At 72.1% G+C, this 50,967-nt stretch carries 45 protein-coding genes, 1 tRNA gene, 2 pseudogenes and 1 riboswitch; of the genes and pseudogenes, 19 read left to right on the top strand and 29 right to left on the bottom strand.

The annotated features are described in order from the left end of the window. The 5 genes from ACWEJX_RS23960 to ACWEJX_RS23940 form a co-directional block, all read left to right on the top strand. The coding region (locus ACWEJX_RS23960; RefSeq protein ID WP_451609455.1) for a sulfate adenylyltransferase subunit 1 at nucleotides 1-942 on the top strand (942 nt) is incomplete at its 5' end. Between the two features lie 120 nt (nucleotides 943-1,062). After that, nucleotides 1,063-2,895: an asparagine synthetase B family protein gene (locus ACWEJX_RS23955; RefSeq protein ID WP_451609454.1), complete on the top strand. Its 1,833-nt coding sequence runs from the start codon at nucleotides 1,063-1,065 to the stop codon at nucleotides 2,893-2,895. Nucleotides 2,896-3,006: 111 nt separating this feature from the next. Then, a complete protein-coding gene (locus tag ACWEJX_RS23950) occupies nucleotides 3,007-3,846 on the top strand; it encodes a slipin family protein (RefSeq protein WP_451609453.1) in 840 nt (279 codons plus the stop codon). A 119-nt stretch (nucleotides 3,847-3,965) separates the two neighbouring features. Then, a complete protein-coding gene (locus tag ACWEJX_RS23945) occupies nucleotides 3,966-4,646 on the top strand; it encodes a hypothetical protein (protein ID WP_451609452.1) in 681 nt (226 codons plus the stop codon). A 199-nt stretch (nucleotides 4,647-4,845) separates the two neighbouring features. Continuing rightward, complete coding sequence (locus ACWEJX_RS23940; protein ID WP_451609451.1) at nucleotides 4,846-5,277, top strand: DUF7144 family membrane protein; 432 nt, start codon at nucleotides 4,846-4,848, stop codon at nucleotides 5,275-5,277. Nucleotides 5,278-5,307: 30 nt separating this feature from the next. On the opposite strand, the gene ACWEJX_RS23935 is transcribed toward ACWEJX_RS23940, so the two are convergent. Beyond that, nucleotides 5,308-6,606: a cation:proton antiporter domain-containing protein gene (locus ACWEJX_RS23935; RefSeq protein ID WP_451609450.1), complete on the bottom strand. Its 1,299-nt coding sequence runs from the start codon at nucleotides 6,604-6,606 to the stop codon at nucleotides 5,308-5,310. 154 nt (nucleotides 6,607-6,760) lie between these two features. Between ACWEJX_RS23935 and ACWEJX_RS23930 the strand changes: the two genes are divergently transcribed. Beyond that, entirely contained in the window at nucleotides 6,761-6,988 is a 228-nt protein-coding gene (locus tag ACWEJX_RS23930; protein ID WP_451609449.1) for a hypothetical protein, read from the top strand. A gap of 191 nt (nucleotides 6,989-7,179) precedes the next feature. Here ACWEJX_RS23930 and ACWEJX_RS23925 read toward each other — a convergent pair. Continuing rightward, nucleotides 7,180-7,253, bottom strand: a tRNA-Pro gene (locus tag ACWEJX_RS23925). A gap of 594 nt (nucleotides 7,254-7,847) precedes the next feature. On the opposite strand from ACWEJX_RS23925, the gene ACWEJX_RS23920 reads away from it, so the two are divergent. Then, nucleotides 7,848-9,056, top strand: coding sequence for an acyl-CoA dehydrogenase family protein (locus ACWEJX_RS23920; RefSeq protein ID WP_451609448.1), 1,209 nt, complete (start codon nucleotides 7,848-7,850; stop codon nucleotides 9,054-9,056). Nucleotides 9,057-9,152: 96 nt separating this feature from the next. On the opposite strand, the gene ACWEJX_RS23915 is transcribed toward ACWEJX_RS23920, so the two are convergent. The 8 genes from ACWEJX_RS23915 to ACWEJX_RS23880 form a co-directional block, all read right to left on the bottom strand. After that, nucleotides 9,153-9,722 carry a GAF domain-containing protein gene (locus tag ACWEJX_RS23915; protein ID WP_403789765.1) on the bottom strand — a complete coding sequence of 190 codons (570 nt, stop codon included), beginning with the start codon at nucleotides 9,720-9,722 and terminating at the stop codon, nucleotides 9,153-9,155. Then, on the bottom strand, nucleotides 9,719-10,363 hold the full coding sequence (locus ACWEJX_RS23910) for a GTP-binding protein (RefSeq protein ID WP_451609447.1): 645 nt from the start codon (nucleotides 10,361-10,363) through the stop codon (nucleotides 9,719-9,721). The genes ACWEJX_RS23915 and ACWEJX_RS23910 overlap by 4 nt, the downstream gene beginning before the upstream one ends. Beyond that, nucleotides 10,341-10,712 (bottom strand): DUF742 domain-containing protein, encoded by a 372-nt coding sequence (locus ACWEJX_RS23905; protein WP_389210360.1) that lies wholly within the window; start codon nucleotides 10,710-10,712, stop codon nucleotides 10,341-10,343. Before ACWEJX_RS23905 ends, ACWEJX_RS23910 begins: the two co-directional genes overlap by 23 nt. Nucleotides 10,713-10,714: 2 nt before the next feature. Further along, the gene (locus ACWEJX_RS23900) at nucleotides 10,715-11,149 is read right to left on the bottom strand and encodes a roadblock/LC7 domain-containing protein (protein WP_403789762.1); all 435 of its coding nucleotides are present in this window, start codon (nucleotides 11,147-11,149) and stop codon (nucleotides 10,715-10,717) included. Between the two features lie 7 nt (nucleotides 11,150-11,156). Next, complete coding sequence (locus ACWEJX_RS23895; protein ID WP_451609446.1) at nucleotides 11,157-13,118, bottom strand: sensor histidine kinase; 1,962 nt, start codon at nucleotides 13,116-13,118, stop codon at nucleotides 11,157-11,159. A gap of 438 nt (nucleotides 13,119-13,556) precedes the next feature. Continuing rightward, on the bottom strand, nucleotides 13,557-14,015 hold the full coding sequence (locus ACWEJX_RS23890; RefSeq protein WP_451609445.1) for a DUF2267 domain-containing protein: 459 nt from the start codon (nucleotides 14,013-14,015) through the stop codon (nucleotides 13,557-13,559). Between the two features lie 79 nt (nucleotides 14,016-14,094). Further along, nucleotides 14,095-14,493 (bottom strand): DUF2267 domain-containing protein, encoded by a 399-nt coding sequence (locus ACWEJX_RS23885; RefSeq protein ID WP_451609444.1) that lies wholly within the window; start codon nucleotides 14,491-14,493, stop codon nucleotides 14,095-14,097. Nucleotides 14,494-14,604: 111 nt separating this feature from the next. Continuing rightward, nucleotides 14,605-15,039 carry an Hsp20/alpha crystallin family protein gene (locus ACWEJX_RS23880; RefSeq protein WP_403789758.1) on the bottom strand — a complete coding sequence of 145 codons (435 nt, stop codon included), beginning with the start codon at nucleotides 15,037-15,039 and terminating at the stop codon, nucleotides 14,605-14,607. Between the two features lie 156 nt (nucleotides 15,040-15,195). Here ACWEJX_RS23880 and ACWEJX_RS23875 point away from each other — a divergent pair, with 156 nt between their 5' ends. Both ACWEJX_RS23875 and ACWEJX_RS23870 read left to right on the top strand, forming a co-directional pair. Then, nucleotides 15,196-15,840 (top strand): type III effector protein, encoded by a 645-nt coding sequence (locus tag ACWEJX_RS23875; protein ID WP_451609443.1) that lies wholly within the window; start codon nucleotides 15,196-15,198, stop codon nucleotides 15,838-15,840. A gap of 136 nt (nucleotides 15,841-15,976) precedes the next feature. After that, the gene (locus ACWEJX_RS23870; RefSeq protein WP_451609442.1) at nucleotides 15,977-16,348 is read left to right on the top strand and encodes a hypothetical protein; all 372 of its coding nucleotides are present in this window, start codon (nucleotides 15,977-15,979) and stop codon (nucleotides 16,346-16,348) included. A gap of 12 nt (nucleotides 16,349-16,360) precedes the next feature. Here the strand turns inward: ACWEJX_RS23870 and ACWEJX_RS23865 are convergent, their stop codons facing one another. Next, on the bottom strand, nucleotides 16,361-16,900 hold the full coding sequence (locus ACWEJX_RS23865; protein WP_451609441.1) for a DinB family protein: 540 nt from the start codon (nucleotides 16,898-16,900) through the stop codon (nucleotides 16,361-16,363). 191 nt (nucleotides 16,901-17,091) lie between these two features. Between ACWEJX_RS23865 and ACWEJX_RS23860 the strand changes: the two genes are divergently transcribed. The 3 genes from ACWEJX_RS23860 (at nucleotide 17,092) to arr (ending at nucleotide 20,312) form a co-directional block, all read left to right on the top strand. Beyond that, the gene (locus tag ACWEJX_RS23860) at nucleotides 17,092-18,399 is read left to right on the top strand and encodes a hypothetical protein (protein WP_451609440.1); all 1,308 of its coding nucleotides are present in this window, start codon (nucleotides 17,092-17,094) and stop codon (nucleotides 18,397-18,399) included. A gap of 151 nt (nucleotides 18,400-18,550) precedes the next feature. Further along, the gene (locus ACWEJX_RS23855) at nucleotides 18,551-19,681 is read left to right on the top strand and encodes a winged helix DNA-binding domain-containing protein (protein ID WP_451609439.1); all 1,131 of its coding nucleotides are present in this window, start codon (nucleotides 18,551-18,553) and stop codon (nucleotides 19,679-19,681) included. A 202-nt stretch (nucleotides 19,682-19,883) separates the two neighbouring features. Continuing rightward, a complete protein-coding gene (arr, locus tag ACWEJX_RS23850; RefSeq protein ID WP_451609438.1) occupies nucleotides 19,884-20,312 on the top strand; it encodes an NAD(+)--rifampin ADP-ribosyltransferase in 429 nt (142 codons plus the stop codon). Nucleotides 20,313-20,492: 180 nt separating this feature from the next. On the opposite strand, the gene ACWEJX_RS23845 is transcribed toward arr, so the two are convergent. Together ACWEJX_RS23845 and ACWEJX_RS23840 are read right to left on the bottom strand one after the other, a co-directional pair. Continuing rightward, nucleotides 20,493-23,120: an RICIN domain-containing protein gene (locus tag ACWEJX_RS23845; RefSeq protein ID WP_451609437.1), complete on the bottom strand. Its 2,628-nt coding sequence runs from the start codon at nucleotides 23,118-23,120 to the stop codon at nucleotides 20,493-20,495. A gap of 39 nt (nucleotides 23,121-23,159) precedes the next feature. Further along, nucleotides 23,160-25,523, bottom strand: coding sequence for a non-reducing end alpha-L-arabinofuranosidase family hydrolase (locus ACWEJX_RS23840; protein ID WP_451609436.1), 2,364 nt, complete (start codon nucleotides 25,521-25,523; stop codon nucleotides 23,160-23,162). A gap of 316 nt (nucleotides 25,524-25,839) precedes the next feature. On the opposite strand from ACWEJX_RS23840, the gene ACWEJX_RS23835 reads away from it, so the two are divergent. Next, nucleotides 25,840-25,998, top strand: a complete 159-nt coding sequence (locus tag ACWEJX_RS23835; protein ID WP_451609435.1) for a hypothetical protein — start codon at nucleotides 25,840-25,842, stop codon at nucleotides 25,996-25,998. On the opposite strand, the gene ACWEJX_RS23830 is transcribed toward ACWEJX_RS23835, so the two are convergent. The 3 genes from ACWEJX_RS23830 to ACWEJX_RS23820 form a co-directional block, all read right to left on the bottom strand. Further along, nucleotides 25,973-27,571, bottom strand: a complete 1,599-nt coding sequence (locus tag ACWEJX_RS23830; RefSeq protein ID WP_451609434.1) for a sigma-70 family RNA polymerase sigma factor — start codon at nucleotides 27,569-27,571, stop codon at nucleotides 25,973-25,975. The genes ACWEJX_RS23835 and ACWEJX_RS23830 overlap by 26 nt on opposite strands. A gap of 336 nt (nucleotides 27,572-27,907) precedes the next feature. Further along, nucleotides 27,908-28,777 carry a universal stress protein gene (locus tag ACWEJX_RS23825; RefSeq protein WP_451609433.1) on the bottom strand — a complete coding sequence of 290 codons (870 nt, stop codon included), beginning with the start codon at nucleotides 28,775-28,777 and terminating at the stop codon, nucleotides 27,908-27,910. 206 nt (nucleotides 28,778-28,983) lie between these two features. Then, the gene (locus tag ACWEJX_RS23820) at nucleotides 28,984-29,709 is read right to left on the bottom strand and encodes a response regulator (RefSeq protein ID WP_451609432.1); all 726 of its coding nucleotides are present in this window, start codon (nucleotides 29,707-29,709) and stop codon (nucleotides 28,984-28,986) included. 386 nt (nucleotides 29,710-30,095) lie between these two features. Between ACWEJX_RS23820 and ACWEJX_RS23815 the strand changes: the two genes are divergently transcribed. After that, nucleotides 30,096-30,560 (top strand): pyridoxamine 5'-phosphate oxidase family protein, encoded by a 465-nt coding sequence (locus ACWEJX_RS23815; protein WP_451609431.1) that lies wholly within the window; start codon nucleotides 30,096-30,098, stop codon nucleotides 30,558-30,560. Between the two features lie 172 nt (nucleotides 30,561-30,732). On the opposite strand, the gene ACWEJX_RS23810 is transcribed toward ACWEJX_RS23815, so the two are convergent. After that, the gene (locus ACWEJX_RS23810) at nucleotides 30,733-32,457 is read right to left on the bottom strand and encodes a GAF domain-containing protein (protein WP_451609430.1); all 1,725 of its coding nucleotides are present in this window, start codon (nucleotides 32,455-32,457) and stop codon (nucleotides 30,733-30,735) included. A 264-nt stretch (nucleotides 32,458-32,721) separates the two neighbouring features. On the opposite strand from ACWEJX_RS23810, the gene ACWEJX_RS23805 reads away from it, so the two are divergent. Beyond that, nucleotides 32,722-33,639: a CBS domain-containing protein gene (locus ACWEJX_RS23805; protein WP_451609429.1), complete on the top strand. Its 918-nt coding sequence runs from the start codon at nucleotides 32,722-32,724 to the stop codon at nucleotides 33,637-33,639. 237 nt (nucleotides 33,640-33,876) lie between these two features. On the opposite strand, the gene ACWEJX_RS23800 is transcribed toward ACWEJX_RS23805, so the two are convergent. Further along, on the bottom strand, nucleotides 33,877-36,276 hold the full coding sequence (locus ACWEJX_RS23800) for a phosphoketolase family protein (RefSeq protein WP_451609428.1): 2,400 nt from the start codon (nucleotides 36,274-36,276) through the stop codon (nucleotides 33,877-33,879). A 455-nt stretch (nucleotides 36,277-36,731) separates the two neighbouring features. On the opposite strand from ACWEJX_RS23800, the gene ACWEJX_RS23795 reads away from it, so the two are divergent. After that, nucleotides 36,732-37,523, top strand: a complete 792-nt coding sequence (locus ACWEJX_RS23795; RefSeq protein WP_451609427.1) for a sigma 54 modulation/S30EA ribosomal C-terminal domain-containing protein — start codon at nucleotides 36,732-36,734, stop codon at nucleotides 37,521-37,523. Here ACWEJX_RS23795 and ACWEJX_RS23790 read toward each other — a convergent pair. Then, entirely contained in the window at nucleotides 37,507-37,911 is a 405-nt protein-coding gene (locus tag ACWEJX_RS23790) for a hypothetical protein (protein ID WP_451609456.1), read from the bottom strand. The two genes, ACWEJX_RS23795 and ACWEJX_RS23790, sit on opposite strands and share 17 nt — an antisense overlap. A gap of 60 nt (nucleotides 37,912-37,971) precedes the next feature. Between ACWEJX_RS23790 and ACWEJX_RS23785 the strand changes: the two are divergent. Beyond that, a pseudogene (locus tag ACWEJX_RS23785) lies at nucleotides 37,972-38,205 on the top strand (hypothetical protein); the annotation flags it as partial. 82 nt (nucleotides 38,206-38,287) lie between these two features. On the opposite strand, the gene ACWEJX_RS23780 reads toward ACWEJX_RS23785, so the two are convergent. Together ACWEJX_RS23780 and ACWEJX_RS23775 are read right to left on the bottom strand one after the other, a co-directional pair. Then, nucleotides 38,288-39,517 (bottom strand): MBL fold metallo-hydrolase, encoded by a 1,230-nt coding sequence (locus tag ACWEJX_RS23780; protein ID WP_451609426.1) that lies wholly within the window; start codon nucleotides 39,515-39,517, stop codon nucleotides 38,288-38,290. A gap of 223 nt (nucleotides 39,518-39,740) precedes the next feature. Next, complete coding sequence (locus ACWEJX_RS23775; protein WP_451609425.1) at nucleotides 39,741-40,880, bottom strand: hypothetical protein; 1,140 nt, start codon at nucleotides 40,878-40,880, stop codon at nucleotides 39,741-39,743. A 90-nt stretch (nucleotides 40,881-40,970) separates the two neighbouring features. Between ACWEJX_RS23775 and ACWEJX_RS23770 the strand changes: the two are divergent. Next, nucleotides 40,971-41,283: pseudogene (locus ACWEJX_RS23770) on the top strand (STM4011 family radical SAM protein); the annotation flags it as partial. Nucleotides 41,284-41,314: 31 nt separating this feature from the next. Here ACWEJX_RS23770 and ACWEJX_RS23765 read toward each other — a convergent pair. Further along, entirely contained in the window at nucleotides 41,315-42,109 is a 795-nt protein-coding gene (locus ACWEJX_RS23765; RefSeq protein ID WP_451609424.1) for an SGNH/GDSL hydrolase family protein, read from the bottom strand. A gap of 161 nt (nucleotides 42,110-42,270) precedes the next feature. After that, nucleotides 42,271-43,242: a M23 family metallopeptidase gene (locus ACWEJX_RS23760; protein WP_451609423.1), complete on the bottom strand. Its 972-nt coding sequence runs from the start codon at nucleotides 43,240-43,242 to the stop codon at nucleotides 42,271-42,273. A 4-nt stretch (nucleotides 43,243-43,246) separates the two neighbouring features. Continuing rightward, nucleotides 43,247-43,412: riboswitch (cyclic di-AMP (ydaO/yuaA leader) on the bottom strand. A gap of 343 nt (nucleotides 43,413-43,755) precedes the next feature. Here ACWEJX_RS23760 and ACWEJX_RS23755 point away from each other — a divergent pair. Further along, complete coding sequence (locus ACWEJX_RS23755) at nucleotides 43,756-44,595, top strand: tyrosine-protein phosphatase (RefSeq protein ID WP_451609422.1); 840 nt, start codon at nucleotides 43,756-43,758, stop codon at nucleotides 44,593-44,595. 26 nt (nucleotides 44,596-44,621) lie between these two features. Here the strand turns inward: ACWEJX_RS23755 and ACWEJX_RS23750 are convergent, their stop codons facing one another. From ACWEJX_RS23750 to shc, 6 genes are all read right to left on the bottom strand, one after another. After that, complete coding sequence (locus ACWEJX_RS23750) at nucleotides 44,622-44,771, bottom strand: DUF6126 family protein (RefSeq protein WP_389206824.1); 150 nt, start codon at nucleotides 44,769-44,771, stop codon at nucleotides 44,622-44,624. A gap of 28 nt (nucleotides 44,772-44,799) precedes the next feature. Then, complete coding sequence (locus ACWEJX_RS23745) at nucleotides 44,800-45,399, bottom strand: helix-turn-helix domain-containing protein (protein WP_403789738.1); 600 nt, start codon at nucleotides 45,397-45,399, stop codon at nucleotides 44,800-44,802. A gap of 96 nt (nucleotides 45,400-45,495) precedes the next feature. Continuing rightward, nucleotides 45,496-46,881: an aspartate aminotransferase family protein gene (locus tag ACWEJX_RS23740; RefSeq protein WP_451609421.1), complete on the bottom strand. Its 1,386-nt coding sequence runs from the start codon at nucleotides 46,879-46,881 to the stop codon at nucleotides 45,496-45,498. After that, entirely contained in the window at nucleotides 46,878-47,903 is a 1,026-nt protein-coding gene (hpnH, locus tag ACWEJX_RS23735; protein ID WP_451609420.1) for an adenosyl-hopene transferase HpnH, read from the bottom strand. The genes ACWEJX_RS23740 and hpnH overlap by 4 nt, the downstream gene beginning before the upstream one ends. An 8-nt stretch (nucleotides 47,904-47,911) precedes the next feature. Further along, nucleotides 47,912-48,556 carry a phosphorylase family protein gene (locus ACWEJX_RS23730; protein ID WP_451609419.1) on the bottom strand — a complete coding sequence of 215 codons (645 nt, stop codon included), beginning with the start codon at nucleotides 48,554-48,556 and terminating at the stop codon, nucleotides 47,912-47,914. A gap of 236 nt (nucleotides 48,557-48,792) precedes the next feature. Then, nucleotides 48,793-50,787, bottom strand: coding sequence for a squalene--hopene cyclase (gene shc / locus ACWEJX_RS23725; RefSeq protein ID WP_451609418.1), 1,995 nt, complete (start codon nucleotides 50,785-50,787; stop codon nucleotides 48,793-48,795). Nucleotides 50,788-50,967 lie beyond the last annotated feature (180 nt).

Raw genomic sequence — 50,967 nt, 5'->3', positions numbered from 1 at the left:
ACGGCCGAACTGGCCGTGGTCCTCGTCGACGCCCGCAACGGCGTCGTCGAGCAGACCCGCCGCCACGCCGCCGTCGCCGCCCTCCTCCGCGTCCCCCACGTCGTCCTCGCCGTCAACAAGATGGACCTGGTCGACTACCAGGAGTCCGTCTTCGCCGCCATCGCCGAGGAGTTCACCACCTACGCCTCCGAACTCGGCGTCCCGGAGATCACCGCCATTCCGATCTCCGCGCTCCTCGGCGACAACGTGGTCGAGCCGTCCACCAACATGGACTGGTACGCGGGCCCGACCGTCCTGGAGCACCTGGAGACCGTCGAGATCAGCCACGACGTCGCCGGCCGGCCCGCCCGCTTCCCCGTGCAGTACGTGATCCGCCCGCAGACCGCCGAGCACCCCGACTACCGGGGCTACGCGGGCCAGATCGCCGCCGGGATCCTCCACGTCGGCCAGGAGGTGACCGTACTGCCGTCGGGCCGGACGTCGACGATCACCGCGATCGACCTGCTCGGCACCCGCGTGGCGACGGCCTGGGCACCGCAGTCGGTCACGCTGCTCCTCGCCGACGACATCGACATCTCCCGCGGAGAACTGATCGTCCCGGCCGACGCCGTGCCCGGCAGCAGCCAGGACGTCGAGGCGACCGTCTGTCATGTGGCGGACCAGCCGCTCACCGTGGGCCAGCGGGTGCTGCTCAAGCACACCACCCGCACGGTCAAGGCGATCGTCAAGGACATCCCGTCCCGGCTGACCCTGGACGACCTCTCCCAGCACCCGAACCCCGAGCGGCTCGTCGCCAACGACATCGGCCGGGTCACGGTGCGCACCGCCGAACCGCTCGCGCTGGACTCGTACGCGGACTCGCGCCGTACCGGCTCGTTCCTGCTGATCGACCCGGCCGACGGCACCACGCTCGCCGCCGGCATGGCGGGCGAGTCCTTCTGATCCCGGCCTGATCACGGCCTCATTCCGGCCTGATCCCGAGCTGGTCCTGACCGGATCCCGACTGATCCCGATGTACGCGCCCTCGGACCGGGCGGCGAGCAACGAGCTGAAGGAGTGTGTGTGTCCAGGATCTTCGGGGCGTTCGGCGCACCGAACAGCGCGGTGGAACTGAACGCGGTCGCCGGGCGGCAACTGCACGGCGGCCGCGACGGCACCAGCGTGCTGCGCGGCGACACATGGTCCCTCGGCTGCAACAGACTCGCCGTCCTGGATCCGCGCGGCGGGGCCCAGCCCTACCGCTGTCCGCGGCTGCCGGGCATCGCGGTGGTCTTCGACGGCGAGATCTACAACCACCACCGGCTGCGCCGCCGGCTGCGGGCCCGTGGGCACGTCTTCACCGACATCTGCGACGGGTCCGTCCTGCCGGCGCTGTACGCCGAGCACGGCACGCGCTTCGCCGAGCACCTGGAAGGCATGTTCGCCATCGCCGTGATCGACCTGCGCCGACGGCCGCGCCTCGTGCTCGCGACCGACGACCACGGCATGAAGACGCTCTACCACCACACCGCTCCCGACGGCGCGGTGCGCTTCGCCTCCGAGCTGCCCGGTCTGCTCGCCTTCGGCCAGGTGCCCGCGGTGGAACGGGCCGCCGCCCTGGACGAGTACCTGTCCGTGGGCACCTGCGCCGACGACCGCACGGCCCTGGAGGGCATCAGGACCCTGCCGCCCGGCACCACGGCCGTCGCGAACGGATTCGACGGGCTGCGCCTGCACCGCCGTACGATCCCGGCAACCGCCCCGGCAGCGGCCCCGACCCCTGCCCCGGCCACCGCGCCGGTCCCGGACGGGGCGGCGGACCTCGGCGACATCCTGCGCGGGGAGATGGCCCGGCTCACCCGCGCCGACGTGCCCGTGTGCGGCGTGGTGACGGAAGGCGCGGACTCCCATCTCGTCAACGCCATGGCGACGCGCCAGCTCAGGGAGGTGGACGGCAGCCCGCTGCACAGCTTCCACGTGGTGTACCGCGGCCGCTCGCACTCCTCCGTCTGTGCGGCGGCCCGGCGGAGCGGGACCCTCCATCACGACGTCGTCCTCGACCCCGACGAACTGGTGGAACTCCTGCCCCGCACCATCTGGCACCTCGGCCGGCCGTACGCGGATCCCGCGGCCCCGGGCCGCTACGCCCTCTTCCGGGCCGTCCGGGGCGCCGGCTACACGGTCGCGCTGACGGCCGCCGGAGCCGGCGAGCTGTTCGGCGCGCACGAGCGCATGCGGCGCGCCCTCATGACACCACCGGACCGGCCGTGGATCGGCCCGTACCTGGATGCCCTGGCCAGTGTGCCGCGCCCCATCCGGACCTCCCTCTACAGCGCCGACTACCGCGACTACCTGCGCTTCCGGGGCACCGCCGCCGAACGGCTCGCCGAGACCCTGCGCGCCGGAGGCGAGGACCGTTTCCGCACCCTGACCGCCGTGGAGACCGGCTGGCGGCTGCCCGCCCACGACCTCCGCCAGATCGACCATGTGAGCACCGCGTGGTCGGTGGAGGCCCGCTTCCCCTATCTCCAGCCCGCCGTTTCCGCTTTCGCCAGGAACCTCTCGCCACGCCCGACGACAGGCGATACCCCTCTTTTCCAGACGGCCCAGCGCTACCTTCCGGCCAGTACGCTCCGCCGCAGCGCGCGCAGCACCGACGTCGGCGCCGACGAGCTGCTGCGGCCGGGCTCCGCGCTGATGGACCTCGCCCAGGACATCCTCCGGGAGACCCATCTCGACGAACGCTGGGACCGGACCGCGATCTCGAACCTGATCTCCACCCAGGCGAGACACCCGGCCCCGGACACGGCCGCCGCTCTGTGGGCGGTCCTGGTCCACGAGCTCTGGCGGCAGGAACTGCGCGTCCTGCGCCCGGCCGCCCTGCACCTGGCGCTGCCGGAGCCGGTCGCGGCCTAGCCGGTCACGCTCCCCCAAGATCTTGACGTGTTCCTTACGCGGTACATGCATCCGCGCGTGCCTCCGGGTCGTCCTGACCCGTGTCGAAGCGGTTACACGAAGGAGGGCGCCATGGAGAGCGCGTTGGTCGGAGTCGTCGTCGGGGTCGTCCTCCTCCTGCTGCTGCTCCGCAGCGGGATGCGCGTGATCAATCAGGTCGAGCGTGGTGTCGTGTTCCGATTCGGAAAGGCGCTGCCCGGCCACCGGCAGCCGGGCATCACCTTCCTGATCCCCGTCGCGGACCGCATGCGGAAGGTGAACGTCCAGGTCGCGACGCTGCCGATCCCGACGCAGGAAGGCATCACCAGGGACAACGTGTCGGTCAAGGTCGACGCGGTCGTCTACTACCGGGTCGTCGATCCCGCCCGCGCCGCGATCGAGGTGCAGGACTACGCCTTCGCCGTCGGCCAGGTCGCTCAGTCGTCCCTGCGCTCCATCATCGGCAAGAGCGACCTGGACGACCTCCTGTCCGACCGGGAGCGCCTGCACGAAGGACTCGCCCTGATGATCGACAGCCCGGCGGCCGGCTGGGGCGTCCACATCGACCGGGTCGAGATCAAGGACGTACAGCTTCCGGAGTCGCTGAAGCGGTCGATGTCCCGGCAGGCCGAGGCGGAGCGCGAACGGCGGGCCCGCGTGATCACCGCGGACGGCGAGTTCCAGGCGGCACAGCAGCTCGCCAACGCCTCACGGATCATGTCCGACACCCCGGAGGCGATGCAGCTGCGACTGCTCCAGACCGTCGTCGAGGTGGCCGCGGAGAAGAACTCCACGCTGGTGATGCCCTTCCCGGTGGAACTGCTCCGCTACTTCGACCGGGCGGCCCGCAACCTCGACCCCGCTCCGGCGCCGGCGCCGGAGACTCCGACGGGCACCGTGCCCGAGCAGCCGGGCCGGGCGGACGCCTCCTGACCGACCGCAGCCGGCCCCGCTCCGGGCGGCAGACTCCCGGCGGCAGACTCCGGGCGGCAGACTCCGGGCGGCAGACTCCGGTGCCTGGCCGTGGGGCCGGCACCGGTATCGTCGCCCGGATGGGCTTGTTCTTGCGCGACAACAGCTTCTTCACCGAGGACCACGAGGGCGTCCTGCACGCCCTGGAGGAGTTCTGGACAACCGAGGGACACCGGCTCGCCTTCCTGCCGGCCGAGGAAGACGACAGCCACGACGCCTACACGCTCTTCACCGGGTGGAACGGGTGGACCCAGCTGAGCTGGACCAGAGGCTGGGAGTGGGACCTGCGCCGCCGGGCGCAGCTGCACGTCTCCCGAGCGCTCGGCTGTCCGGGGCTCCTGACCTTCGTCCACGACGGCGACATGTGGGGCTACGAGCTCTTCGACGCGGGCGTGGTGCTCGACCAGTTCGTCCACTGGTGCGATCCGACCGGCTTCTTCCCCGGCAAGGACACCACCGGGCGACCCGAGGTCCTGGTCGCGGCCTTCCCGACCCTCTCCCTCGACCTCCGCCATGCCGCCGGCTACCTCTCGCCCTTTCCCGAGGACGAGGAGGACGAGCTCGCGTGGGACACGCACGTCAGGCCGGGCGACCGGTGGACCCGCGGCAACGCCCTGGTCTTCGAGGACTTCTGGCGGTTCCTCGGCATCGCGGAACCGCGACAGGGACAGCACGGCCGGATCGTGATGCCCGCCCCGGTGTGGCGGCGCTTCACCGTCGGGACGGTGTCCTCCCCGCGCCCGACTCCGGCCACCGGCTGACGCCCCGTACGGGCCGATCGGCGGCAAGGTCCCTCACGCGGCTCCCGACCCGTCCGGAGCGCCGACGGCGGCGCAACGCCTCAGCGAGCGCCGCCGGTCGGGAGGTGCTGCCAGGCGTCCGGCGTGGCAACCTGGATACGGAGCCTCCGACCAGGTCGCCCGATGGGGCGGCGAGGTTGTTCTCGAAGGAGCCCGAACCATGGCCAGCAACGTCAGTGCAGCTCAGAGGGGTGCCCGGACCACTCGCAGGCCGTTCGCCACAGGCTGGACGGTCTTCGCCGCCGTCATGATGATCTTCGGCGGTGCCATGGCGATATTCGAGGGGATCGCCGCCATCGCCAAGGACGACCTGATCGTCATCACCCGCGACTACGCCTACAAGATGAACACCACCGGATGGGGCTGGATCCACCTGATCCTGGGCATCCTCATCGTCCTGGCGGGCATCGCCCTCTTCTCCGGCGCCATGTGGGCGCGCGTCGTCGGCATCACCCTCGCCGGGCTCGGCATGCTCGCCAACTTCCTGTGGCTGCCCTATTACCCGTTCTGGGCCATCATGCTGATCGTCATCGACGCCATCGTGATCTGGGCTCTCTGCGCCGGAACCACCAGAACAGCCGGACTGGACTGACCTGCGGCCGCCGGTCCCACGTGCCCCGCACTACCGGGTGGTGGACGGGGCTCCGGCATCCGGTGTCCCGGGCGGCCCCTCCCGGAGTCCCGGCCGCCGGGCGGCGGCCTTCCGGTGCCAGGCGCCGTACCGCTCCGCCAGGAAGACGGCCGACACACCGTGCAGCAGGATGCTCAGCGCGATCGTCACGGCGACCACTCGCCCGAGAAGCCGGACCCCCGGCACGTTCTCCTCCACCACGAGCAGCCCGAAGACCACGGAGGCGAGCCCGCGCGGCCCGAACCATCCGACGTAGGCGACCGTGGGGAGGGCGAGACCGCTGCCGGCCAGGGAGAGGGCGACGGGCAGCATCCGGACCACCGTGAGGCTCAGCACGGCATAGGTGATGACCCGCCAGTCCGGCTGCTCCAGCGCGGGACCGAGGAGGACGGCCCCGAAGACCAGGAAGCTCAGGCACGCGAGCAGCTCCGCAAGGTGCTCGGCCAGGTCGGCGGTGTCGTCCGCGGCGGCCCGCGGCGCGTCCGCCGTCGTCTCCTCTCGGAGAGAGACACCGAACGCGAAGCCGGCCACCCACGCCGCGATGAACCCGCTCCCGTCGGCGGCGACCGCGAGCGTGTACGCACCCGCCGCCACGGCCAGGACGAACACCTGTCGCCAGCCGTCGTCGACCCATCCCTGCCTGCGTGCCAGGCGCAGCACCCGTCCGCCGACGCCGCCGACGGCCAGGCCCAGCACGGTGCTCAGCAGGAGCGCCCGCCAGAAGACCCCGGCGGCTCCCTCCTCCGCGGCCGTCGTGCCGGGCAGGCCCGCGAGGAAGAGGACGAAGAAGGGCAGCGCCATGCCGTCGTTGAGGCCGCTCTCGACGTTGAGACCGTTGCGGACGAGCGGAGGAACGCTCGGGCTGGACACCGCCGTCTTGCCCAGAGCCGCATCGGTCGGGGCCAGGATCACACCGACCAGGGCGAGTTCCCAGACGGTCAGGCCGGGCAGCAGGGGCCACGCCAGGAGCCATCCGGCCCCGATCGTCAGAGGGAGACCGATCCCCAGCAGGCGACCCGGCAGGAACCCGCCGAGGCTCAGATCCCGTCGGCGCACCGACATCGCGTCGGTGAGCAGGATGAGCGTCAGAGTGGCCTCGAGCAGATTCAGCACCGGTCCCGCGTCATGTCCCAGATCCAGCAGACCAAGCCCGAGCGGGCCGATCGCCACTCCGCAGCCGGTGAACACCATCGGCGCGGACACGACGGTGGTGGTGAGCCGCCGGGAGACGAGCGCGTACGCGGCCGAGACCGCGGCCACGGCCGCACCGGTCCACGCGCTGCCGCTCACCTTGGCCTCACCCGTGCGGGCGAGCAAAAACGGTCCAGGCGCCCGGCCCGGGCGTCGCCGCACCTGCGGGACGGGCCGCTCTCAGCGGTCCGTCCCGGAAACGACGTACGGCACGGGCCACCTGACAAGGTTTCTGGCACTCGATGACCCATCGGTGGGGAACTCGGCAGGCCACTCATCATCGGACACCGGCTGCTCCGCGCACGACAGCGACATCACCGCCAAGAGTCAGACGGCACGGCTGCTGGTCACCGTCCAGATGATCACCGACCTGATCGTCCTCGGCCTGGCCATCAAGGTCATCGTCGCCGCCGTACGCCGAGGCCAGGAGCACAGGGCAGCAGTGCCGAGCGCCCTCCGGACCGGGGGCGACGGACGCTGATGCCGAGTCCGGCCGCGCCCCCGCTGCTCACACCGCCCCCTCGCCCGTCACTCCAGGAACACCGCCGGTGACACACCGTCCGAATAGGCGAAGACCACGGGCGGCTCTTCCCCCGGTCGCTCCACCCAGGACGCACGAAAGGCCGCCCTCTCAAGGATGAGAGAACGGCCTCCGACTGCGTTTCCGCACAGTCGGGACGACAGGATTTGAACCTGCGACCCCTTGACCCCCAGTCAAGTGCGCTACCAAGCTGCGCCACGTCCCGGTGCCCGTCTGACCTGGGGTTTCCCTGGCCGAACGCGCATGAGAACAATACCGCACTTCCACGGGTGCTCACGAACACGTTTCACGTCGGCCACAGCAGCGTGCGCCCGCGTACACGCTCCGTGACATCACCCCCTCACTCTCCGTAACGCACCCTTGCGCCACTCCCGCGCTCCCACGCGCCCCCGCGGGGCCCCCGATGAAGGATTCACGGGCCCGCAATCCGTGCGGTTGCGGGGCGCCGAGGCCCTGGCACGCTTCCGGAATGCCACCCGTTCGGGTGATGAAGTGACGTATGGGGCGACCGCGACGCCCTCGCCTCCCTATGCCCCGGAATCTCTTGCCGTTGGCATGTGGCAGAAAGAAGCTCCTGGGGAATGCCCTTCCCGCCGGACCGAGCAGGCCAAGACCACGCGAAACACAGTCGGAATCAAACGTCAACCAGTCCTGTTTCGGACAACCTTGGTGGCGATATTGATCCGCCCCGTAAAGATCAACACCATGAAGTGGTCGGCCTGTTCGGGACGGGACCACTGCCGATGCTCCACCTGCTCGGACCACTCGACGGGCAGGCTTTTCGCAGGGGAGGACTCGAATGGACGGCTACTTCAGCAGTCGACTGCATCATCAGCTCCGGGAGACGGTGCGGGACTTCGCCGAGCGTGAGGTCCGGCCACGGATACCGGAGATGGAAGCGGCGCGCACCGTGCACCACGAGCTGTCCCGGCTGATCGCCGAACAGGGCTGGCTGGGAGCGACGATCGGCCACGAGTACGGCGGCATGGGCGCCGGCCATCTGGCCAAGACGATCATCATCGAGGAGCTGTCCCGGGTCAGCGGCGCGATGGGCGCCATGGTCCAGGCGTCGCAGCTGGGCACCGCGAAGATCGTCCACTTCGGCAGCGACGAGCAGCGCAAGACCTGGCTTCCGGCCATCGCCGCCGGCGAGTGCCTGCCGACCATCGCGGTCACCGAGTACGAGTCCGGCGGCCACGTCCTCGGCATGGAGGCGAGCGCGGTCCGTGACGGCGACGACTACGTCCTCAACGGCCGCAAGGTGTACGTCGGCAACAGCCACGTCGGCGACCTCCACGGTGTCGTGGTCCGGACCGGTCCCGGTTCAAAGGGACTGACCGCCTTCCTGGTCGAATCCGATCGCCCGGGGTTCAGGACCGGTCCGCAGCAGGCTTCGATGGGTCTGCACGGCTTCAGCTTCGGCGAGCTCATCTTCGAGAACTGCCGGGTGCCGGCCGCCAACCGGCTCGGCGACGAGGGCGACGGCCTCTCCGTCGCGTACTCCTCCAGCGTGCTCTACGGCCGGGCCAACCTCACGGCCGTGTCGCTCGGCATCCACCAGGCCATCCTGGAGGAGACCACCCGCTTCGCCACCGAGCGCATCCGCTACGGCAAGCCGCTCGCCGCGCTGCCCACCGTCAAGCTGAAGCTGGGGCAGATGCAGTCGCGCCTGATGACGGCCCGGCTCGCCGCCTACCACGCCGTGCATCTGCTCGACCAGGGCCTGTCCTGCGACACCGAGCTGATGAACGCCAAGCTGGTGAACGTCGAGTCCGCGATCGACTCCGGCCGCAACGCGATGGAGATCCACGCCGCGGCGGGCCTCTTCACCGACCGGCCCATCGAGCGCTACCTGCGCGACGCGCACCACATCTTCGCGCCCGCGGGCACCTCCGACATCCAGCTTCTGCGCCTCGCCGAGGTCGCCCTCGGCCAGGACAAGGGCAGTTGGTCGGAGCGGCTCTCCGAGGTGGTCCGCACGCCGGCCCCGGAGCCCGTACACGCCTGACGGCCCGGCTGACACGGTCGGCAGAAGCACCGTGCCCCGGCGTCCGGCGACGAAGCCGAACCCCGGGGCACCCGTACGAACACCTGCAAGCAGGCGTCAGATCAGTCCGTCCTCACGGCGGTTGATCTGCTCCACCAGCTCCGCCGCCATGGCCTTGATCGTCTCGAGACCGGCCCGCCCCCAGGGCCGTACGTCCGTGTCGACGACACAGATCGTGCCGAGCGCCACGCCCGTGCGGTCTATGAGCGGGGCGCCCATGTACGAGCGGATGCCGATCTCGTCCACGACCGGGTTGCCCGCGAAGCGCGGGTAGTCGCAGACGTCCTCCAGGACGAGGGCCTTGCGGCGCACCACCACGTGCGGGCAGTAGCCGTGGTCGCGGGCCATGAAGCGGCCGACGCCGCCGCCCGCCGCGTTGGCGCCGAGGTCGGAGCCCGAGTGCGTACCGGCCGGGGTGTGCAGGCCCGCGAAGAACTGCCGGTTCTCGTCGATGAAGTTGACCATCGAGTACGGGGCTCCGGTCACCTCCGCGAGGCGGTGGGCGAACTCGTCGAACGCCGGGTCCGGCTGCTCGCCGAGGCCCAGTTCGCGCAGCCGCCGCACCCGGGCGGGCGCGTCCTTGTCGATCGGGGTCAGCAGCATGTGGCCGGTCGGGTCGTAGGTCATGGCGTGACTCCGTAGCTCGGCACGGCGGCCGGGATGGTGGTGAGCAGATGCTGGACGAGGGTCAGCAGGGTGCGGATTCCGGAGCTGGAGATCCGGGCGTCGCAGAGCACGACCGGCACGGTGGGCTTGAGGTCGAGGGCCGCCCGTACCTCGTCCGGGTCGTAGCGGAAGGCGCCGTCGAACTCGTTGACCGCCACCACGAAGGTGATGCCCCGCCGCTCGAAGAAGTCGACGGCGGAGAAGCACTCCTGGAGACGGCGGGTGTCGGCCAGGACGACCGCGCCGAGGGCTCCCTCGGAGAGTTCGTCCCACATGAACCAGAAGCGCTCCTGGCCCGGGGTGCCGAACAGATAGAGAACGTTGCGGTCGTCGAGCGTGATGCGCCCGAAGTCCATCGCGACCGTGGTCGTGGTCTTGGACTCCACGCCCTCCAGGCTGTCGGTGGCCGCGCTGACCGAGGTCAGCAGCTCTTCGGTGCTGAGCGGTTCGATCTCGCTGACCGCGCCCACGAAGGTGGTCTTGCCCACCCCGAAACCGCCCGCGACCAGGATCTTCAGCGCGGTGGGGAAGGGGTCGGCCGCGAAGCCGCCGGGAGCGTCGGGGCCCCGGTCGTGGCGCTCAGAGCCGTTGTCGTAGGCCATCGAGCACTGCCTCCAGCAAGGAACGGTCGGTTGGATTGGCGTGGAAGCGGGGCGCGCGGGCGGTGAGCGCCCCGCAGTCCACGAGGTCGGAGAGCAGGACCTTGGTGACGACGGCCGGGAGCCTTAAGTGCGCCGCGATCTCCGCCACCGAGGTGGGCCCGCCGCACAGCCCGAGGGCCAGGCTGTGCTCGGGACCCATGTGCGGCTGCGGTGCCGTGCCGGTCGCCATCACCATCGAGAGCAGGTCGAGCGCGGCGGTGGGCTTGGTCCGCCCACCGCTGACGGTGTAGGGACGGATCAGCCGGCCCGCCGCGTCGTCGAGCCAGGGTCCTTCCTGGTGGGACCCGATCGTCACTGTCCCGCGCCGCCCACCATGCCCGCGGCCTGCCGGGCCGGGGTGACCAGATACGGCCGGACGCTCTTGACGAGCATGGCCATCTCGTAGCCGAGGACGGCGGCGTCGGCCTCGCGGCCGGCGAGGACCGCGAGACAGGTGCCGGAGCCGGCGGTGGACACGAACAACAGCGTGGAGTCCAGCTCGACCACGACCTGGCGGACCTCGCCGCCGTCGCCGAACCGCGCGCCGGCGCTGCGGCCGAGCGAGTAGAGGCCGGAGGCGAGTGCGGCCATGTGGTCGGCCGCGTCGGGGTCGAGGCCGTGGACGGACTTGACCAGGCCGTCGGAGGAGAGCAGTACGGCGTTGCGGGTGTAGGGGACCCGCTGGACCAGGCCGCTCAGCAGCCAGTCGAGATCCGCGGAATGGCCGTTCGGCGCATTGCTCGCCATGGTGCATCTACTCCTTGTGCGCGTCACCGGGACGCAGCGATTCGCGGGGGGCGGGGGGCTGGGATTCTGCGAGGCCGATACCGCGCTGGAAGGCGGCCATCAGACCCGGGTCGTGCAGGGCGTGCTCCTCGGGCTTGCGGACCGCGGGCTCGTCGCGCAGCTGCGGGACGAGGTGTTCCTGGGCGCGCCGCTTGGGGAGGTCAGGCCTGCCGGGTGCTCCGGAGCGCGGGGCCGGGGGGGCCTCGCCGGGGGCCGGAGCGGGATGTGCGGAATGAGCGGTGCCGGGCCGGGGGGGCTCGGCGGGGGTGGGGGTGGGCTGGGACGGTACCCCGGCCAGGCCGGGTCCGCCGTACGGGGAGCCGGCGTGGGCCGTGAACGGGGCGGTGAGCGGAGCCGCGGCGGGGGCGCCGGCCGGCTGGGGGGCCGGCGGGTGCGCGGAGGTGCGCGGCTGGTGGTGCGGGGTGTGCGCCGAGGCGTGGACCGGCGCCGACACGTGACTCGGTGCCTGGGCCGGCGCGTGACTCGGTGCCTGGGCCGGCGAGTGGGCCGGCGCCTGCGCCGGTACGGGGCCGGCCGCGGGCGCGGCCGGGGCAGCGGGCGCCTGGGGCGCGGGCTTCGCGGCGGGGGCGCCGGTGAGCGGGACGGCCTGGGGCTGGACGCCCTGCATCTGCGCGTGCACCTGCGCCTGGTCCTGGGCCTGGCCCTCGCGGCGGGCGAGGCCCTCCGGGTCGGCGCCGAGCAGGCCCTGCGGCAGGACGAGCACGGCCTGCACGCCGCCGTAGATGTTCGACTGGAGGCGTACGGCGATGCCGTGGCGCCGGGCGAGGGCGGAGACGACGAAGAGTCCGATGCGGCCGTCCTGGAGCAGGTGCGCCACGTTGACCTGGTCGGGGTCGGCAAGCAGCGCGTTCATCTTGTTCTGCTCGTCGACGGGCATGCCGAGGCCGCGGTCCTCGACCTCGATGGCGAGGCCGGCCGTGACGTACTGGGCGCGCAGCAGCACCGTGGTGTGCGGCGCGGAGAACAGCGTCGCGTTCTCGACGAGTTCGGCGAGGAGGTGGATGACGTCGGCCACGGCATGGCCCCGCAGCGTACCGTCGATCGGCGGCACCAGCTTGACGCGCGGGTACTGCTCGACCTCGGCGATGGAGGAGCGCAGCACCTCGGTCATGGTGACCGGGTTCGACCACTGGCGACGGGAGATGGCGCCGCCGAGGACGGCGAGGTTCTCCGCGTGCCGCCGGATGCGGGTGGCGAGGTGGTCGACGTGGAACAGCCCCTTGAGCAGCTCGGGGTCCTCGACCTCGTTCTCCAGTTCGTCGAGGAGCTGGATCTCGCGGTGGACGAGGGACTGGAGCCGGCGGGCGAGGTTCACGAAGACCTCGACCTTCTGCTCGTTGCCGACGCTGCTGGACAGCTGCGACGCCTGCACCACGGAGGCCACGGCGGCCTCGTGGGAGCGGGTCAGTTCCTGCGCGAGCTTGTCGAACTCGTCGTGGGCGCCGCCGGAGGGCAGCGCGGGCCGGGGCGCGAGGCTCTCGCCCCTGCGCAACTGTTCGACGATCGTGCGCAGTTCGCTCTGGTCGCGGGCCGTGGTGCGGCGCAGGGCGGTGGCCCGGTCGAGCACCGCCTTGGCGGCCCGGTCGGCGCCGAGCGCGGCGGCGGTCACCGAGGCGACCGTGAGCGCGGCGGCGCCGGTGAGCGCGGCCCACAGGCCGGGCGTCATGGGGGCGCCGGTGGAGCGGATCGTGAACAGCACGGCGGCGGCGCCGCCGAGCGCCACCGCGACCGCCGGGAGGACGGAGGTACGCAGGAGTTGGGGGCGTATGCGCGCCTCGGTCGGGAGCGGCGCGGGCTGCTGAGCGGGGCCGGCGCCGGTCGTGCCGACGGCGGTGCGGGCGCCTGACCGGCCGTGCCGCCCGCCCTCGCGGCGGTCGGACCGCGCGGCGGGTGCGCGAAGTTGAGACATGAGTGTCCTTGGTACGTGCCCAGGATTCGGCGTACTACGGGGGTGCACTACGGGGGAGGTGTCCTACGTGGGTGTGATGAGCCTACCGATGATCACCAGGCAGCCACTGTAGTCGTCAACCGTTCGGGTGCGGTGCGCAGTTGGCAAACTTACCCGTAGAGCGCGGGAGTCTGGTATCACCCGCCCCGGTTCGGTCCGGGAATGATTGGCCGAAACTCGCCGCCCCGGCACGCCCGCCGTCCCTCCCGGAACCGGACCGGAGCCTCCTCCACCCGCCCACGGCCCACATCAGCGAGGTGCCTTCCCTCCTGAGCGGAATCCCGTTGCGCGGGCGGGCGCGAGGGCGCGCACCGCACCCTCGCCGTACGCCGCCCGGCACCTTCGCACCGCCCGTCCGCCCACCGCTCCCGCCCGTACGCGCGTCCTCCTTCGCGTTCGTTACGGACGCGCGGCGGGGCGCAGATCGGCCTTGCCGAAGAGGAGCGCGTAGCCGGAGGGCAGCTGCCGGATGACCCGGTCGGTGAGCTCGGCGCCGGCCAGGCGGGAGACGGGCGCGAGGACCGCTCCGACATCCCAGCGGGTGGTGGCCAGGCCGCCGCCGGTGCGCTCGGCGAGGTCCTTGATGAACTCCCAGCCGGTGAGCGGGGTGACGGCGGGGACCTGGGCGGTGAGGACCAGGGCCGCCTCGAAGGGAAGACGGGCGGCGAGCTCGACGCGCTCGTCGCCGACGAGCTGGCGTCCCAGCGCCGCGAGGACGGAGCGGACCGCCTGCTCGGCGCGTTCGCGGGTGGGGTAGGCACCCTCGTAACGGACGCGTTCGAGCAGGCCGGTGTAGGAGGCCCCGCCGTGGCCGTTCGCGGACACGGCGGGGTTCGTGGTCTCGGTCTGCAGGGTCATGGCGGTCAGTCGCCGTTCTCTTCGGGCCCGGCGGTCGGGGCCGGGCGGAGCGAACAGGTGTCGACGAAACGGGCCGGGCTCAACCGGGCAGGTGCGGCCGGCCGAAAAGGAGGTCGTATCCGGGTGGGAGCTGGAGGAGCATCCGGCCGGTGAGTTCCTCGCCGGCCGCGTCGGCGACGACGCTGAGCACGGCGCTGACGTCCCAGGCCGCCGTCCGTTCGGTGGCTCCCTCGATCCAGGCGGCCGTCGCGCGCACGAAGCGTTCCGGCGAGAGCGGTTCGCCGGCCTGGAGCGGGTTGAGCAGGATGACGGCGAAGGTCTCCGGCAGGCGGGCGGCGAGCGCGGCCCGCACGTCGCCCACCAGGTGGGCGCCGAGGAGGGCGAGCACGACCCGGGAGGCGCGTTCGGCCTCGTGCTCCGTTCCGTAGTCACCGCGCTCCCGCACCTGGTCGAGGAACGTCTGCCATCGCAGTCTCATGACGCGGCCCCTTCTTCACGGGGTGACGGCTCTTCCACGGGGTGACGGCCGGGGCGGAGGGACGGCGGAGGGGGAGGCGACCGCCCTCCGCGCCCGGCCCGCTGCGCCGGCTCAGCCGCTGATCTCCCTGCGGCTGCCGCCGTCGCTGATGGTGATCTTGCGGGGCTTCGCCCGCTCGGCGATCGGGATGCGCAGAGTGAGCACGCCCGCCGTGTAGTCCGCCGAGATCTTCTCGGTGTCGAGGGTGTCGGCCAGCATCAGCTGGCGCGAGAAGACGCCGAGAGGCCGCTCGGACAGTTCCATCTGGACGTCGTCGCTCTTCGCCACCGGCCGCCGCTCGGTCTTCACCGTCAGCATGTTCCGCTCGACGTCGATGTCGATCGCGTCGGGCGAGACGCCCGGCAGATCCATCATGATCACGTACGCGTCGCCCTCGCGGTAGGCGTCCATCGGGACGGCGGCGGGGCGTGACCACGTGCCGGTCGTGCCCAGCATCTGCTGGGTCAGGCGATCGAGTTCGCGGAACGGGTCGGTGCGCATCAACATCGTGAAACACCTCCATCGGTCCAGGCTTTGGTTGCCAATGCGCTTCACCTGACACCGTTGTAACATGTCAACGGATGGACGACAAGTGGAGTCGTCAACGGACAGACGACAGGTAGTGTCGTCAACGGAATGACGACGTCCGGGAGTGTGATCCGAATGACCGAAGGCGGCGACCCCGTCACCTTCCGTGCCGCCCTGGCGGCCCTCGCCGCGATCGACGAGACGGTCCGCGCGGCCCGTTCCGCGGACGCCCCCGCCGCGCCTCCGAGCGCCTCCTCCGAGGAGGCGCTCGCCGCGCTGCTCCTCCTGCGGGAGCTGCGCGAGCAGCTCGCGAGCTGGGAGCCCGCCCTGATCGAGGCCGCCCGGGACGCGGGCGCCAGCTGGGCCGAGCTCGCCGAGCCCCTCGGCGTCACCAGCCGGCAGGCCGCGGAGCGCCGCTATCTGCGGGTGCGCCCCGGCCGCCCCGGCGCCACCGGCGAGCAGCGCGTCCAGGCGACCCGGGACCGCCGCGCCGCCGACCGCTCGGTCACGAGCTGGGCCCGCGACAACGCCGCCGAACTGCGCCTGCTCGCCGCCCAGATCAGCTCCCTCGACAACCTCGCCGGCGCCCTGCGGCGCGACCTCAGCCAGGCCCTGGCGGACGTCGACCCGGCCGGCCTCCTGGAACCCCTCGCCCGCACCCACACCGCCCATCCCCCGCTGCCCCCCGACCTGGCCGCGCGCGTCGACTCCCTGACCCGCCGCACCACCGACCTCCGCAACGAGAGCGACCAGCGCCGCGGCGGGACCGCACGGCCCTGACCCCGCGGAGCGGGCCGCACGCCGCCCCGGCTCCCGGTCCCCTCGTCCTGCGGGGGGCTGGGGGTCTGCGGGGCCTGCCGGTGGCTGTGGGGGGCTTGTGGGAGTGCCCGGGCGCCGATGTGGCCTAATGGGGGGCATGACTCTGGACGAGGGCCGGCGCGTGCGGCTGGCGAGCGAGCTGAAGCTGCCCCTGGCCGGTGACTTCGACGGGCCTTCCCTGCTCCTCGCGGCAGGCAACGAGGGCACTGTCGAGCGCGTCACCGAGCACCTCCGCGAGGAGACTCCCGAGGCGCGCGAGTACGTCCGGCTCGCGTCCCTCCTCGACGCCTACGGCCCCCAGATGCCGCCCGCCAGCAGGAGACAGCTGGAGGAGCAGGTGGCGGCGTTGGAGCCGGAGTGGCGCGCGTACGAGCAGCGCCGAACGCGGGTGACCGTGCGCGTCCGCCTCGACAACGGCTTCCTCCTCGACGACGCGGCGGAGAACCTCTTCACCCCGCTGACGCCCTGACCCGAGGCCGCCCTACGCCTCGGGCACGCCGAGCCGCGGGGCGGCGGACCCGTGCCGCTCCAGCTGCCGGCGCATGTCGAGCAGGTGGTGGCGCAGCTCGTGGAGGGTGTGCACGGCGAGCCAGCGCAGGGAGCGTTCCGTGCGTTCCGGGTAGCTGTAGATCAGCGTGCGCTCCCAGTCGGCGGCCGGCAGGCGGTCGAGGGAACGGGCGAACAGCTCAGCCGCGTCCCGGAGTTGGCGGGCGACGTCGGCGGGCTCCTGCTCCGCGTATCCGTCGTGCTCGACCCGCTCGTCACGCCCCATGGGCTCGGCGACCGGCGTCTCGTACCGCCGCGCGGCCAGCAGGCGTTCCCGTTGGACGAGCAGCACGTCGCGCATGTGGCAGGCGTACTCGAGCGGCGCCCACACCTGCGGCGCCGGACGCCGCCGCAGCGCCGACGGCGCCGCCGTGAGGAGCTCGGCGTAATCGTCCGCGAGGCTTCTGGCGAGCGCCGGGACTCCGGGGCCCTGGGCAAGGTCGTACACGAAGCCGCATTCCAAGCAAGCCGTCACACACCGACGTTAGCAAGCCCGGGAAACCCCCGCGGACCTTTCTTTCGCTCCGTCGGCCCATCAGGGACGATTCCCGGATGGCGCAACGTGCCGAACTGCGCACTAGTGGTGTCCACGTGGGCGTTTCTCGACGCGCCACGAGCCAGTCACGGTGGACGCCCTGGCTGGGTGTCCACGAACGGAGCACCACCATGACCCCCGACCTCTTCGACAGCGATCCCGCGGACCACGGCCCCCGGCCGTTCCCCTTCCGCGCACCGGCTCCGACCTCCCCGACCTCCCCGGCCCCGCCGCCGATACCCCCGCACCCGCCGGAGCCGGCCGCGACGGACCCGGTCGAGTCCGCCCAGGCCGCCCCGGCCGCTTCGGCCACCCCGGCCGCCTCGGCCACCCCGGCCGCACCTACGGACGACGCACCGGTGTCGGGCTCGCCGCTGCCGGTGGCCCCGCAGACGGCGGCACCGGAGCCCGTACCGCCCGGGGCTCCGCCTCCGGAGACGCCCGAGCCGGCGCCCGAGCCGGCGCCGGAGCACGCGCCGGAGCACGCGCCGCAGGACGAGGACGGCGAGGAAGCCATCCACACGCTGCTGTGGACGGCGGCCACCGAGCGTCCGGTGACCGAGGTCGCCGCGCTCGTCGCCCAGCTCAAGGAGTCCGGTGAGGTGTCCTCCCCCGCCGACGTGGCGCTGCGCGCCGCGGCGGTCTCCCGCCCCCTCGACGAGGTGCGGCAGCTGGTCGTGCTGCTCAACGAGTCGGGCTACGACCTGCACCAGGCCGAGACCACGCTGCGCGCCGCGGCGCTGGGCCGGCCGATCGAGGACATCGTCGAGCTCGTGAACATCATCGGCGCCGACGGCAGCAGTTGGCGCGCCACCGGCACCGCCACCGGCACCGGCACCGGCACCGACCCGGCCGCGGGCGATGGCGCGGATGCCCCGGCGCGGGCGGCCGCCGCCGGGGCGGCGGTGCCGACGATGCCGGCGGACGGCAAACGATCCCCCGGGACCGCCGCGCCGAAGAAGCGGGTGCGCGAGGCCCTGCGGTCGGCCAGATCGCCCCTGAACCAGGCGCTGGCGGCGGGTCCGGGCAGCCACACCCCGTCCACCGCGCTGCGGTCGGCGCTGCGCTGGCCCGCGGCGGTCGCGCTGTTCGCCTGCGGCCTGATCCATCTGCCGACCGACGTGCACGGACTGCGCTCCGGCGGCACCGCGGCGATGGTGTCGGTCGTGGTCACCGCGTGCTGTCTGCTCGCCGCGATGTGGGTGGCCGTACGGGACAGCGTCACCGCGTGGGCCGCGGCGGCGGCGGTCGCCGTCGGGATCGTCGGGCTCCACGCGCTGGCCGGTGTGCGCGCCGTCGACCTCCTCGCGAGCAGTCTCGGTTCCCGGTTCGCCTGGGCGCAGGCCCTGGCGGTGCTGAGTTCCGCCGCGGTGATCGCCCTGGCCGCCACGGCCCTGCTCCGTCATACGCGGACGACCGGCGCGGCCGACGGCACCTGACGACCGCCGCGTCCCCGGACGTACGCGTTCCCGGACGTACGCGTCCCCGGACGCCCGCAGGCACCGGTCCCCTCGGGACCGGTGCCTCGCCGCACCCCGCGTGGCGCCCCACCGTCGCTTCCGGGCGGGCCGGCCGGGGAGAATGCGGACGGTGAGAATCAGCGCGCGCGAACTCAACAGGGCCACCCTCCACCGTCAACTGCTCCTGGAGCGGGCCCCCCTGGGGGCCGCCGAGGGCGTGCGGCGGGTGGTCGCGTTGCAGGCGCAGCACGCCGGCTCGCCGTACGTGGCGCTGTGGAACCGGCTGGCCGGGTTCGATCCGGCGGCGCTGGACGCCGCGTTCGGACGGCGCGAGGTGGTCAAGGCGACGCTGATGCGGATCACGCTGCACGCCGTGCACGCCGAGGACTACCGGGTGTTCCGGGAGGCGGTGCAACCGACGCTGTACGCGTCGCGGCTCGGGTCCAGGACCGGGTTGCCGCCCGCCGAGGTGCAGGACCTCGTGCCGGGGCTGCTCGCGTTCGCCGAGGTGCCGCGGGGCACCGCGGAGATCAAGGGGTGGCTCGCGGAGCGGGTGGGCGAGGCGGCCCGGGACGGGGCCTGGTGGGGGCTGCGCGGGTACGCGCCGCTGCACCACCATCCGACCGGCGGACCCTGGTCGTTCGGGGAGCGCCCGTCGTACGTGGCGGCGGGCGGCGGTCCACCGGCTGCGGGGCGCGAGGGGGAGCCGGGGGCGCTGCGGCGGCTCGTCGTGCGCTGTCTGGAGGGTTTCGGGCCGGCGTCGGTGGCGGACGTGGCGCAGTTCGCGATGGTGCGGCGAGGTCCCGTCCGGGAGGCGTTGCGGGAGCTGGGCGACGCGGTGGAACGGCTCGAAGGGCCGGACGGCGGCGAGCTGTTCGACCTGCCGGGGGCCGGCCGGCCGGCCGGGGAGACGCCCGCGCCGCCGCGGCTGCTCGGCATGTGGGACAGCGTCCTGCTCGCGTACGCGGACCGGGGCCGGGTGGTGCCGCCGGAGTACCGGCGGGCGGTGATCCGGGTCAACGGTGACGTGCTGCCGACGCTGCTGGTCGACGGCTGGGTCGCGGGGGTGTGGCGGCCCGTGGAGGGCGGGATCGAGGCGACGGCCTTCCACGAGCTGCCGGAACCGGTGTGGGAGGCGCTGGCGGAGGAGGCCCGGGCGCTGTACGCCCTGCTGGCGGCGCGCGATCCGCGGCTCTACCACCGCTATGCCCACTGGTGGCCCAGGCTGCCGGCCGGGCACCGGCGGCTGCTGCCCGGTTGAGTACCCGCCCGACCGCGGCTCGTGGTTCCCTGGTCGTCCGGAGTCACGAGTCGAGGTCGGCCAGGTCGTCCAGGTCGTCCGTCACGTCGGCCAGGTCGCCCACGTCGTCCGTCGTCACGTCGTCACGTCGGCCAGGTCGCCCACGTCGTCCGTCGTCACGTCGGCCAGGTCCTCCAGGTCGTCCAGGTCGAAGGAGCAGTTCATGACCAACGCCCCTGTCCCGTTCCAGCTGTACGCGGAGGGCACGTACCTCCACGGTACGAAGGCCGACCTCGCGCCGGGCGACCTGCTGACGCCCGGTCGCTCGTCCAACTACGAGGAGGGGCGCACCTCCCGCCACGTGTACGTCTCGGAGACCCTGGACGCCGCGGTGTGGGGTGCCGAGCTGGCGGCCGGCGAGGGCCCGGGGCGGATCTACGTGGTCGAGCCGACGGGTGAGCTGGAGGACGACCCGAACGTCACGGACCGCAAGTTCCCGGGCAACCCCACCCGCTCGTACCGCACCCGTGAGCCGGTCCGGGTCGTGTCGGAGCTGACGGACTGGGCCGGGCACTCGCCCGAGCAGATCGAGGCCATGCGGAACGGCCTGGACGACCTCCGGCGGCGCGGGATCGCCACGATCCTGGACTGACCGGCTGATCAGGTCCACCACGGCATCGCGGCGATCTGGCCCATGCACCGCGAACGGTGCCGTCCGCCGCGCCGGAAGACCGCCCTCCGACCGGATGTCGCACCGGTCAGGAGGGCGGCGTTCCCTCGCGGACATCACGCCGGCGCGGACGTCAGACGCGCGTCCGCTCCGGTGTCGGCGTCAGGACGGGTCGCCGTACTGGAGGCCGCGTCCGTTGGTGCCGACGTACACGCGACCGAAGGTGTCGGGGTCGCCGGTGATGACGCCGACGCCGCCGATGCTGCCCCACTGGTGGGCGTCGTCGTTCACGCGGAGCCAGGTGGCGCCCTTGTCGATGGAGCGGAAGACGCCGGTGACGTCCTTGACGGTGCCGATCAGGTAGAGGGCCTGGTAGGAGGCGCCGGGTGCGGCCTTGCCGAAGCCGAGGGCAGAGACGGACCGCACCGTGGTGAGCGTGGTGAAGGTGCGGCCGCCGTCGGTGGAGTGCAGCAGCCCCTGGGCGCCGCCTGCGATCCACAGGTCCCCGGCGACGCCGGGAACGGCGGTGAGCCGGCCGGCGGGCAGGTTCGTCGCGCGGGCGGTGAAGGTCGCTCCGCCGTCGGTGCTGGCGTGGAGCGTGCCGCCGGACAGGGAGTAGAAGGTCCTGGCCGAGGAGCGGTCGGCGACGACGACGGCGTCGGTGCCCAAGCCGCTGACCTTCGACCAGCTCGCGCCCCGGTCGGTCGAGCGGTACGGGGCCTGACCGGCCTGGGTCCAGACGATGGTGGAGCCGTCCGCCGCGAGCGCGACATGACCGTCCTGGGCGCCGGCCACCGGCTCCGCCTGGAAGCCGTTCCAGCTGCTGCCGCCGTCGGTGGAGTAGGCGCCGTCCTGCGCGCCGCCCCGACCGACGCGGACCATCACCGCGGGGTTCGACTGGGCGAAGTCGATGTCCGTGCTGTTGGTCATCATCGGGTGGTCCAGCCGCCCGGTCGGCACCCTGGTCAGGTCGTCGTGCCGGAAGCCGCCCTGGTCACCCATGGCGGTGATGACGGCGGCGCCGCCGGGCGGGGCGATCGCGTCCATCAGCGCGGTCTCCTCAAGCCCCCGCGCCCCGGCGGCCCAGTGGCTGGTGCCGCCGCTGTCGGTGGCGGTGGCGTCCTTGCTGCGCCAGATGCCGTTGCCGGTGCCGTACAGCACGTGACCGGAGTCGAACGGGTCGATGGCCAGGGCGGTCATCCAGTGCCCGGTGTGGGTGCCGACGTAGGGAGCGGCGGAGGCGTTCCGCACCGACGTGGCCGCCAGCGCCTTCCAGTTCGTGCCGCCGTCCGTGGTGCGGTAGATCTCGTCCTCGGGCCACCAGCGGTCGAGGGTGGTGACCATCACCGTGGACGGCTTGCTCGGGTCGACGGCCAGGCCGGAGAACCCGTAAGAACCGCTGGACGGGGAGACGTTCTTCCACGCCCCGCCGCCGCTCGGCGTGTACTTCCACACCGAGCCGGCGGTCACACCGTTGGGTCCGAGGGCGTTGGTGTACGTCAGGTAGAGCGAGCCGTCGCCGGAGAGGACGCCGTGCTGCGGGAACCGGCCGGTGGGCTGACCGGGGACGGCCTGCCAGGTGGTGCCGCCGTCGGTGGAGCGGTACAGGGAGGTGGAGTTGTCGGCGACGCCGACGTAGACCGTGTTGCCGCCGGCCGGGCCGTACGTCACGAAGGAGATGCCCGCGCCGCTGCTCGCTCCGTCCTTGACGGGGAACGAGGAGACCTGTCGCCATGTCGCGCCGCTGTCCGTGCTGCGCCACAGGCCGTTCTTGCGGGTGCCGAGCAGCAGGACGCGGTGGTCCGAGGGGTCGATCACGAGCCGTTCGCCCGCCCCGCGGCCGTCCTCGTTGCCGCCCAGCTTGAACGGCAGGTCGACGCGCTGGAAGGTGCGGCCCCGGTCGGTGGAGCGCAGGATCGCGCCGTTGCCGGCCCAGTCGTTGGTGTAGGTGCCGGCCGCGAGGTAGAGGCGGTTCGGGTCCACGGGGTCGGTGGCCAGCGCGTCGATGCCCAGGAGGTTCCAGTCCTTCTCGCCGATCCAGTCGGTCAGCGGGATCCACTGCTCGGCCGCGCTGTCCCAGCGGTAGGCGCCGCCCATGTCGGTGCGCGCGTACAGCAGGCCCTTCTCCCGCGGGTTGAACACCAGACCGGTGACGTAACCTCCGCCCACGACCTGGGCGTTCTTCCACACGTACGGTCCGGTCCCGGTGGCCGGGGCCTCGGCCGTCTTCACCAGCTTCCACTGCTGGTTGGTGCTGCCATGGCCGGGATACTGGATGACTGCCGCGCCGTCGGCCGTGGAGCCTCCGGAGACGTCCAGGACCTGGCCGCTCCTGCGGGAGGTCAAGGTGACGGCGCCGGAACCGCTCACCTCGTCGACCCGCCACTCCTGGGAGGCGGAGGAGCTGTCGGTCTGCTGCTCGGCGGCGGCCGCCTGCGCGGTCGAGTCGCCGTCTGTTCCGAGCACTTTGCCGCTGTTGCGGTTCACCAGCTCGTAGTAGCCGTCGCCGGTGGGCCTGAGCCTCCACTGCTGGTTGGCCGTGTTCTGGTCGGTCCACTGCTGGATGCGGGTGCCGTCGGCGGTGGAGAAGGCGTTGACGTCCAGCACCTTGCCGCTGCGCACCGAGACCAGTTTGTAGTAGGCACTGTCGTCGACCGTCGCGGCCTGCGAGTCGTCCTGCACGAACAGGAGGTACGGCACGACGGTGGCGGGCACACCGAGCAGCAGAACGGTGGCGGTCCTGCGGCGGCGGTGACGTCCGCGGCGCCCGGCGTTGGTGGGGTGATTCATGGGGGGTGTTTCTCCTTGTGGAACCGTGGATCGGGCAGGTCAGCGCTGCAGGCTCAGGACACCCGGCCGGTACGGCAGTTGGTCGTAGGGGCCGTCCGCGGTGGGAGACTTGCCCTGGTACAGGAACTGGAGGTTGCAGGGGTCGACGGTCATGGTCTGGTCGGGGTTGGTGCGGATCAGATCGCCGTGGCTGATGTCGTCGGTCCAGGTCGCACCGCTGTTGGCCTTGCCCGCGAAGGGGTTGCTCTCGGTCGCGGCCTGCGGGGTCCACGTACCGCTCAGGCCGGCGGCCGTGAAGGAGCGGAAGTAGCGCTGCTCCTGCGCGCCCCGGGCCTCGACGATCATGAGGTACTGGTTCCGGCCCTGGACCTTGTAGACCTGCGGCGCCTCGAAGAGGTTCTTCACCGTGTCGCTCATGACCGTCGTGTACGACGAGCCGAAACTGCCCGGGAAGTTTCCGATCGGCATGCTCGCCCGGTAGATCCTGCCGTTGTCACCGGCGAAGAACAGGTACATGTTCTTCTCGTCGCCGATCAGGGTCTGGTCGATCGGGCCGGTGCCGGATTCGGTGCGGGGGATGCTGCCGGTGAAGAGCGGCTGCGGCGCGGACCAGCCGTTGGGGTCGGCGGGGTCGCTGGACGTGCGGTAGCTGAAGGGCGCCGCACCCCACTGGTAGGCGAGGACCCAGATCTTCTTGGGCGCGAAGTAGAACAGTGTGGGCGCCACCGCGTTCTGGCTCATCTTCGTCTGGCCGGCCGATGCCATGTCGGACCAGTTCGTGAAGGGGCTGAACGCCATCGAGCCGTACGAGGTTCCCGACGCGCTCGACGCGTACACCAGATGCTTGCCGCCCAGCATCACGTGGGTGAAGTCCTTCACCGCGGCCCAGCCGTTCGACGGCTGTGCGAGGGGACCCGTCGAACTCCACTTGTACGTCGACGGAAGGGCGCACGTGCCGCCGCCCGTCTGGGCGGGGGCGGTCCACTTCTGGTTGCCGACGGACGCGCAGGTGTAGAGCTGGATCCTGGTGCCGTTCGCGGTGGCGGCGCCGACGGCGTCGAGGCACAGCCCGGACTGGACGCCGGTGATCGAGCCGTCCGTGTGGAAGTCCCACTGCTGGTTGGTGCCGCCGTTGCAGTCCCAGATGACCACCGGGGTGCCGTTGGTGGTGCCCTTGCCCTGGGCGTCCAGGCACTTGTTGCCGTACACCTTCAGCTGCTTCGCGGCGGTGTGGGTCCAGCGCTGGCCGGCCTGTCCGCTGCAGTCCCACAGTTGCGCCCGGGTGCCGTTGGCGGTGGCGGATCCGGGGATGTCGGCGCAGCGGCCGGAGGCCGCGCCCTTGATCTCTCCGGTACCGCCGTTCGGCTCGGCCGGGGTGGTGCCGGAGCCGGAATGGAGGGTGTTCATGACGGCGGTGTACGCGGGCTTGGGCTTGCCGTTGCTGTCGAACAGCAGGGGGCTTTCGCCGCGGCGCCAGGAGTCGCTGTCGCGGACGCCCCACACCGTGATGCCGGTGCACCGGGCCACGGAGAGGCAGGTGCTGACCGTGTTCGCGTAGTGGGTGGGTGATGCCTGGGCGATGTCCAGCTCGGTGATCTGGACGTCGACGCCCAGGGCGGCGAAGCCGGCCAGGGTGGTCTTGAAGGACGCCGGCGGGCCGCCCGCCCCGAAGTGGCTCTGGAACCCGACGCAGTCGATGGGCACGCCGCGGGACCTGAAGTCCTTGACCATGCGGTAGACGCCCTGGGTCTTGGCGTCCGGCCAGTTCTCGATGTTGTAGTCGTTGTAGCAGAGCTTGGCGGAGGGGTCGGCCGCACGGGCGGTGCGGAACGCTTCCTCGACGAAGCCGTCGCCGAGCACCTTCTGGAAGACCGAGTCGCGGAGCCGGCCGCTGCCACCGTCGGCGAACGCCTCGTTGACGACGTCCCAGGCGTAGATCTTTCCCTTGTAGTGGGTCATCTCGGTGGTGATGTGGTGGTTCATGACGCTGCGCAGCGTCTGCGCGTCGCGGATGGAACCGACCCAGGAGGGAAGCTGCGAGTGCCAGACCGTGGTGTGGCCCCGCAGGCGCTGGCCGTGTGCCAGGGCGCGGTCGACGATCCGGTCCGCGGGGCCGAAGACGAAGGTGCCGCGGGACGGTTCGATGGCGTCCCACTTCATCTCGTTCTCCGGGGTGATCATGTTGAACTCCCGGTCGGCGATCGCGGTGTACGCGGGGTCGCCGAGCCTGCCGGCGGCCACAGCCGTGCCGAAGTACCTGCCCGAGGGGGCCGCCTGGGTCCCCAGGCCTGCGGCTCCGGCGGAGCTGGGGAGGAACGTGACGACACCGGCCACCAGCGCCGTGGCCGACAGCCCTATCGTCCATGTCCGGCGTCGCCGGCGGAGCCGGTGCAGGCCCTTCATGATTCTCCTCGGCGGTTCTGCGCACCGGTCGCCCGGAGCTCGTGGATGTGTTGCGTCATGGAGGAACTTTCTTCAGGGGATGCGTCAGTGGGGGAAGTCGGCCTGCCACGCCGGCATGTCATGGCGGCGGCAGGAGGGACACCCCTGAAGTGGAGGCTTGCGAACGCGCAGGCTCGTAACAGAAAAGTCGCGCCGCCCGCGGGATCGCCTGGTGATGCATCTCGCAGACGGAAAGCGTTATGCCGAGCGCCGAGGCCCGGCCGCGCCCGCGGAGAGAGAGGACGACCGGGGCCGGTCACGGCGTGGTGCAGGGACCGTGCGTGAGCGTGCGCGGTCGCGCGTGATCGTGGTCGTGCTGGTGCTGGTGATCGTGCTCGTGCTCGTGCTCGTGCTGGAGGATCACCAGCTGTCACCGCGTGACTCGGCCGGATCGCCCGAGGAGCGGGTGGTCAGGCCCAGGCCCCGCGCACGATGAAGGAAGCCTGACCGGCGAAGACCGGCGTGCCGTCGGAGCCGTCGAGCCACACACCACCGTCGCGGTGGCGGAGGACCGAGCCGGGATAGTTGTGCGCGTGCAGGGTCACCGACCCGGCGACCGCCCCGGGAAGGGGACAGAATGTCGCGTCCTCACGGAACAGTGCGCTGCCGTCGTCCGTGCTCAGCCGTAGCCGCAGGTAGGAGTGGCGAAGATACCGGCCGTCCGCAGCGCGGAAGGTGACGCACCGTGGGTCGGCCAGCCCCCCGATGACCGTGAAAGTGCCTCGCTGCCGCGCCTGCGCGCTACTGGACGCCGATACGGGGCCGAGCGTCACGAAGTCGCCGTCGTAGGTGGCGAACGAGCCCGGCTGGTCCGCGGACTCGAGCGACCGCGCGCCCAGCGGAACGGTGACTGCGGCGGCGGACGGGCTCGCCGGGGAGGGCTTCGTCGGGGAGGGCCTCGTCGGGGGCGGGCTCGTCGGGGACGGTTCGGCCGACGCGGTGGTGTGCGACGGGTTCGGCGCGGGATGGCCGACCGTGGGAGCGGCGATGACGCCGGGCTCCCGATGCGACGGTTCGGGCCAGGCCGCGTAGGTGGCGGTCCCCGCGATGAGCACCGCGCCGGCAGTGAGGCTCACGAGCGGATGAGCGGTGATCGCCGCGTGGACTTTGCCGAACAGCGTGCTGTGCAGACCGCCTCCCCCCGTCGCCGCGCCGACGGCGACGGGTGCCGTGCCCAGCCCGGCCGCGGTCGCGACGGCACCGGACAGCAGGCCCTTGGCGGCCAGCGTGGCGACGAGTCCGGCCGGTACGGCCAGCGTCGCCAGCCCGAGGGGCAGGAGTTCGGCCGGAACCCGTTCGACGGACGCCGCCCTGCAGACCGGACAGTCACGGGTGTGCCGCGCGATCCGCTTGCGCCACACCGACGCGGGAAGGCCGTCCCAGCCGACGACGGTCTCGTCCAACTGCCGGCAGCGCGGATCGGCTTGCAGTGCGACGACGATCGTCCGGCACGCCTCCAGCTGCTCGCGCATGCGTTGCAGGCGCACCCCGACGTGGGCGACCGTGAGCCCCGTCGCGGTGGCGATGTCCTCCCGGCTCAGCAGGCCGGCGCATTCCTGCCACCACAGCGACAGCAGCACCCGATGGTCCGGGTCGAGCCACCGGCCGGCTTCGACGGCGCGACGACGCTCGTCCGACACGTGCAGGCGCAGGATCGCCGCGTCCACGGGCTCGGCCCCGGCATCCGGTATCCGGTGTGCCTCGTCGATGACCGTGGTCCGGTCGGCGAAGGCGTGCTTCCGGTGCAGGTGGGTGTTGATCTGACGGAGTGTGATCGAGACGAGCCAGGACCGGAAGCTCTCCGGGGCACGCAGCGAAGGCAGGTCGCGCACCACACGCAGCAGGCTCTCCTGGACGACGTCGTCGACATCGGCGTCTCCGCTCAGGGCTCGCCGGACGATGTTGTAGACCAGCGGCAGGTACGCGGCGATCAGCTCCTCGCGCGCCCGATCGTCACCGGCCTGCGCCGCGACGACCAGTCCCGCGTGGTCTGCGTCTGTGAGCCCCATTCCCACCTTCTTCAGGGGAGCGATCCGCCGAGTACGGCGGCACACCCTAGCCTCGACGAAGGCATACGGCCAAAGCCTGCGCCTCGGGCGGACGGTCCGGCTCGTGCCGACACGGCAGGCCCGGCGCCCGGGACCGCCCGTCCACGGCCTGCACCGGACGGTCGCACATCGCAGGAGGCAAGCGCGCCGGCATCCGCACGACCGCCTCCACGAGGTCGTCCTCGGCTGACGTCACCGCTCGCCGGCGAGGCCGCTCGGGCGGCACGGCTGCCCGAACCGCCGGGGCCGGTGCCGGACGGGCTGTGTCGGTGCGCGCCGTTCTGCGGTCGGGCCCGTTCAGTCGTGGGGTACGACCGCGACCGGCGCCAGGCAGTGGTGCAGGACCGCGTGGGTGACGGCCCCGACATGAGTGCCGATCCGTGCCCGGCGGACCTTGCGGCCGACGACGACGAGTCGGGCGTCGTGCGACAGCTCCGTCAGGTCCTGCGCCGGCCGGCCCTGGCGGCAGTCGCGCACCACCGCCACGTCCGGGAACTTGTCGGTCCAGGGGGCCAGCGCCTCGTCGAGCGCACGTCGTGTGTCTGCGGCGACCTCCGTCATGAGCGGCGGGAGTGCGCCGACCATGTCGGGGCCGTAGAACGCCGGAACGGCCCACCGGTGCACCACGCGCAGCCCGCAGCCGTACCGGTCCGCGGCGGCGAAGCCGAAGGCGAGCAGATCGTCGCCGGCGGCGGACACGTCCAGACCGATGACCACCTCCCCCGTACGTTCCTCCTCGGGCTCCAGGAGGTCGTGCGGGCGGACGAGGACGACAGGTCGCCGGGTGCGGGCGAGCACCGCCAGGGAGACCGACCCTGCGAGGAACCCGGCCAGGCCGCCCAGACCACGGGAACCGAGCACCAGCAGCTCCGCTTCCTCGGCAGCACCGCACAGCTCCTCCACGGGGTCGCCGACCACCCATGCCGTCTCGATGTCCAGAGCCGGGTGGCGGCGCCTCAGCCGCCCCTCGGCGGTGGCGAGGGTGCACACACCCCATTCGCGTGCCGTCTCCGGGTCGACCACACGGGTACGGGGGTCCTCGTCGATGCTCCATGCGCGGAGCAGCCGCAGCGGCACGCCACGACGCAGTGCCTCCTGGGCGGCCCACTGCGTGGCGGCGAGGCTTTCGGGGGATCCGTCGAGGCCGGCGGTGACGGTGCGGGACATGGAGACTCCGTGGGTCTGGCGGCCGGGCGGGCCGGACGCGGCGTACGCGGGCTGTCCTCAGGGGCCCGGAGATCGCCGTCCGGCACTCCGGGGCGCTGCTGGGCGGCCCTGCACCTCCACAGTGACCGGCCCGCACGGTGCGCGCAGGGGGCCGGAGGTCCCTGCTGTGGGCCGACAGACCCCGCGACGGCACTTCACGGTCCGGGTCAGCCTCGTGGGCGGCCTTCCCGCCCGGCCGCCCCACGCTGGTCCTCCCGGGCAGCCAGTGCCTGGGTGGCGATGACGGCGGCCTGCACCCGGCGTTCGACACCCAACTTGGCGAGCAGCCGGGAAATGTTGTTCTTGACCGTCTTCTCCGCCAGATACAGCCGCTTGCCGATCTCCCTGTTGGTCAGTCCCTCCCCCACCAGGTCGAGGATCTCCCGCTCCCGCTCGGTCAGTCCCGGCAGCCCCTGCCGCTGCTCCTCCTGGGGCGCCCCGCCACGAAGCCGGGCCATGACCCGGGCCGTGGCGCCGGGGTCCAGCATGGACTGGCCGGAGGCGACCGTACGCACGGCATTGACCAGATCGGTGCCCGTGATCTGCTTGAGGACGTACCCGGACGCACCGGCCATGATCGCGTCGAGCAGCGCCTCCTCGTCGTCGAACGACGTAAGCATCAGGCAGGCCAGGTCGGGCATGCGCGAGCGAAGCTCCCGGCACACGCTCACACCGTCCCCGTCCATCAGGCGCACGTCGAGAACGGCGACCTGCGGGCGCAGTGCGGGCACCCGCACCAGCGCCTGCTCCGCCGTGCCCGCCTCACCGACCACCGTCAGATCGGGCTCGGCGTCCAGGAGGTCGTGCACACCGCGACGCACCACCTCATGGTCGTCAAGGAGGAAGACCCTGACCGGCTCCTTCGCCGTGAGGCCGCCGCTGCTGTCCGTCATCACACACTCCGCGTTCGCCGATTCACCGCCCCTGAGGGCTCCGCACGCATCGTGCCGTGCGAGCGGGACCATCGCCCAGGGCCGGATGGCCCTCATCCCCGGCCAGGGATACCCGGCCAGGGATACCCGGCCAGCGTCCGGAAACGCCCGTATCCGATGTCGCAGATTCCCCGTGCACATCCTGTGGCCGACGATCACGGGCCGGTGGACCGCGCTGTGCCCTGCTCCTTCGCGTGACCCGTCGCGGAGATGCTGCCTTCAAAACCGCCGGCAATGGGCACGGCCGAGAAGGTCCGTTCGGCCCTATCGAGCCGGCGTGTGAGGGGAGACGCTGGCCGGAGGCGGCGAAGCCGTCCGGGGCCGAGCCGGAGCAGAAGGTGAGCACGATGAAGGACGAAGCCGCGCGTACCACGGTGGACGACCACCGTGAGGCGGTGGCGCCGCGACGAATGGGACAGCTCGGCCGTGCCGAGGCCCTGCGGCTGCTCGGCAGCATCTCGCTCGGGCGCATCGTCTTCACGCATCAGGCCCTGCCGGCCATCCGCCCGGTCAACCACGTCATGGACGGCGAGGACATCATCGTCCGGTTGCACGACGGCGCCACGCTCGCATCGATCGTGACGCCTACCCAGGCCGCAGGTGTCGTGGTGGCTTACGAGGCCGACGTCATCGACCCCGAGACGCACCTGGGCTGGAGCGTGGTGGTCACCGGATACGCTCGCCGGGTCACCGAGGAGGAGGAACTCGCGCGTTTCGCCGCCCGGTTGCGCCCATGGGCGCAACACCCTGCCACGACAACCGCGTTGCGCATCCGGCCGGACCTGGTGACGGGCATGCAGCTCACCGTGTAGGGGCCTGCCGGTCGCGCGGACAGCCGAGTTCCGCGGCGGCACACGCCCCACGACCGGGACTGCGGGCACCCGCTGCACGGCGCTCCCTCGGAGCGGCGGGAGGCCGGCAGAGGAGCTGCCGGCCCCGGTCCCACCGAGGAGGCTCGAATGCGCTCCGGCTGGAAACCGGCGGTCACTCAGCGGGGTTGGAGACGAGAGGCGCGCGCCACGCCAGCCTGCTGCCGCCCTCCTCAGGGCACATGATCTCCAGGGCGCCGCCCACGCTGCGGGCCCGCTCGTCGAGGTTGCTCAAGCCGCTGCGCCTGCCGTCGACGGGGATGCCCCGTCCGTTGTCCGTGACGGTGAGGACGACTTCTTCGGAGGTGGCCTGGAGGGTGACCTCGACCCGGGTGGCGTGGGCGTGGCGGGCAGCGTTGCTGAGCATTTCGGTCAGGGCTGCCGTGACATGATCGGCCACCTGCAGCGGCACGTCCGTGTCGAGCAGGCCCTCCATGCTCAGACGGGGCGGGAATCCGAGCGTGGTCGCCGTCTCGCCCACGGCGCGGGCGACCCGTGCACGCAGGCTCGGCCCGGTGTCCTCCTCGCGGGCGCGCAGGCCGAAGATCGTGGAGCGGATGATCTTGATGGTCTCGTCGAGGTCCGCGACGGCCCGCGAGACCCGTTCGGCGGCGCCCTCGTGCTGCACGAGTCGCGCCGCGCTCTGCAGCGTCATGCCGGTCGCGAACAGCCGCTGGATGGCCAGGTCGTGGAGGTCACGGGCGATGCGGTCGCGGTCCTCCAGAAGGGCCAGCTGCTCGGCGTCGCTGCGGCGCTCGGCCAGCTCAAGGGCGAGCGCGGCCTGTCCGGCGAAGGCCAGCAGCGGCTCCAGCTCTGCTTCGGTGAAAACCGGGTCTCCTTGGTGCCGGGCCAGCAGCAGGACACCGCGGGTGTCCTTGGCAGCGGTACCCAGCGGGACGGCGACCGCAGGTCCCAGCCCGTCGAAGCGGCGGGGCTCGGCGGTGTACCGGTCGTCCTGCGCGAGGCCGACGGTGGTCACGGGCGCGCCGGCCTTGTGCGCGGCGCCGGAAAGGGTGCCCTCGATCGGGACCACCAGCCCGGTGCGGGTGGTGGCGTCCGCTCCGACGGCCAGTTCCACGACGAGCTCGTCCGTCCCGGCGACGGGCACGGAGACGTCGGCGAGCCCGGCCCCGGTGATCTCCTGGGCGCGGCGGGCGATGAGCTCCAACACCGCCAGCCGCGGACTGCCGGAGAAGAGGCTGTTGGTGATCTCAGCGCTTGCCCGGAGCCAGCGCTGCTGCCGCTGCGACGCCTCGTACAGGCGCGCGTTGTCGATGGCGACACCGGCGGCGACGGAGAGCGTGGAGATGACCGACTCGTCCTCGGCGTCGAAGTCCTGACCGCCGTGCTTGTCGGTCAGGTACAGATTGCCGAAGACCTCGTCGCGCACCCGGATGGGCACGCCCAGGAAGGTCCGCATGGGCGGGTGGTGGGCGGGGAATCCGTAGGAGGCCTCGTGAGCGCCGAGGTCCGTCAGGCGCAGCGGCTCGGGTTTGCGGATGAGCTCGCCCAGGATGCCGTGTCCGGCCGGCAGGGGGCCGATCTTCGCGATCTCTTCCTCGGTCAGTCCGACGGTGAGGAACTGGGACAGGGACCGGCCATCGGGCCCGATCACTCCAAGCGCCGCGTACTGGGCGTCGACGAGCAGCGTGGCGGCTTCCACGATGCGTCGCAGCACCTGGGAGAGGTCCAGTTCGCGGCCGACCGAGACGACCGCCTCCAACAGGCTGTGCACCCGGTCCCGGGTGCCGCGGGCCGCGTTGATGCGCGCCTGCAGTTCCTCCAGCAGCTCGTCGAGCCGCATCTGGGGCATCCGCGACAGCGGCTCCTCCACGCCCACTGGGCCTCCTCCGTCGATCACCCGCCCGTACCGTGACAGCCTAATGGCCGAGCGGGTGGCCCGGAGCGTCAGATCAAGGGCAGTGGCCGGGGTCGAACGGGGATGCCCCAGGGCCGTCGGACCCTCCTCTCCCGCACGTGCCGAGCGGCCGGCGGACCGGCGTATCACGGGCCGAACGGCCCGTGATCCGGGTCCTGACCGGTTCTGTCCCCTGCCGGCGCCTCGCACGACTCTGGAAGCAGCGACGGACAAGAGGAGCAGGCGATGAAGGCAGCAGTGGTGAAGGCCCTGGGAGAGCCGCTGGTGATCGACCACGCCGACTTCGCGCAGCCCGTGCCCGACGGCGTCGACCCGCGCGAGGCAGCACCCCTGACATGTGCGGGAGTCACCACGAGACCCGTTGCCCCTGCCGGGGTCGAAGGCCGTGACGTCGTGGGCGGCGGGCAAGAGCTGATCAGGCAAATGGAGATGAGAACCGTGGTGAAGCACCGGACGGTGGGCGAGGTGATGACCGGCGAAGTGGTCCAGGCACACCCCGACACTTCCTTCAAGGAGCTGGCCCGCCTGCTTACTTCCCACCACATCAGCGGTCTGCCGGTGGTGGACGACGACGACAAGGTCATGGGCGTGGTCTCGCAGACGGACCTCACCCGGCGCCAGGCGGCGCGCGGCCGGGCAGGGTCCGGCCGGGACCGCGTGCTGCGGGCCCTGAGGCGGATCGCGCACGCGCGACCCGCCGCGGCAGGACCGGCCCTGACGGCCGGCGGGCTGATGACCAGTCCCGCGGTCACCGTGCATCCCGAACAGCGCGTGGTCGACGCGGCGCGCATCATGGAGCGCCGCCACATCGACCGGCTGCCCGTGGTGGACGAGGAGGACCGTCTCATCGGGATCGCCACACGCCGCGACCTCCTGCGCGTCTTCCTGCGCACCGACGAGGAGATCCGCGAAGCCGTGGCCGGTGTCGTGTACCCCCACGGTCCCGCACACGACGCCAGCAGGCTTCGCATCGATGTGCGGGACGGGATCGTCACCATCGCGGGCGTCGCCGGACCGGAGATCGACACCCCGGCGCTGGTCCGGGCCGCATGGCGGGTCGACGGCGTCGTCGGCGTCGTCAATCGGCTGACGGCCGACAGGCGAGACGACTCGCCCGCGCCGCGCACGCCCCCTTCTCCTTGAGGATGCCCGGGACGCGGGCGGAGGGGTACGGGGCCGTTTGCCGCGCGGCCGGTCGAGCGGCACTCCACGCGTACCGCGCCCGCCGTTCGGGTGCGCGGCATCCGGCGGCGGGCCTGCTGGGCTGTAGGCAGGCAGGGCGGCGACGGCTCCGTCCGTGCCGCGGGGCGGGTGAAGCCGCGCCAGGGTGCTGCCGCGGCCTGTCGGGACATCCGGTGTTGCCCGATGCGGACGGTGGGATCATGCCGACTGCCCGCCGTTGTTCCAGCTCCAGTCGGCGACCTCGGGCAGGTCGGTGCCGTGTTCGCGGATGAAGGCGTGGTGGCGGGTGCGGGCGTCGGCCATGGCCTGGCGCACGCCCACGGCTCGCACGGCTAGGCCGGGCACGCGGTCGATCACGTCCATGACGAGGCGGTAGCGGTCGAGGTCGTTGCTCACGACCATGTCGAAGGGGGTCGTGGTGGTGCCCACCTCCTTGTAGCCGCGTACGTGCAGGTTCGGGTGGCCGGTGCGGCGGTAGGCGAGACGGTGCACGAGCCATGGGTACCCGTGGTAGGCGAAGATCACCGGCTTGTCGCGGGTGAACAAGGCGTCGTATTCCCGGTCGGTCATGCCGTGCGGGTGTTCCTCGTGGGGCATGAGCCGGGTCATGTCGACGACGTTCACCACGCGTACGGCGAGCTGAGGGAGATGGTGCCGCAGGAGGCCGGCCGCAGCGAGGACCTCCTGGGTGGGGACATCGCCGGCGCAGGCCAGGACGACGTCCGGTTCGCGGGTCCCGTCCTCGGTACCCGCCCATCCCCACACTCCGGCTCCGCGGGCGCAGTGGGCGCGGGCGTCGTCGAGGGAGAGCCAGTCGAAGCAGGGCTGTTTGCCGGCGACGATCACGTTGACCTGGTCGCGGCTGCGCAGCGCGTGGTCGGCGATGGTCAGCAGGGTGTTGGCGTCCGGTGGCAGGTAGACGCGGACGACCTCGGGGCTCTTGTTGAGGACGTGGTCGACGAACCCGGGATCCTGGTGGGAGAAGCCGTTGTGGTCCTGACGCCACACGTGGGACGTGAGCAGGTAGTTGAGTGAGGCGACAGGTGCGCGCCAGTGCAGGGCGCGGGAGGTCTTGAGCCACTTGATGTGCTGGTTGACCATGGAGTCGACGATGTGGACGAAGGCTTCGTAGCAGGAGAACAGCCCGTGTCGTCCGGTCAGCAGGTAACCCTCCAGCCAGCCCTGGCAGGTGTGCTCGGAGAGGATCTCCATGACCCGGCCGTGCCGGTCGAGGTGTTCGTCGGTGGCCAGGAGCGGTTCCTGCCAGGCCTTGCCGCTGGCTTCGTACACGGCCTGAAGACGGTTGGAGGCGGTCTCGTCGGGCCCGACGACGCGGAAGTCGCGGCGCTCGCCGGTCGCGGCCATGACGTTCTCCAGCAGTTCTCCGAGCACTCCGGTCGGCTCGTGGCGTGTCGCGCCGGGCCGGTCCACGGGGACGGCGAAGCGTTCGAGCGAGGGCAGCGGCAGGTCCCGCAGGAGCAGGCCGCCGTTGGCGTGGCGGGTCGCGCCGAGCCTCCGTACGCCCTCCGGGACGCATTCCAGCACCTGGGGGCTCGGCCGGCCGGTCTCGTCGAAGAGCTCCTCGGGACGGTACGAGCGCAGCCACGCTTCCAGTTGGGCCCGGTGGCCGTCGTCGTCGCGGACGCCCGCCAGGGGCACCTGGTGGGCACGCCAGGTGCCCTCGACGGGGACGCCGTCGACCGTGGCGGGTCCGGTCCAGCCCTTCGGCGTGCGCAGGACGATCACCGGCCAGCGCGGCCGTCCGACGGGGGCGCCGGTCCGGGCTTGCCGCTGGACGTGCCGGATGTGGTCGAGGGCCGTGTCCATGGCCGCCGCCATGGCCCGGTGGACCTGGTGGGGGTCGTCTCCGGTGACGTGCAGGGGGTCGTGGCCGTAACCGCGCAGCAGCTCGTCGAGTTCCGCCTCCGGGAGGCGGGCGAGCACGGTGGGATTGGCGATCTTGTAGCCGTTGAGGTGGAGGATGGGCAGGACCGCTCCGTCGTGGACCGGGTCGAGGAACTTGTTGGAGTGCCAGGAGGCGGCGAGCGGTCCCGTCTCCGCCTCACCGTCGCCGATGACGCACGTCACCAGCAGGTCCGGATTGTCCAGGGCGGCGCCGTAGGCGTGCGACAGGGAGTAGCCCAGTTCACCGCCCTCGTGGATCGAGCCGGGGGTCTCGGGCGCCACGTGGCTCGGCACCCCGCCCGGGAAGGAGAACTGCCGGAACAGTCGGGCCATACCGTCCTCGTCGCGGCTCACATCGGGGTAGGTCTCGCTGTAGCTGCCTTCCAGCCAGGAGTTGGCGAGGACGGCCGGCCCGCCGTGTCCGGGCCCCCAGACGCACAGCGCGTCGATGCCGTACCGCTTGATGACGCGGTTGAGGTGGGTGTGCACGAGGTTGAGGCCCGGGGAGGTACCCCAGTGTCCGAGCAGCCGCGGCTTGATGTGCGCGGGTTCCAGCGGTTTCCTCAGCAGCGGGTTGTCCATCAGGTAGATCTGGCCGACCGCCAGGTAGTTGGCCGCCCTCCAGTGCGCGTCGAGCGCACCGAGCTCCTCGTCGGTCAGCGGTACGCCTTCAGAGCGCTCGTCCTCGCGCATGCTTCCTCCGTCGTGTGTGGTCGCGGGCGGCGAGCGGGGCGCCGGGCCGGCGCGGCCGAAGCGTGCGACGTCCCGCGGCGCGGGAACGCGAACCGCCTCAGGACCGCCCGAGGGCACGCGCCCCTCGCGATTCCACGGGTCCTGCGTCCCATGGCCGTGAACACGCCTGCCGTCCAAGACGCTGACACAGCAGAAGCGTCGTAGTAAGGGCCGGATGGGTCACTTCAGCAATTCCCTTGCGCTGTCCCGGCTGACCACGGCCACGTGGCTGTCCCGTACTTGTCCCGGGCTCCGCTCCCTGGCCTGGCCCTGGACCGAACGGCCCTCCGCGGATGCCCGTACGTCCCGGAGGGACGGGCGGTGAGGGGGCCGGTCGCGCCGCGGCGACGGCCCCGTCGGCTCTGCCGGGAACAGTCGGCGCCGGACAGGCTGAGAGCGACCAAGGAGGAGTTTCCATGAGCCGTCTCAAGACCGGCCCGGCAGTCGACGTCCAGGTCCGCAGCCGAGGACCGGTGCCCCAAGGCGCGGCCGGCTACGCGCGGGAGAAGGTGCTCGCGACCCTCGACCACGTGAGCGAGCCGGTGCTGTCCGCCCGGGTGAAGCTCACCCAGGCGGTCCATTGTTCGGCGGCTCGCCCCGCCACGGCCCAGGTCGTGGTCGATGTGAGCGGCCGGCCGGTACGTGCCCACGTGGCCGCGAGCACCATGTTCGAAGCGGTCGACCTTCTGCAGGAGCGTCTGACCGTGAGGCTTGCCCGGGCACGGCGGTACGGGCCGCGCGGGTTCTCCGGCACCGTCCAGGAGGCGTGGTGGGACAGCGCGGGGCACGAGCACCGTCCGCACCGTCAGCACCTGCCGGCCGAGGAGCGCCGCATCGAGCGGTACAAGTCGTTCAGCCAGAACCGGCAGACGCCCGAGGACGCGGTGATCGACCTGGAGGCCATGGACTACGACTTCTGGGTCTTCACGGACCTGACCTCCGGGTACGACAGCATGGTCTACCGCGACGTCCGCACCGGCCACCACCGCCTGGCATCGCTGGGGCCCGTGGGCCAGGAGCGCGAGGCCGAGGGGCTGCTGAGCGTGAGCACGGTCCCCGTGCCTGTGAGCACGGTGCCCGAGGCCGTTCAGCGGCTGAACCTCACCGGACTGCCGTTCGTCTTCTTCGCCGACACGGCCACCGGTCGGGGCAGCGTGCTCTACCACCGCTACGACGGCCATTACGGACTGATCACCCCGGCCCGGTAGAGCTCACCCTCCTGCCCGGAAGCACCCCGCTTCCGCCCCGCCCCGGCTTCCCATGGCCGGCCGCCGTGAGCAGCCGGCCTGTTCGCCGCCGACAGGTGCCGCGCCCTGGCGAGGGGAACAGGTCCTTGAGCCGCTCCCCGAAGCCGGTGGTCACCTCCACCGGCCGGTAGGTGCCGGGGATGGGGCTGCCGTCCTTGGTGTCGTAGCGGCCGGCGGGGAGCACGAAGGTGAGGGCCCAGACCGCGACGGTGACCGCTATGAGGACGGTGAACGCGGAGGGGAAGGTGAAATTCCGCTTCGCGGGCGCGGTGCCGGCATCGTCGGCGGCGGGCTCGGGGGCTACGGGGGGTGTGGCGAGGGGCGACGGTCGAGGTCGCGGGCTCGGCATGCCGTCGGGTGCGAGATCAACCGGCTCAAGTGCAATCGGGCCGAGGGGGGCGACCGCATCGACGACCCCGTCTGGTTCACCTCAGTGGCCGTACGGGACGTAGCCGGCTACGAGATCGTCCGCCGTGACACCGCCCGCAATGAGCACGAGGTCACCACGGCTGCCAACAGCAACGACATCGCACGCGACCTCACCATTCGGATGGCCGCCCGCGACTTCCCCAGCCAAACAGGCAGGTCGGCAAGGACTAAAACACGGCCCAGAGCTACCTACTCAGACGGTGACTGCGCCTGAGACGCTGTGACGCGCATGCGTAGCTCAGCAATCCACGATGCGCGTTCAGGCACCCCCGAACGCTCCCGCCGGGGCCGGTCGTTCATCGATCACCCGCAAGGTCGAGATCACGCTTGGGGGCCTCGGTAAGACCCTCGACCGACCGGGGCCGACGCCACGGGTCCGCAATCGGATGGGACACCGCGCGCCACCACGGCTCCCCCGGCAGCGTGCCCGCCGGCTCGAACGGCTCACCCGGCCGCGGGAACGCCACCGCCTGGCCGGCCTCCTCGGCCTCGTACTTCGTCCACTCCCCCGGCTCCGCCCACGGGTGGGGGGCCAGGTTGAAGGTGCCCCAGTGGATTGGCAGCAGCACGCCGTGCGGGCCGCCGCCCTGCAGGTCGAGGTGGGCGCGCAGGCCCTCGGCCGGGGTCATGTGGATGTCGGGCCAGTACTCGGAGTAGGCGCCGATCTGGATCATGGTGGCGTCGAAGGGGCCGTGGGCCGTGCCGATGTCCTTGAAGCCGGGGAAGTAGCCGGTGTCGCCGCTGTGGTAGATCCGGTGCGCGGGGCCCTCGACGGCCCAGGAGGCCCACAGGGTGTGCTGCTGGTTGCGCAGGCCGCGGCCGCAGAAGTGGCGGGCGGGGGTCGCGGTGAGGCGCAGGTCGCGGACGGTGGTGGACTCGTTCCAGTCGAGCTCGCGGATCCGGGCGGCACAGACCCCCCAGCGCTCCAGGTGCGCGCCGACGCCGAGCGGCACCGCGAAGACGGTGTCGGTGCCGGCCAGCGCCTTGATCGTGGGCAGGTCGAGGTGGTCGTAGTGGTCGTGGGAGATCACCACGACGTCGACCGGGCCGAGGGCGGCGAGCGGCACGGGGACCGGGTGCAGCCGCTTCGGACCGACGAAGGCGAAGGGCGAGCAGCGGTCGCCCCAGACCGGGTCGAAGAGCACCCGGTGCCCGTCGATCTCGACGAGGACGCTGGAGTGGCCCATCCAGGTGAGCCGCAGCCCGGTGGCCGGCGGCCGGGCGAGGTCGGCCAGGGTGGTGGGGTGCACGGGGATCCGGCCGGCCGGGGCGCGCTTCGCCCGGGCCTCCTTCTCGAAGTACACCTTGGCGAATTCGACGGCCCCGCCGGACGGCCGGTGCCGGGCCGGCTCGGGGTTGACGAAGACCCCGTCGGCGAAGTTCGGGGAACGGAGGATGCGCTCCCAGCGCTCCCCCGCCGCGTCGGCGCCGAAGGCCGCGGGGCGCAGTGCGCGCAGCCGTGCCCGCAGCGTGTGGTCGGAGCCAGTGCCGGTCACGAGACCTCCTGAAGTCGAGGATCTCCCCATTATGGGCGGCTCGCGCCGTGCCGCGCCGGGGCCCGGGTCCCAGGGGGCACCTTGCCGGGATTTGCCCCGGTCGCCCACTGGGCGGGGCTGGGGCCCCCAGCCCCGCACCGCCGGGATTTGCCCCGGTCGCCCACTGGGCGGGGGCGGGCCCGTCCTCCCAGCCCCGCCGCCGGGATTCGTCCCTGTCACCCACCGCGCGGGGGGGGGCAGCCCCCAGCCCCGCTCAGCACGCCAGGGCCAGCGGCGGGCGCCACACCCGGCCGTCACCGGCGATGCCCGGCGTGGGCGTGTACGACAGCGGTACGACGTGGGTGGCGGCCGCGGCCTCGTTGCGGGTGCCGAGCCAGAGGTCGATGATCTGCCACGGGCGGCCGTCGAGCACGGCGACGGTTCTCGGCTGGCCGCCGCAGCTGTTGCCGTTGAAGACGCGGCGGCCGTAGGCGGGTGCGTTCCAGCCGACGTTGCCGGGCGCGGTCCAGCCGGAGTAGAGCGAGGGCGCGGTGGCGTAGCCGATCGGAGTGCCGGCGCAGTAGCCGCAGGCGTGGTCGGCGTACGTGAGGACGTAGTGGCGCTGTACGGGGTCCCAGTAGCCGCCCGGACCCTCGACCTGGCTGAGCCCGGCGATCTTGCGCACGCCGACGCCGTGGCCGCCGGTGCCCCAGAGGTCGAGTTCCTCGATGTCGAGCTCGGCGCTGCCCACGTGTGTGCAGACGAGGGCGGGCCGGCCGCCGGGGGCGCCGGACGCGATGAAACCGAAGTCGCCGTTGCCGGTGCAGAAGGAGAGCGCGGGCTTGTGGTACGAGCCGTTCGGGGTGACGCCGGGTCCGCAAGGGCCGGCCGCGGAGGCGCAGCCCATCGCGTTGTAGGCGTTCTTGCGGTCGACCGAGTAGTGGCGGGGGCTGTTGAACCAGAGGACGAAGACGCCGTCGTTCTCGCCCCATCCGGTGCGGCGGATCATCCGCGCGTTGAAGCAGCCCTGCCCGGTGCCGCCGCAGGTGTCCTGCCACGACGTGTGGGTCCACGGGTCGACGGAGTCGGGGTCGAACAGCGGTCTCGGGGTGCTCCAGGGGCCCTGCGGCGCCGACGCGGTGGAGACGCCGAAGCCGCACCAGGGCGTGGGCGCCACGTACCACCGGAAGCCGCAGCCGTACATCGTTCCGTACATGTAGTACGTGTCGCCGAACTTGGCGATCTGGGCGTCGTGGAGGTCGAGTCCCGAGATGGTGAAGGCGGCCGGGGGCGCGAGGGCGCGGTCGCCTCGCGCGGGCGTGTCGGCGTGGGCGGTGGCCGGCAGCGCGGCGAGGAGCGCGGTCGCGGCGAACAGCAGGCCGAGAAGGGCGACATGGGCGCGACGTACATGCACGAGTGATGATTATCAGACAAATCATCAGATTTCGTTCCGGACCGCGCGTGTCGTGGGTCGCCGTGGGTGAACGCGCGGAGGGCCACCCGTTTCACCGACGCGGAGGCCGCGGGGGGCTGGACGGCGCTCGACCCGTTCTTCCCGTACAGCAGCCATGTCCGCACCGCGCCTCACCGCGCCTCACCGCACCGCGCCTCACCGCACCGCGCCTCACCGTGCCGCGCCCCGGCGCCTACCCGCCCCGGCGCCTGCCCGCCCCGGCGCCCGCCCGCCCCGGCGCCCGCCCGCCCGCTCGCGCGGTGCGACGGCCACATCGGCTTACGTCCACCTGTTGACGCTGCCGCCGTACGACGTGTTCGCCGGGGGCGTCCTGGAACGCGTCCCGGCGAACACTCCGTGCTGAGACGCCCGCTGAGGCGCCGCCTGCAGCGGCGTCAGAGCGGCAGCAGATCCGGGCGCTTGGCCTCGACGTGGTCGCCGGAGCTCTCGCCGCGCAGCCGGCGCCCGATCCACGGGACCAGGTGCTCCTTGGCCCAGTGGATGTCGTCCTTGGTGACCTCCAGGGCGCCCCGCGGCGGCAGCGGCGGCCACGGCTGCTCCGGGTCGGCCGGCACCGGCAGGCCGAGGACCTGGGCGGCGCGCATCGCGACCCGGGTGTGGCCCTCGGGCGAGAGGTGCAGCCGGTCCTCGTCCCAGGCGCGGCGGTCCTGGACGGACCTGAGCGACCACAGGTCGAGCACGGGGCAGCCGTAGCGGTCGGCGATGGCCCGGACGTGCCCGTTGTACGTGGCGATCTTGCCGCGCAGGTGCTTGAGGAGCGCCACTTCCTTGGTGTCGAAGCCGGTCGTCACCATGACGGTGCCGACGGCGGAGGTCAGGTCGGCGACGGCGCGCTCGAAGCGCTCGGCGACGTCGTCGGGGTCGGTCCCGGGGCGGATGATGTCGTTGCCCCCGGCGCAGAAGGTCACCAGGTCCGGGGCGAGTTCCTTCGCCCGTGGGACCTGTTCCGTGACGATCTGGTCGAGAAGGCGCCCCCGTACGGCCAGGTTGGCGTAGCGGAAGGCGTCGTGCTCAGGCAGCTGGTCGGCGAGCAGGACCGCGAATCGGTCCGCCCAGCCGACGAAATTCCCGTCGGGCCCGGGGTCTCCCACGCCCTCGGTGAAGCTGTCACCGATCGCCGCGTACGACCCGAATGCGTTCTTGTCTCGTGATCTCGAATCGTCTGCCACGGGAACTCATCTTTCCCTTATGGGTGTGACCTACGCGACCGTAAGGAGGGGTTGACGGCGGGTGACATATGCCACCTGGTAAAGATCACGTCAATCAGGAATAAGCGAAGCCCCGGCACTGGCTCGTGCCGGGGCTTCGCACTGACTGTTCGTCAGAGGCGTCAGATGTTGACGCCGTGCTGGCGCAGCGCGGCCAGCGGGTCGATGTCGGAGCCGTAGTCCGGCCCGGTGCGCATCTCGAAGTGCAGGTGCGGTCCGGTGACGTTGCCGGTCGCGCCGGAGAGGCCGATCACCTGGCCGCCGGTGACGGTCTGGCCGGCGCTCACCGAGATGGAGGAGAGGTGACCGTACTGGGAGAAGGTGCCGTCGGCGTGCTGGATGACGATCTGGTTGCCGTAGGCGCCGCCCCAGCCGGCGGAGTAGACGGTGCCGGGGCCGACCGCGTGGACGGCCGTGCCGGTGTCGGCGATGAAGTCGACGCCGGTGTGGTAGCCGGAGGACCACATGGAGCCCGGCTGCTTGTACGGGGTGGAGATGCCGCCGCTGACCGGGACGACCCAGCCGGAGGAGGTGGTCGTGCCGGTCGACGCGGAGGACGACGCGGCCGAGGTCGGGGCGGCGGCCGGGGCGGAGGTGGTCGCGGCGGAGCGCTCGGCGCTGCGCGAGGCGCGCTGCTCGCCGCCGGCCTTGGCCGCGTGGGCCTTGGGCGCGTGGGTCTTTGCCGCGTGGGGCTTGGCGTGGCCCTTGGCGCCGAGGGTCAGCTTCATGCCGGGCAGGATCAGCGAGGGGTTCTCGCCGATGACCTGGCGGTTGTCGCGGTAGAGCTTGTGCCAGCCGCCGGCCAGGTGGTGCTCGGTGGCGATCTTCGACAGGTAGTCGCCGCGGACCACGGTGTACGCGACCGGGGCGGCGGCGTGGGCCTGGGCGGGGGTGACGGCGGCGGGGGTGACGGCGGCGGGGGCCACGGCGGCGACGCGCTGGTGCGCGACGGCGGGAGCGGCCTGCTCGGCGGCGTGGGCGCCGGTCGCGCCGATCAGCGGGAGCGCGACGACCGCGCCGCCCGTGCCGGCGGCGACGAACCCGCGGCTGATCGGGTTGGCCTTGGGACGGCGGTGCTTACCCTTCGCGGGCATGGCGAGTTCCTCTCCGTCGCCTGCGAGGTGAGCTGTCGGGTTCGGACTGGAGATGTCCGGCCGCGCGGTCGCGCGGCTTCACCCCGAGCCGTCCTTCGTGGGTGCTGCGTCGAGGGATCGGCAAAGTACCTGGGTCCCCCGCTCCTGCCTGACACGGGTGGGTGCGGATTCCGGGCGGCGGCAGGATTCGGCGGTCCGTCCGGATTGAGCGCGACGCTAGACGAGCCGGGCCGACGGGAACAAGCCACGGTTTTTCGGCCACTCTTGATCGCGCCCCGATCGCGCGATATCCGGCCGGAATTCCGGTCACCCTGCGCGATGACGGACCCTCGATTTCCCTTTCCGCGAGGGAATTTGAAAAAGACGATCAGCCACGGTCCGTCACGTTTATGACGCTGCTCACGCCCCGATTCCCATCTCCCCTGCAACCAGGGCGCGTTATCACCAAACCCGCAATACGGACAGATCACCCATTCCCGCCCGAGGGGGTATGCCCGGGGCTACCGAGCCTGGATGATTGCCCCAGGAACCGATCTCGAGAGACCAGGAGCAACCTTGACGCAAGCGACCACCGAGCCCGAGCTCGCCGGCGTACGCAACTTCCGTGACCTGGGCGGGCTGCCGACCACGGACGGCCGGGAGGTGCGCCCCGGGCGCCTCTTCCGCAGCGGTCACCTGGCGCACGCCACCCCGGAGGACACCGCGTTCCTCACCACCCTGGCCCTGCACACGGTGTTCGACTTCCGAAACGACGCGGACCGGAAGGTCGAGGGGCCGGACGTGGACCTTCCGGGGACACGGAACGTGAACATCCCCCTGAGCGACCCGGCCGACGGCAAGGAGTTCTGGAAGCTGGTGCGCACGGGCGACCTGGCGCAGCTGCGCGAGCTCCTGGCGGACGGCAGGGCCGCGGCCCGGATGTCCGGTTCGTACCGGAAGATGATTGTCGAGAAGACGGCCGAGCACAGCCGGATCCTGCACGCGATGGCCGAGGACAGCGTCCCCGTCCTGATGCACTGCGCGGCCGGCAAGGACCGCGCGGGTCTGGCGATCGCGATATCCCTGCTGGCGCTCGGCGTCGAGCGCGAGGCGATCGAGGCGGACTACCTGAAGTCCAACGCCCCGCACCGCCGCTACAAGGTGCAGCGCAGCTCCACCGCCCCGGACGCCATGTCGCCGGAGGTGATGGAGCTGCTCGCGCCGCTCTTCGACGCGCGGGTGGAGTACCTGCAGGCCGCCTTCGAGGCGATCGAGGCGACCTGGGGCTCGGTGGACGCCTATCTCGCCGAGGGCCTGAGGCTGGCCCCGGAGACCCGGGAGCGGCTGCGCGAGCGGATGCTCACGGAGGCGTAGGGGCCGCCTTTCCGGTTGCCGGTCGGCTACTTCGCGCCCATCGCGAAGAGCAGGTAGAGGAAGGCGGCGAAGAGGTGGCCGGCGACCAGATAGGCGAAGAGCCGGAGCACCAGGCCCTTGGGGAACTTGCCCTCACCGCGCTCCTCGCCGGTGACCGGTACGGACTTCTCGGACATGTCGGTCCTTTCTCGACCTCAGCAGATCTCAGCGGCGGTGCGGGGTCCCGTCGCCGAGGCACAGCTCGGCGGCGGGGCTCTGCATCAGGGTGTGGACGAACAGCAGCTCCGCCCCGGCCTGGGTGGCGGCACCGATGCGGTGCGGGGTGAGCGAGTCGAAGTGGGCGCTGTCCCCGGGATCGAGGACGTGCACCGCCTCGCCGAGCGCGAGCCGCACCCGGCCTTCCAGGACGTGGATCCACTCCTCGCCGGGGTGGACGCGCACGATGTCGGCGCGGGTGGCGTACGGGACGTGGACCCGCAGGCACTGCAGGGCGCGCCCGGCGCCGCCGGCCTGGCGGTAGATCCAGCCGTCGGCCTCGACCGGCTCGGAGCGGCCGGCCCGGACGACCGGGTCGCGCTCCGGCGGCGCCTCGCCGAGCAGCTCGGAGACCGTCGTACCGTAGATACGGGAGAGCGCGAGCAGCATCGGCAGTGAGGGCTGCCGGTTCCCGGTCTCGAGCCGCGACAGATGGGCCGGTGAGAGTCCGGCGCGCTGGGCGGCCGCCTCCAGGGTGAGCCCGCGCCTTCGGCGCAGGGCCCGCAGCTGGGGGGCGACGTCCGGTACGGCGTCGGTGACGTGGTCCATGCGTCCATTGCGCCAGGCTTGTGCCTCTGAGGCAACTTTCTTGCCTCAGAGGCAAAACCGCTCGACGCGATGCGGTCAACCGCCTTCAGCGCACGTTCAGCGCTGTGCCACGGCCTGCTTGACCAGCGTCTTTCCGAAGTCCCACAGGAGCCCGCCACCCCCGTGCGCGTCGTCCATGACGGCCGTGAAGGCGGTCACGAAGCGGTCGACGTCCGTCTCGTCGATGATCAGCGGCGGGATGAGCTTGATCACCTCCAGGTGGTCGCCGGACACCTGGGTCAGGATGTGGTGGCGCTGGAGCAGCGGCACCACGACCATCTGGGCGAAGAGACCCTTGCGGGCCGCCTGGAGCATGGTCCAGCGGCTGCGCAGGCCGAGCGAGGACGGCCGGCCGAACTCGATGCCGATCATCAGACCACGGCCGCGGATCTCCTTCAGCAGCTCGTAGCGCGGTACGAGCTCGCGCAGCCGGGAGGCGAGCAGGTCGCCGGTCCGGCGGACGTGCGCGACGGTGTCCTCGGCCTCCATCACCGCGAGCACGGCGAGCCCGGCGGCCATGGCCTGCGCGTTGGAGCCGAAGCTGGCCGAGTGGACCAGCACCCGGTCCATCGAGGAGTAGACCTTCTTGAAGATCCAGTCCTTGCCGAGGGTGGCGCCGACCGGCACATAGCCGCCGGAGAGCGCCTTGGCGACGCACACCAGGTCGGGCTCCACGCCGTCCTCGTGCTGGTACGCGTAGAAGTCGCCGGTCCGGCCGAGGCCGGTCTGCACCTCGTCGGCGATCAGCAGCGCGCCGTGCCGGTGCAGCAGCTCCTGGGCGGCGCGCAGGAAGCCGGGCGGCGCCTCCTGCACCCCCTTGCCCTGGACGGGCTCGACGACGAAGCCGGCCACGTCTCCCCTGCGCAGCTCCCGCTCCAGGGCGTCGAGGTCGCCGAGCTCGATCGCCGTGTCGGGCAGCAGCGGCGCGAAGCCGTCCCGGAAACCTTTCTCCCCGTTGACGGAGAGGGAGCCGGTGGTCAGGCCGTGGAAGGCGTGCGCGCAGTAGACGATCCTGGGCCGACCGGTGGCGTACCGGGCGAACTTCAGGGCCGTCTCGACGGCCTCCGTCCCGCTGTTGCCGAAGAAGACCCGGTCCAGGTGCGGGCTGTGCGCGAGCAGCCGCTCGGCGAGCAGTCCGGGCAGCGGTGGGCAGTCGAAGCGGGTGAGGTCGGCGAGCTGTGCGTCGAGGACGTCGTGCAGCGCCTTGCGGACGACCGGGTGGTGCCGGCCGAGCCCCATGACGCCGAAGCCGGCGAGCATGTCGAGGTAGTCGTTGCCCTCGGCGTCCCAGAAGTGCGCGCCCTCGGCCCGGACGTACGTCCGGTCGAAACCGATGGTGTGGAGCATCCGCGGGAGCTGGTGGTTGAGGTGGCGGGCGTGCAGCTCGTAGCGCTCGCCGCCGCGCTCGGCCAGCAGCGCCCGCAGGTCGAACTCGCCGGTCATGACGTGGTGTTCCCACCCACGGTCTCGCGGATCGCGCGCAGCGACTCCTTGAGGGAGCCCATGGTGGCGAGGACGGCGGTGGGCTCGTAGCCGCAGTGCGCCATGCAGTTGGCGCAGCGCGGGTCCTTGCCGCGGCCGTACTTGTCCCAGTCGGTCTCCTCGATGAGTTCGCGGTACGTGGGGACGTAGCCGTCGCTCATCAGATAGCAGGGGCGCTGCCACCCGAAGAGCGAGTAGTTGGGGATCGCCCACGCGGTGCACGGGAAATCGGCCTTGCCCTCCAGGAAGTCCAGGAAGAGCGGCGAGTGGTTGAGCCGCCAGCGCCGCCGGTTTCCGCCCGCGAACGCCTTCCTGAAGAGTTCCCTGGTCTGTTCGACGCCGAGGAAGTGCTCCTGGTCAGGGGCCTTTTCGTAGGCATAGGCGGGCGAGATCATCATTTCGTCGACCTGGAGGTCGTCGTTGAGGAAGTTGAGCACCTCGATGACGGTCTGCGGGGTGTCGGTGTTGAAGAAGGTCGAATTGGTGGTGACCCGGAAGCCGCGCCGCTTGGCCTCCTTGATGGCCGCCACCGCCTCGTCGAACACGCCCTCCTTGGCGACGGATTCGTCGTGCCGCTCGCGCAGTCCGTCGATGTGCACGGCGAAGGCGAAGTACGGGGAGGGGGTGAAGTCGTCGAGCTTCTTGCGCAGCAGCATCGCGTTGGTGCACAGGAAGACGTACTTCCTCTTCGCCACCAACTGGCGCACGATCTCGTCGATCTGAGGATGCATCAGCGGTTCGCCGCCGGCGATGGACACCATCGGCGCGCCGGACTCCAGGACGGCGCCGACCGCCTGCGCGACCGGCATCCGCTGCTTGAGCACGCCCGCCGGGTGCTGGATCTTGCCGCAGCCCTCGCACTTGAGGTTGCAGGCGAACAGCGGCTCCAGCTCGACGATCAACGGGAACTTGTCCCGCTTGCGGAGCTTCTGTTCGAAGAGATAGGTCCCGACCCGGATGGACTGACGGAGCGGCATGGCCATGACTCGGCTCACCTCCTGGGGAGCAGCAAAGAACGGTGCCATTCGAAGAAAGCGGGAAGGACGGCACGGAGAACGCGGAACGCCGATATTCCCCCGCGTACGGTGCCGATCCGGACCAGTTCATGTTCTGGAGCGTCCACGACCACCCGGACGGCCGCAACCGGGCGGGCTCCGGCGCCGGTCGCGGTGCGCAGCGTGGCCGCGGACTCCATGTCGACGGCGATGGCCCCGCCGGCCCGCAGCGCGGCCCGCTCGGGGCCACGGACCACGTGGTCGGAGCCGGTCAGCGGGCCGGTGTGGACGGTGCGCCCGGGCAGGGCGCGGGCGAGCGCCTTGACGAGCAGCTCGGTGCCGACACAGGGGGTGGCACCGTCGGCGTCGCGGGTCTCCTCGGCCACGACGATGTCGCCGGGGTGCATGCCGGGGGCGAGCCCGGCGCAGAAGCCGGAGGCGATGACGGCCGCGTCCCGCCAGGGCTCGCGGGCCAGCGCCCGGGAAACGCCCCGGCGCGCGTGCGCCGGCCCCATCCCGGTCCGCACGACCGCGAGCGGCGCGGGCGCCCCGCCCCGGTCGCCGCTGCGCAGCGCCAGCTTCTCGATGCCGAGCGCGCAGGCGACGATCAGCGGCGGCACGACGGGCCCGCCCCGCGGCACGACTCCGCCGGCCCGGGCCCTGGCGGGGTCTCCCGCGGCCCGTGCGGGGCCTGCCGCGGCCCTGGCGGGGTCCCCCGCGGTCCGTGCGGGGCCTGCCGCCTCGGGCCCTACGGAACCGCCGGCCCCGGCCCGTACGGCCCGTACGTCGCCGCCCTCGCCCCGTACGCGGCCGTCCCCGGTCCCGGGCCTCGTGGCGTCCTCGGGGACTCTGGGACCCTCAGGGGGCGGTTCCTGGGTCATCCGGTACCCTCCCGGCCGTGCAGGACGGGCTCGCCGTTCAGGTAGCGGCCGAGCGCGGTGAGCGGGAAGACCTGCCGGTAGAGGTGGTAGTTGATGGAGAAGTCCCACGGGAAGCCGGTGCCGGTGAAGTAGGGCTCGTCCCAGGAGCCGTCCGCGCGCTGCCGCTCGACCAGCCAGCCGATCCCGCGCCGGACCGCGTCGGAGTCCCGCTCGCCGGCCGCGAGCAGGGCGAGCAGCGCCCAGGCGGTCTGGGAGGCGGTGGAGGTGCCGCGGCCGATCCACTGCGGCATCCGGTACGAGCGGAGGTCCTCGCCCCAGCCGCCGTCCTCGTTCTGCACGGACACCAGCCAGCCGGCCGCGCGGCGGATCGCGGGATGGGTGCGGGGCAGTCCGGCGGCGACGAGGGCCGGGACCACCGAGCCCGTGCCGTAGACGTAGTTGACGCCCCAGCGGCCGAACCAGGCGCCGCTGGGCTCCTGTTCGGCGAGCAGCCACTCGACGCCCCGCCGGGTGCGCGGGTGGTCGGCCTTGCCCTCGTGGGCGAGCATCTCCACCACATGGGCGGTGACGTCGGCGGACGGCGGGTCGATGACCTCGCCGAAGTCGCAGAACGGCAGCCGGTTGGGGAAGGCGCTGGTGTTGTCGGCGTCGAAGGCGCCCCAGGCGCCGTTCCTCGACTGCATGCCTGCGGTCCACCGGGCGCCGCGGCGGACGGCCGCCTCCACCCGGTCCGGTTCGGGGTGCTTCACCCGGCGCAGCGCGAGGATGACCTCGGCCGTGTCGTCGATGTCCGGGTAGTTGTCGTTGTGGAACTCGAACGCCCAGCCGCCCGGCGGGAGTTCGGGCCTGCGCACCGCCCAGTCGCCCTTGCGCGTGACCTCTTCGCCGAGCATCCAGTCGGCCGCCCTGACCAGCGCCGGGTGGTCCGGCGGCAGGCCCGCGTCGGCGAGCGCGATGGTGGCGAGGCAGGTGTCCCAGACCGGGGACTGGCACGCCTCGATCATGCGGGCGCCGTCCTCCCGGGTGACCGCGAACCGGTCGAGCGATTCGAGGCCGGCCCGCATGACGGGGTGTTCCAGGTCGTAGCCGAGCAGGTGCAGGGCGATGACCGAGTAGACGGCGGGCGGCTGGATGCCGCCCCAGCAGCCGTCGTTCTCCTGCCGTTCGACGATCCAGCGGGCGGCCACGTCCATGGCGATCTTCCGCAGCCGGCGCGGGGCGACCTTGCGGTAGAGGTGCAGGCCCTTGTCGACGCGCTGGAAGAAGCCGTCCCAACTCAGCACCCGGGCCGGCGGCTTGACCGGATTCGGGCGGGCCGGGTCGGTGTGCAGTTCGTCGAGCGGGAAGGGGGCCGGCCGCACCGGCCGCTTGGCGGAGACGACGGTGAGCGGCACGATCGTCTGCCGGGCCCAGCAGCCGAAGTCGTAGAGGTTGAGCGGGAACCAGCTCGGCAGGAAGACCAGCTCGGGCGGCAGCTCGGGCAGGTCGTCCCAGCGCCACCAGCCGAAGAGGGCGAGCCAGATCCGGGTGAAGACGCGGGCGGCGGCGATGCCGCCCCGGTCGCGGATCCAGGCGGCGGCGCGGGCCATGTGCGGGGCGTCGGGCAGGTCGCCGGCGAGACGCAGCGCGACGTACGCCTCGACGGTGGCGGAGAGGTCGCCGGGCCCGCCGTAGAAGGTGGCCCAGGTGCCGTCCTCCTGCTGCTCGCCGCGGATGAAGAGGGCGGCGGCGCGGGTGGTGTCGGGGTCGAGGATCCCCAGGAACTGCCGGAGCAGCAGGTCCTCGGCGTCCATGGTGACGTTGGTCTCCAGGTCGCCCTTCCACCAGCCCTCGGCGTCCTGGCGGCCGAGGAGGTGGTCGACGGATCGTTCCGCCGCCCGCTTGGCGGCCTCGTCGAGCCCGCCGGTGAGGGTGTCGGTGGTCGTGTCGCTGGCCGCGGCTGCCGCCCGGGGTCCCATGGCCCCGGCGCTTCCGTCGGTCGTCGCTGTCATGGCTTCCCCTTCATGCAGTCGGTAGTGCGTAACGCGTACTTCTGCCTTCTCGGGTCTGCCGTCGGGGGGGGGCGGGGGGGGCCCGCCGGCGCCGGGGCCGCCGTAAAAGAGAGGGGGTGTTTATATATTACCGAAGACACCCAAAAAAGCCCGTTCCCGGAGATGGTGGCGGGCCCCGGC

It is taken from the genome of Streptomyces sp. NPDC004788, assembly GCF_053601115.1.
The sequence above is the reverse complement of the archived record's forward strand: the minus strand, read 5'-3'. Positions and strand labels throughout refer to the sequence as shown.

What these genes read in the sequence shown, in the direction of transcription:
- ACWEJX_RS23790 (WP_451609456.1), bottom strand. Translation starts at nt 37,911, where the DNA reads ATGCCGAGCCCGCGACCTCGACCGTCGCCCCTCGCCACACCCCCCGTA.
- ACWEJX_RS23805 (WP_451609429.1), top strand. Translation starts at nt 32,722, where the DNA reads ATGAAGGCAGCAGTGGTGAAGGCCCTGGGAGAGCCGCTGGTGATCGAC.
- ACWEJX_RS23875 (WP_451609443.1), top strand. Translation starts at nt 15,196, where the DNA reads ATGACCGAAGGCGGCGACCCCGTCACCTTCCGTGCCGCCCTGGCGGCC.
- ACWEJX_RS23915 (WP_403789765.1), bottom strand. Translation starts at nt 9,722, where the DNA reads ATGACCTACGACCCGACCGGCCACATGCTGCTGACCCCGATCGACAAG.
- ACWEJX_RS23870 (WP_451609442.1), top strand. Translation starts at nt 15,977, where the DNA reads ATGACTCTGGACGAGGGCCGGCGCGTGCGGCTGGCGAGCGAGCTGAAG.
- ACWEJX_RS23845 (WP_451609437.1), bottom strand. Translation starts at nt 23,120, where the DNA reads ATGAATCACCCCACCAACGCCGGGCGCCGCGGACGTCACCGCCGCCGC.
- ACWEJX_RS23745 (WP_403789738.1), bottom strand. Translation starts at nt 45,399, where the DNA reads ATGGACCACGTCACCGACGCCGTACCGGACGTCGCCCCCCAGCTGCGG.
- ACWEJX_RS23755 (WP_451609422.1), top strand. Translation starts at nt 43,756, where the DNA reads ATGATTGCCCCAGGAACCGATCTCGAGAGACCAGGAGCAACCTTGACG.
- hpnH (WP_451609420.1), bottom strand. Translation starts at nt 47,903, where the DNA reads ATGGCCATGCCGCTCCGTCAGTCCATCCGGGTCGGGACCTATCTCTTC.
- ACWEJX_RS23880 (WP_403789758.1), bottom strand. Translation starts at nt 15,039, where the DNA reads ATGTTGATGCGCACCGACCCGTTCCGCGAACTCGATCGCCTGACCCAG.
- ACWEJX_RS23910 (WP_451609447.1), bottom strand. Translation starts at nt 10,363, where the DNA reads ATGGCCTACGACAACGGCTCTGAGCGCCACGACCGGGGCCCCGACGCT.
- ACWEJX_RS23820 (WP_451609432.1), bottom strand. Translation starts at nt 29,709, where the DNA reads ATGACGGACAGCAGCGGCGGCCTCACGGCGAAGGAGCCGGTCAGGGTC.
- ACWEJX_RS23885 (WP_451609444.1), bottom strand. Translation starts at nt 14,493, where the DNA reads ATGAGACTGCGATGGCAGACGTTCCTCGACCAGGTGCGGGAGCGCGGT.
- ACWEJX_RS23750 (WP_389206824.1), bottom strand. Translation starts at nt 44,771, where the DNA reads ATGTCCGAGAAGTCCGTACCGGTCACCGGCGAGGAGCGCGGTGAGGGC.
- ACWEJX_RS23840 (WP_451609436.1), bottom strand. Translation starts at nt 25,523, where the DNA reads ATGAAGGGCCTGCACCGGCTCCGCCGGCGACGCCGGACATGGACGATA.
- ACWEJX_RS23945 (WP_451609452.1), top strand. Translation starts at nt 3,966, where the DNA reads ATGGGCTTGTTCTTGCGCGACAACAGCTTCTTCACCGAGGACCACGAG.
- arr (WP_451609438.1), top strand. Translation starts at nt 19,884, where the DNA reads ATGACCAACGCCCCTGTCCCGTTCCAGCTGTACGCGGAGGGCACGTAC.
- ACWEJX_RS23860 (WP_451609440.1), top strand. Translation starts at nt 17,092, where the DNA reads ATGACCCCCGACCTCTTCGACAGCGATCCCGCGGACCACGGCCCCCGG.
- shc (WP_451609418.1), bottom strand. Translation starts at nt 50,787, where the DNA reads ATGACAGCGACGACCGACGGAAGCGCCGGGGCCATGGGACCCCGGGCG.
- ACWEJX_RS23740 (WP_451609421.1), bottom strand. Translation starts at nt 46,881, where the DNA reads ATGACCGGCGAGTTCGACCTGCGGGCGCTGCTGGCCGAGCGCGGCGGC.
- ACWEJX_RS23825 (WP_451609433.1), bottom strand. Translation starts at nt 28,777, where the DNA reads ATGTCCCGCACCGTCACCGCCGGCCTCGACGGATCCCCCGAAAGCCTC.
- ACWEJX_RS23940 (WP_451609451.1), top strand. Translation starts at nt 4,846, where the DNA reads ATGGCCAGCAACGTCAGTGCAGCTCAGAGGGGTGCCCGGACCACTCGC.
- ACWEJX_RS23890 (WP_451609445.1), bottom strand. Translation starts at nt 14,015, where the DNA reads ATGACCCTGCAGACCGAGACCACGAACCCCGCCGTGTCCGCGAACGGC.
- ACWEJX_RS23895 (WP_451609446.1), bottom strand. Translation starts at nt 13,118, where the DNA reads ATGTCTCAACTTCGCGCACCCGCCGCGCGGTCCGACCGCCGCGAGGGC.
- ACWEJX_RS23950 (WP_451609453.1), top strand. Translation starts at nt 3,007, where the DNA reads ATGGAGAGCGCGTTGGTCGGAGTCGTCGTCGGGGTCGTCCTCCTCCTG.
- ACWEJX_RS23780 (WP_451609426.1), bottom strand. Translation starts at nt 39,517, where the DNA reads ATGGGGAGATCCTCGACTTCAGGAGGTCTCGTGACCGGCACTGGCTCC.
- ACWEJX_RS23830 (WP_451609434.1), bottom strand. Translation starts at nt 27,571, where the DNA reads ATGGGGCTCACAGACGCAGACCACGCGGGACTGGTCGTCGCGGCGCAG.
- ACWEJX_RS23815 (WP_451609431.1), top strand. Translation starts at nt 30,096, where the DNA reads ATGAAGGACGAAGCCGCGCGTACCACGGTGGACGACCACCGTGAGGCG.
- ACWEJX_RS23760 (WP_451609423.1), bottom strand. Translation starts at nt 43,242, where the DNA reads ATGCCCGCGAAGGGTAAGCACCGCCGTCCCAAGGCCAACCCGATCAGC.
- ACWEJX_RS23795 (WP_451609427.1), top strand. Translation starts at nt 36,732, where the DNA reads ATGAGCCGTCTCAAGACCGGCCCGGCAGTCGACGTCCAGGTCCGCAGC.
- ACWEJX_RS23900 (WP_403789762.1), bottom strand. Translation starts at nt 11,149, where the DNA reads ATGGCGAGCAATGCGCCGAACGGCCATTCCGCGGATCTCGACTGGCTG.
- ACWEJX_RS23920 (WP_451609448.1), top strand. Translation starts at nt 7,848, where the DNA reads ATGGACGGCTACTTCAGCAGTCGACTGCATCATCAGCTCCGGGAGACG.
- ACWEJX_RS23800 (WP_451609428.1), bottom strand. Translation starts at nt 36,276, where the DNA reads ATGCGCGAGGACGAGCGCTCTGAAGGCGTACCGCTGACCGACGAGGAG.